Source organism: Streptomyces sp. NPDC048389 (assembly GCF_040706335.1).
In the GTDB taxonomy this organism is placed as follows: Bacteria; Actinomycetota; Actinomycetes; order Streptomycetales; family Streptomycetaceae; genus Streptomyces.
The window spans coordinates 1-53,843 of sequence record NZ_JBEZKP010000051.1; the positions used below are offsets into that span (position 1 = coordinate 1).

A 53,843-nucleotide genomic window follows, 5' to 3' on the forward strand; every position below is an offset into this window, starting at 1 on the left:
TTTCATGAGTGTTGGTCTTCCGATGGGGGGGGGGGGCGGCGGGCGGGCCCCCCGGCGGGGGGCGGGGCTTTCCCCCCGGTAGGCCCGCCGGGGGGGCCACCCCGGGGCGGCCGCTGCTGTGCGGGGGCGGATCAGAAGAGCGTGTGGAGCAGCTTGTTCGGGGAGCCGTTCCCGGCACTGCGGACGACCCCGCCGATGGAGGTGGCGTCAGTGACCCCGGGCTCACCCCAAGAGGTTCAACGGGGACGGTCCGGAAGATGCTTTCCGGTGAGCCCGGTGCCACTCATGAGGCAACGGCCCCGTCCGCACAACCATTCGCGGCCCCGCCCGTCGCACAAGAAGGCCGGAGAGATCACTCCGGTGGACGGAAAGGTATGCATCAGATGTCACCACGTACCCGACGGCGGCACCGCCAAGGACGTGGTGGTCGGCATCGATGTGTCCGGCATCTCCTCCTTCGCCGACGTCGGCGGCGTGGCGACGTCGTCGAGGCCGGTGCGCCCGGTCCGTGAACCACTTCGACGGCCGCCCGGCCTCGTCACTGCGTGCACCGACGCGCGGGGTCCGCAGGGCCCGCCGGGGTGCACGCGGTGACGAGGGCGCCGTTTAGGATGCACGCATGAGTCGGCATGAGCGTCACGGCACCGGGCCCCAGGCGTTGCGGGGCCGCGTGTTGCTCGTTTTCGCGGTGCTCGTCGGCGTTGTGGCCATGCACGGGCTCGGGCCTGTGGCCTCGGCGGTGCCGACCGGCACGGTGTCCGCCGGGGCGCATCGGGCGGCGGCTGCCGCCGAAGCCCCGGCGCATGCCGACGGCGCGGGGGAGTGCGACTGCCGGCACCACGGCGACCCCGGTCGCGGCAGCGGCGGGCATACCGAGCACGCCGACGAGACGTGCGCGGCGAGCGGTACGAGCGCCGCGCCCGTGCTGCCGGCTCTCGCCCCTTCGGTGGCACTCGGAACCCCTGCGGCGGACGCGCCGTCAGCCGTCCTCGCCGTGCCCCGGGACGGCCGGGCGCCGCCGTCGTTGAGTGAACTGCAGCTCCTGCGCATATAGGGGAAGCCCCGGTGAGCCCCGGCTGCACATGCCGGCGCCGCCGTGCGAGCGATGCCCCCATCCCTGCACCACACAGGAGCAGCACCACCATGACCGCACACCGTTCCACGATGCGCCCTGCCACCGTCCGCCGTGTCGCCGCCGTCGCGGCCGCCGCGACCGCCGCCGTCGTCCTCGCCGCCTGCGGCGGAGGAGATGACAACGCGACCGGCACCGAAGGCTCCGGCGGCCACAACGCGACGTCGTCCCCCGCCGCCTCCGCCCCCACTGAGCAGGGTGAGCACAATGCCGCCGACGTGGCCTTCGCGCAGGGGATGATCCCCCACCACCGCCAGGCGGTCGAAATGGCGGACCTGGCCGAGACACGCGCGCAGTCCACGGACGTCAAGGCGTTGGCCGCGCAGATCAAGAAGGCACAGGACCCGGAGATCAGGACCCTCTCCGGATGGCTGGCCTCCTGGGGCGAGGAGGTCCCGAAGGGGAGCGCGGGCGGCGGCCACGCCGGTCACTCGATGCCCGGGATGATGACGGACGAGGACGTGACCGAGCTCGAGAAGTCGTCCGGCAGGGCCTTCGACACGGCGTTCCTGGACATGATGGTCAGGCACCACGAAGGCGCCGTCGACATGGCCAGGACCGAGCAGGCCGACGGCTCCCACCGTCCCGCCCGGGCCATGGCCGGCGACATCGTCACCTCGCAGAGTGCCGAGATCACCCGCATGAAGGCGCTGCTCGGAAAGAACTGAGATCCCGGGCCCGCAGCGGGGCGGAGAGATCCGCCCCGCTGGACGGGCGGCGTCGTTCAGGTCATCGCCGCGGGACGACGCCCCGCGGCCATCAGGCTTCTTCGCACCGGACGTGCCGGATTCAGGCAGCCTCTGCGGTCCGTTGCGGTGATCCGGCGGACGGCTGCGACCGGCGCGGAGGCCGGGAACACGGCATGGTCCCGGCCTTGCCCGGACGTCCTCCCGCGTCCCGAGGGCCCGTCCGTCGTCCGCGGGTCGGGGCCGCCCCGGGGAACCTGCCGACCGGAGCTGCTCCGTGCGCCGCCCGAGCCGCAGGAGTGGCGGCTCCGCCCTGGACCGCTCTCGTCCTGCACGGCCTCTGCTGCGCCGGCGCCGTCCGCGTACCGCACCGGCTGCGCGACGCCCCTGGGCGGTCCACACGACCGGCGACCGCCTGACGAGGCCCCGAGATCGGTTCCGAGCAGCAGACGCGCGTATCGCCGGGCGACCGGCCGCCGCCCTTGGGGCCGGAGGCGACGGGCCGGCGACCGCGGGCTGCCGCGGCAGCCCGTGCCGTCCGAAGGCGCTGCCGCAGACCCGGACCGGGGCTGCGGCAGCGCCCCCCGCGTGTACCCGCCCCCCCGCACAACGCCTTGAAGCTGCGCAGGCGCAGGGAGTTGCCGACGACGAAGACGGAGGAGAAGGCCATGGCGGCTCCGGCGATCATCGGGTTGAGGAGTCCGGCGGCGGCGAGAGGGAGGGCGGCGATGTTGTAGGCGAAGGCCCAGAAGAGGTTGGTACGGATGGTGCCGAGGGTGCGGCGGGAGAGGCGGATGGCGTCGGCGGCGGCGTTGAGGTCGCCCCGGACGAGGGTGAGGTCGCCGGCCTCGATGGCGGCGTCTGTGCCGGTGCCCATGGCGAGGCCCAGGTCGGCCTGGGCCAGGGCGGCGGCGTCGTTCACACCGTCGCCGACCATGGCGACGCTGCGGCCCTCTGCCTGGAGCCTCTTGACGACGTCGACCTTGTCCTCGGGCATGACCTCGGCGATCACCTCGTCGATGCCGACCTCGGCGGCCACGCTCTTCGCGACGGCCTCGTTGTCGCCGGTGAGGAGGATGGGGGTGAGGCCGAGGGCGCGCAGGCGGCGGATCGCTTCCGGGCTGGTGTCCTTGACGGCGTCCGCGACCTCGAGGATCGCGCGGGCCTCGCCGTCCCAGGCGACGGCGACCGCGGTGCGGCCGGCGGCCTCCGCGTCGCGCTTGGCGCGGGCGAGGCCGGCGGGCAGCTTTATGGCCGTCCCCCATAGCCCTTCGGGCATGGGAGGTGCCCCCATGGTCAGAAGCTTCTCGCGGCCGACCAGGACGGCGTGCCCGTCGACGATGCCCCGGACGCCCAGGCCGGGAACGTTGGCGAAGTCCTCCGGGTCGGGCAGGGCGCCGGTCTTCTCGGCGGCTCCGGCGGCGACGGCCTGGGCGACGGGGTGCTCGGAGGCGTTCTCCAGCGCGCCCGCAAGCCGCAGGACCTCTGCCTCGGTGGTGGTGTCGGTGGTGTGGACGGCGAGCAGGGCCATGCGGCCGGTGGTGACGGTGCCGGTCTTGTCCAGGACGACGGTGTCGACCTTGCGGGTGGTCTCCAGCACCTCGGGGCCCTTGATGAGGATGCCGAGCTGCGCGCCGCGGCCGGTGCCGACCATCAGCGCGGTCGGCGTGGCCAGCCCCAGGGCGCAGGGGCAGGCGATGATGAGCACGGCGACGGCGGCGGTGAACGCGGCGGTCAGACCGGAGCCGTTGCCGAGCCAGAAACCGAGCGTGCCGAGGGCGAGGGCGATGACGACGGGCACGAACACGGCGGAGATCCTGTCGGCGAGCCGCTGAGCGGCGGCCTTGCCGTTCTGCGCGTCCTCCACCAGCTTCGCCATCCGGGCCAGTTGTGTGTCCGCGCCGACCCGGGTCGCCTCGACCACGAGCCGTCCCCCGGCGTTCAGGGTCGCTCCGGTCACCGAGTCGCCGACGGCGACCTCGACGGGCACGGACTCGCCGGTCAGCATCGACGCGTCCACGGCGGAGGAGCCCTCGACGACCGTGCCGTCGGTGGCGATCTTCTCGCCGGGGCGGACCAGGAACCGGTCGCCCACCCGCAGCTCAGCAGTCGGGATCGTCTCCCGGCGGCCGCCCCGCTCCACGGTGACCTCCTTCGCGCCCAGCTCCAGCAGCGCCTTGAGCGCCGCTCCGGCCTTCCGCTTGGAACGGGCCTCGAAGTACCGCCCGGCCAGGATGAACGCGGTCACACCCGCCGCGGCCTCGAGGTAGATGTTCCCGGCGCCGTCGCTGCGGGCGATCGTGAACTCGAAGGGGTGGGTCATCCCCGGCGTGCCTGCGGTGCCGAAGAACAGCGCCCACAGCGACCACAGGAACGCGGCGGAGGTGCCCACCGAGATCAAGGTGTCCATCGTGGCGGCGCCGTGCCGGGCGTTGGTCCACGCGGCGCGGTGGAACGGCCAGGCCGCGTACGTCACGACCGGCGCGGCCAGCGTCAGGCTGAGCCACTGCCAGTACTCGATCTGCAGGGCCGGGACCATGGCCATCGCGATCACCGGCACGGCGAGGACGACCGCGGTCACCAGTCGCTGCCGCAAGGGCCACAGCTCCTCGTCCGCCCCGTTCTCGTCATCGGAGCCGGTGGTGCCGCCCCGGCTCTCGGGGCGCGGCGGGTCCGGTTCCTCGGCGGTATAACCGGTGGCCTCCACCGTCGCGATGAGATCGGCTACCGTGACATCCCCGGCGAAGGTGACCTTCGCCTTCTCCGTCGCGTAGTTCACGCTCGCCTCGACGCCGTCCATGCGGTTGAGCTTCTTCTCAATACGCGCCGCGCAGGAGGCGCAGGTCATCCCGCCGATGGCGAGTTCGACCGCGGCTGTGCCGACTGTCGTCGTCGGGGTACCCATGACGTGCTCCTCGTGGCTCGGAACGCAGTGTTCAGCGGTGGCCGGGACTCGGTGGCCCCGGCCGGCCCTTGGTGTCGGGTGCGGTCGGCGTACGCGCGGCCGGCCTCTCCGGTCGTCTCGCGAGCAGCTCGTCCTCGGGGGCGCCGCCCGTCGTGATGGTGACAGGCCACGGTACGTCGGCCTGTCGCCCTCCGGTTAATACCCCTAGGGGGTATGAGTCGACGACTCCATGTATACCCCTGGCCCGTACTCGTACGCAAGCGTGGCCGCCTCTTCGACTTTATACCCCCCAGGGGTAAGCTGTTCGGGGTGGTCGCAGCGGTGCGGCCGTTGAGAGGAGGGACAGGCCATGAACACCGGTCTCAAGATCACGGCCTTCGCGGCGGCGCTCGCGGCGACGTTCGGCGCGGCTTACGCCGTCGGCAGCGCCGTGGAGCCGGTCGTCGCCGAGAGCGGGCGCACGGGGCACGAGGCGGAGGAGAAGGACGGCACCGACGCGCATCAGGGCCACGCCGGACAGGAGAGCGGGCGGTGAGGCGTCCCTGCCGGGCGGGGTGCGGATCGCCGAGGAGGGAGGCCCTCTCGGGCTGCGGACGCCGCGTGTCGCGGCGGGCAGGCCCACCGAGCCGCGCTGCGCGATCGTGGAGGAGCCGCAGGCCGGAAGGCGACCGGGTTCCGCCCCGAGCCCGGAGGCGATCCGATCGTGGTGTCGCGCGGTCTGACGACCTACCTCCACCTGGACCCGGTGCGCGCCGCGGACGGCACCTGGTCCACGCCTGTCGAGCTGTCGAAGGCCGGCGGGTACTCTTCGCCGGCTGCGCACCCGAAGCGAAGAACGCCCGGGCCCTGACCGGAGCGGCCGGAGCCCGACGGCCGACGCGAAGAGCCGACCTCAGCCGGACCGCCTCCTCGGCGGCCCTCACTCCGGGCGTTCTGCCACCGCTGCCTTCCGTGGTGCGGAGTCCCGCATGCGCCGCCTGCTCTCACGGCGGCCGAGGAGGGCTCGGCCGCCGCGACGCGGCGTACGGCGGCGGCGCCACCGTACGCCGCGACGCGGCGTACGGCGGCGGCGCCACCGGGACGACGTGGACCATCGGTGGGCGACGGTGCGCCGTGCCGCGCCCCCGGGTGCCCGGCGTCACTTCCGGTCACGTCCGCTCCGCCGCCGGCGGCGGTCCCGGCGGGGTGCCGTCCCCGAAGGGGCGGCCGCCGAGCCGCTCCCGGTGGTGCGGGGTGGTCAGCCCCGACAGGTCAGGGCCCGACGGGACGATGCGCGTGGGATTGATACCGGTGTGGACCGTGTAGTAGTGCCTCTTGGTGTGGTCGAAGTCCACCGTGTCGCCGAAACCGGGGGTCTGGTAGAGGTCGCGGAGATACGCCCACAGCACCTCGTTCTCCGTGATCTTGTAGCGGTTGCACTTGAAGTGGCCGTGGTACACCGCGTCGAACCGCACCAGCGTCGTGAACAGCCGGATGTCGGCCTCGGTAATGGCGTCGCCGACCAGGTACCTCCGGTCTCTCAGGTGCTCGGTCACGGAGTCCAGACGGCGGAAGACGTCCGTGTACGCCTCCTCGTACTCCTGCTGACCCGTGGCGAAACCGGCGCGGTAGACGCCGTTGTTGAGGTCGCGGTAGATGCCTTCCATCACCGCGTCGATCTCCTCGCGCAGCGCCTCCGGACAGAGATCCGGTGCGCCCGGGCGGTGCAGGTCACGCCATTCGGTCGCCAGGTCCAGCGTGATGCGCTGGTAGTCGTTGGTGACCAGCTTCCCGCTCGGGACGTCCACCACGGCCGGCACGCTGACACCGCCCGGATAGTCCCTCTCCCGGGCGTCGTACGCCTCGAAGAGGTACCGGATGCCCAGCACGGGGTCCTCACCGGCGGGGTCCAGGGTGAAGCGCCAACTGCGGTCGTCCTGGACCGGGTCGGCGACGGCGAGGGAGAGGACGTCCTCCAGACCCAGCAGGCGCCGGGAGACCAGCGCGCGGCTCGCCCAGGGGCACGCCCTGCTGACCACCAGCCGATACCGTCCCGGTTCCACCGGCCAGCCGTCCTTCCCGTCCTGTGTGATGCGGTCGGTGAAGTGACTGCGCGACCTTTTGAACCGCCGCTTGCCGTAGTCGCTGTTGCGGTTCCCCTCGGTGCCGGCTCCGCTGCTGCTCATGCACGGCTCCCAACTGGCTGCTGCTCATCCGCCTCTCCCGCTGCCCGCTGCTTCGCCGGACCGGGGCCTGAGGACCGGCCCTCAGGCCCCAGCCTTCAGGACCTGCCCTCAGGACCGGGCCGCACGTGTCCGCGAACGGTTCTCCTTGCGGATCGCCTCAAGCAGTTCCGCCCTGTTCATCTTCGATCGGCCGCCGATGTCCAGGCGGCGGGCCACTTCGTACAGGTGCTGCATGGTGGCGTTCTCGTCGACGCCCTCACCACTGCGGGCCGGCTTCTGCCGCGGCGTCCCGGCGCGCGGGTCGGACGGGCCCTTGCGGCCCTGTTCCTTGCGCTCCCAGTGGTCCGCGACCTTCTCGTACTTGTGCTTCAGCGCGCTGAAGGCGACCCGGTGGGCCCGCTCGCCCTCTCCGTACTGCTCGACGGCCGAGTCATGGGCCTTGATCCAGGTGCGCTGTGCGTCCTTGGGCGAGCGCTCCAGCGTCGAAGGAAGCTCTTCGCGTCCCGGCATGGTTCACCTCCGATGCGATGCACAGCGGGTGCCCTGGCAGCCGCGGCCGAAACAGCCGGCGCCGTCTCCCCTTGGCCCCGTCGCACCCTGCGCCCCGTCGCACTCCACGCCGTCGCAGCCCGCGCCCGGGCGGCCGCCGGTAGTCGCGGCGACCGGCAGGCGTGTTCCGGTACGCGTGTTCTGACGGGTTTGCGGGCCGCGAACGGGGATACCTTGGTCATGTGCCGCAGTGCCCGTCTCGTGAGGGAGGCCGGGGGACCGGCACCATCGTTCCGATGGGCGCCCGGGCCGCTGCGGCACACCACAGGCGTGCCGGGCGAGCCCGGAGGCCGGGTTGCGTCTTCACCACGGCAGACCCACGGACCCGGGTGACCGCCGCATCCGACACCGGCACGGTTTCCGCTACGTCGACCCCCACGGCCGACCGCTGCGCGAGCCGGCCGAGCCGTCCCGTACCAGGGGCTCGTCATCCCGCCGGCATCGGCACGGCCCGGGCGGAGTCAGGGAGTTGAAACGCGGGACGTTGGGTACCCGCACCGCGTCCGGGGCCGGCGGGCCGCCCTGAAGCAGGCCACGGCCACCGCCGCCGAAGCGTTGTCCCTGCACCGGCCGCCCGGAGGGTACGCCGTGTCGGCGCGGCGGGCGTCGATCGAACGGTGAGCAGGGTGGGCGAGAGGAGATGCCGCGTGGAGTGGTGGGTACGAGGCAGGGGCGGTGCCGGCCTGGTCGGCCTGCCGCTTCCACGACGGGGTGTCGGACACCTCGCCGGCGGCGACGGCGGACTACGCCGCGGACCTCGCCGTCCGGGGACGGCACTCCCGGGAAGCGGCCGTGCGCATGAGCCCCGTGCTCGGCAGATCCCTGGAGAGCCTGGCGGCGACCCTGGGAGCGCGTTTCCTACGGAGAGACGGCACCCCGGGCAGATCTTCGCCGCACACGCGGCCGACCACGGCCACGCCCCGACCGGGGCGTGAGCCGGGCACGGCAGCGGCACCGACGCGCCCGCACCCGCGGCGGCGCAGCCGCACCGCCAGCCGGGGGACTTGACCGGCCGTCCCGCGTGGTGGGTGCCCCGCCCGCGCGCCCGGGCTGGAAAATGCTGCGCGGGCCGGCCGACTGCTTCGCACGGCGAAGCGCGGCCCCGGACATCGCCAGCCGTCTCAGCCGTGCCGCCACCGATCAGGGGACCTGCCGAGCAGCGGAGGGGGAGGAAACGTGCTGGTCCTGCTGGCACTCCACGCCACGGTCGCCGTGGTGCTGCCCTGGTGGGCACGCCGGTTCGGGGACACCGCCTGGTACCTCGCCGCCGCCGTGCCGCTGGCAACGGTCGTCTGGGCGGGCTTCCACACACCGAAGGTGCTGGACGGTGCCACGGCAGAGGAGTCCTGGGCGTGGGCGCCCGCGCTGGGACTCGTCGTGGACCTGCGGCTCGACGGCCTCTCGCTGCTGATGCTGTGGGTCGTGGGAGGCGTGGGAGCCGCCGTCCTGCTCTACTCCCGCCACTACACGGAACACGACACGGGCCGGGAGTCCGCCCTGCTGCTGGCGTTCGCCGGAGTCATGACGGGGCTCGTCCTCGCCGACAACCTCTTCCTGCTGTACGTGTTCTGGGAACTCACGACCGTCGTGTCCTTCCTGCTCATCGCGGGACGCGGGGACCGGGCGGAGCGCCGCCGCGCCGCCGTGCAGGCGCTGCTCGTGACGGCCGGGGGCGGCCTGGCCATGCTGTTCGGGTTCGTTCTGCTGGGCGAGGCCGCCGGCACGTACCGGGTCTCGGCGATCGTCGCGGACCCGCCGCAGGGCGCCGCGGTCACCGCCGCGGTCGTCCTCGTGCTGACCGGGGCCTTCGCCAAGTCCGCCCAGATGCCGCTGCACGGCTGGCTGCCCGCGGCGATGGTGGCGCCGACTCCCGTGAGCGCGTATCTGCACGCGGCCACCATGGTCAAGGCCGGCGTGTACCTCGTCGCCCGGCTGGCTCCCGGACTGGCGCCGGTGGGGCCGTGGCGCCCGATGGTGTTCGCCGTGGGACTGGCGAGCCTGGTGCTCGGCGCGTGGTGCGCCCTGCGGGAGACCGATCTCAAGAAGCTCCTCGCTTACGGCACGATCAGTGAACTCGGCATGCTGATCGCCCTGTTCGGGGCGGGAACCCGGACCGCCGCCCTGGCGGGCGCCGTGATGCTGCTCGCACACGCGGCCTTCAAGGCGGCGCTCTTCCTCGTGACCGGCATCGTCGATCACCAGCTCGGCACTCGGGACATACGCGAACTGTCCGGGGTGGGACGGCGGTTGCCGGGGCTGTTGACCGTCGCCACCCTCGCGACCGCCTCCATGGCCGGTCTGCCCCCGCTCATCGGCTTCCTCGGCAAGGAAGCCGCCTTCGAGGCGTTCCTCCACGCCCCCGGCCTGGCCGCGCACGGGTGGCTGCTCGCGGCACTCGTCCTCGGCTCGGCGCTGACGGTGGCCTACGCCGCCCGCTTCCTCGCCGGGGCGTTCGGCGGCGCGCCCGCCCCCGGAGGGAAGGAGCCGCGTCGGCCCGCCGCGGGGTTCCTGGCGCCCGTGGCCGTACTGGCCGTCGCCGGTCTGGTGGGCGGTGTGTGGGCGACGGGCACGGAGAGCGCGGTGCGCCCGTACGCCGACGGCTATCCGGCCGGCCCCGGAGGCCCGTATGAGCCGGCTCTCTGGCACGGTTTCACACCCGTGCTCGGACTCTCGGCGCTCGCCGTGCTCGCGGGTGTGCTGCTGCACCTCGCCGGACAGGGCGGAGTGGCAGCGGTCTCGGGGCCCTCCCGTGCGGCGCCCCCGCGACTGCCCGGCGAGCAGCCCGGCTACCGGCGCACACTGGCGGCGCTGGACGAGGCCGCGGCCCGGCTGACCCGCCGCACACATGTCGGATCGCTGCCCGTGTATCTCGCCGTCATCCTGACGACGGTGGTCCTGCTTCCGGGTACGGCACTGGCCGCCCTGATCCCGCGCATCGAATCACCGCCTCTGTGGCGGGCCGCTCTCGAACTGCCGCTCGCCGCAGGGGTGCTGGCCGCCGCGGCGATGGTGCTGACCACCCGTTACAGGCTCACCGGAATCCTCCTGGTGGGCGCCGTCGGCTACGGGGTGGCGGGGCTCTTTTTGGTGCGCGGCGCGCCCGATCTGGCCCTGACCCAGTTCCTCGTCGAGACCATGACGCTCGTCGTGGTGGTGCTGGTGCTGCGCCGGATGCCGTCCAGGTTCACGCCCGGCAGGACGACGTGGCGCGTACGCACGGTGCGAGCCGCCGTCGCCGTGGCCGTGGGACTCTTCGTGGCCGTGTTCGCGCTGGTCGCGGCATCCGCTCGGCGAAACCCCCCGGTGGGCTCGGAGTACTTTCGCCGGGCGGAGGAGACGGGGGCGCACAACGTGGTCAACGCCATCATCGTCGACTTCCGTGCCCTGGACACGCTCGGCGAGATCTCGGTGCTGCTGGTGACTGCCGTCGGTGTGATCAGTCTGGTGCGGATCTGGAACGAGCAGCGGCCGTCCCGCACCGCCGCCGCCGCCGCCGACCGCACCGCCGCCGCCGGCGACGAGCCGAGGGCAGGCGCCGACGACCGGAAGACCGGCGCCGCAGGGGACGCGGAGAACGCGGAGAACGCGGAGAACGCGGAGAACGCGGGGGACGCGGACGGAGGGGGCGTGACCGAGCACCAGCCCGGCGACTTCCCCACCGCGCACTGGGACGAGCCGCAGGAGAAGTGGCTGCCCGGAGCGGACGAGCGCGCCGGGAGCGAGCGTTCCGTCCTGCTCGAGGTCGTCACCCGGCTGCTCTTCCCCGCGATCCTCGTGCTCTCCCTCTTCCTGCTGTTCTCCGGCCACTCGCACCCGGGCGGCGGGTTCGCCGGAGGGCTGGTGGCCGGGCAGGCGTTCGTCCTCAGGTATCTGGTGGGCGGCAGGGCCGACCCTGGCACGGCGGCGCCGGTCGGCGCGGGCGCCCTGGCCGGCGGCGGGCTCGTCGTCGCCGCCGCCGTCGGCGTGCTGCCGCTCCTGACCGGCGCCGCACCGCTGTCCGCCGCCGTCGTGACGGCGCGACTGCCGGTGCTCGGGAAGATCGAGTTCGCTACCAGCCTCTTCTTCGACATCGGCGTCTACCTGCTGGTCGTCGGAGTCACGCTCACCCTGCTGTCGGCCGTGGGTGTCACCCTCGGCCGCCCCCGGGGCACGGCGACGCCGCAGGAGACCGCACCGCACGGGCACGCGGCGGACAGCGCCGGGACACCCCGGTCCGACGGCCCGGAAAGGAGCGACGAGGCGTGAACCCACTGGACCTGACCATGGCCGTCGTGGTCGGCGGGCTGTACGCCCTCGGCTTCTACCTGATGCTGCAACGGTCCCTGATGCGCATCGTCCTCGGCTTCCTCGTCCTCGGGCACGGCACCAACCTGCTGCTTCTGGTGGCCGGCGGCTCTCCGGGGAAGCCCCCGATCATCGGGGACGAAGCCGTGGAACCGGAGCAGTTCGCCGATCCGCTTCTCCAGGCCATGGCCCTGACCTCGATCGTCATCACCTTCGGGCTGACGACGTTCCTGCTGGCCCTGGCCTTTCGCTCGTGGCGGCTCTCCGGACACGACGAAGTGCGCGACGACATCGAGGACCGCCGCATCGGAACCGTCCGGGAACGCGCCGACGACGACAGGGCCGGTGGGGGCCATGGCGGCGGGGCCGCAACCGGCGCCGCGGGGAGTGACCGGCGCCCGCGACAGCACGACCACACAACCGACGAACCGGGGGAGAGCCCGTGACCGACACCCTGCTCGCGCTCCCGGTCCTCCTGCCGGTCCTCGCCGCGGGCGTCCTCCTGCTCGGTCCCCCGCGATTCCTCGTCAGGGCGCTCAGCGTCGCCGTGCTGGTCTGCGTGCTCGGCGTGGCCGTCGCCCTGTTCACGGTTGCCGACGAGCGGGGCCCGGTGGCCGTGGCCTTCGGCGGGTGGCCGCCGCCCCTGGGGATCGCCCTCGTCGCCGACCGTCTGTCGGCGCTGCTGCTGACCGTCTCCGTGCTCGTGGCGCTGGCCGTGCTGCTCTTCGCCGTCGGCCAGGGCACCGCGGAGGACCGCCCCGGCACGGCGGCCGTGCTGCATCCCGCGTACCTGCTGCTGGTCGGCGGTGTGGCCCTGGCCTATCTGACGGGCGACCTCTTCAACTTGTTCGTCGCCTTCGAGGTGATGCTGGCGGCCTCGTACGTGCTGATCACACTCGACGCCGACGAGCCCCGGACGCGCGCCGGCATGACGTACACGATCGTTTCCCTCACCTCCTCGCTCCTGCTGATCACGGTCGTGGCACTGGTGTACGCCGCCACCGGCACGGTGACGCTGGCCCAGCTCCCGGAGCGCCTCGCCGCGCTGCCTGGCGGACTGCAGAGCGCGCTCAGCCTGCTGATGCTCGTGGTCTTCGGTATCAAGGCGGCGGTCGTGCCGCTCCACTTCTGGCTTCCCGACAGCTACCCCACCGCCCCGGCGCCGATCACCGCCGTCTTCGCGGCGCTGCTGACCAAGGTCGCGGTGTACGCGGTGCTGCGCACCCAGACCATGCTCTTCCCCCGCACCGGGGTGTGGCTGCTGCTCGCGGTGGTGTCGATCGCCGCGCTCCTGCTGGCCATCCTTGGCGCGGTGGCGCAGGACGACCTCAACCGGCTGCTGTCGTTCACACTGGTGAGCCACATCGGATTCATGCTGCTGGGGCTCGCCCTGTTCGACGTGGCCGGTCTGACCGGCACCATCCTGTACGTGGTCCATCACATCGTCGTCCAGGCGACGCTGTTCCTCGTCGCCGGGCTCGTCCTGCGCAGTACGGGCACGACGGCACTGCACCGCATGGAGGGCCGGGCGGCCACGGGCGCGGGGATCGCGGTGCTCTTCGCCCTTCCCGCGCTCAGCCTGGCGGGCATCCCGCCGCTGTCCGGATTCGTGGCCAAACTGGCCCTGCTCCAGGCGATGGCGCAGGCGGGCGCCGCCGGTTACGTACTGGCGGCCGCCGCGCTGGTGACGAGTCTGCTGACGCTCTACGCGATGGCACGGGTGTGGAACGCGGCCTTCTCGGGTACCCGGCCGACTCCTTCACCACCCCCGCAGGGCGGCGATGCGGTCGTCTCGCGGACCACGCGGCGCGGGACGGCGCTGATGCTGGCCGCGACCGCCGGTATGGCGCTCACCGGGGTGGTGATCGCGGCCTGCGCCGGACCGCTGTCCCGCGTCGGCGAGCGGGCCGCGCAGGATCTTCTGGACCCGCGGGAGTACCGGGCCGCCGTACTGGGCGAGGAGGGACGACCGTGACGGGACACGGGCGACGTGCCGGGGGCCGCGTTCTGGCGGTCTGCTGGCTCTGGCTGCTGTGGGCGGTGCTGTGGGGATCGCTCAGCCCCCTCGTGGTCACGGCCGGGCTCGTGGTGGCCCTGGTCGTCGTCGTGGCGTTCCCGCTCCCGCCGGTGCTCACGCCCGCGGGCCGGCGCCCGGTCCGGATCGCCGGGCTCGTGGGCCGGCTGGCCGTCGACCTCGTCGGCTCCGCGGCCACCGTGGCGTGGGAAGCCGTCCGCTACGGCGGTAAGACCTCCGCCGCGATCGTCGAGGTACCGCTGCGGGCCGACACGGACCTGCTCGTCACGACCGTCGCCAACTTCTCCACTCTCACACCGGGAACCCTCGTGCTGGAGATCGACCGCCGAGGACAGATCCTTTACGTGCACGCTCTCCCGGCCCGAGGAGCGGACGGCCCCGAACGCCGGCGGCGCGACGTCCGCGCCGTGGACCGGCGCGTGACGCGCGCACTCGGCGGGGGCGACGGCCCCGCCGCCCCCGCCGTCAAGGAGGAGCCATGAGCACCGTCTTCACCACCGCGCAGGCGATGATCGCCGCAGCAGCGCTCCTGACCCTGTTCCGTCTGCTGTGCGGACCGGCCGCACTCGACCGGATCGTGGCCCTGGACGTCGTGGTGACCCTCGTCATCGCCGGTACGGCCGTGCACATGGCCGCCCACGGGGACGCCACCCCGCTGCCCGTGCTGCTCGTCCTGGCCCTGCTCGCCTTCATCGGCTCGGTCGCCGCGGCGCATCTCGTCGAGGAACGGGAGCACATGCGATGAACGCGGTGCGCGACGTCGCCAGTGCCGTACTCGTCCTCGGCGGCGCCGGGCTGTGCCTGCTCGCCGCCCTGGGGCTGCTGCGGTTCCCGGACACCGCCACCCGGCTGCACGCCTCGGCGAAGGCGCAGACGGTGGGGCTGGTCCTGATCCTCACGGGGACGGCGGCGCAGGTGCCGGGCCGGTACGCTCCCGTCGTCCTGCTCGTGGCCCTGTTCCAGCTGCTCACCGTTCCCGTCACCGGGCAGATCGTGGGGCGCACCGCGTACCGCACCCGTGGCATCGCGCGGGCCGCACTGGTACGGGACGAGCTCGGCGACCGCCTGGAACGGGAGGGTACTGTCCCTCCTGACGACGAGGGCGGCGTGCAGACGGAGGCCGACCGGTGAGGCCGCCGGAACTCTCGCCACGGCGCAGAGCCCGGGCGGACCTGCGGCCTGCCCGGGCTCTGCGTGCTTCAGGGCCTCGGGGATCTCAGCGGGCGAACCACCCCTGCGGTACCGGAGCGGTGTTCTCGTAGATGTGCTTGGCCTGGCGGTACTCGGCGAGTCCTTCCTGGCCGAGTTCCCTGCCGATGCCGGAGCGTTTGAACCCGCCCCACTCCGCCTGCGGCAGATACGGGCCGAAGTCGTTGATCCACACCGTGCCGTGCCTCAGCCGCCGCGCCACCCGCTCGGCCCGGCCGGCGTCCTTGGTCCACACGGCTCCGGCGAGCCCGTAGTCGGTGTGGTTGCCCAGCTCGACCGCGCGGTCCTCGTCGGTGAAGCGCTCCACGGTGAGGATGGGGCCGAAGGTCTCCTCCTGCACGATGCGCATGTCCTGCGTGCAGTCGACGAACACCGTCGGCCGGAAGAAGAAGCCGTTGCTCAGCTCCGGTTCGTCCGGGCGCTTGCCCCCCGCGGCCAGTTTCGCACCCTCCTCGATGCCCAGCCGCACATACGACTCGACCTTGTCCCGGTGCTCGGCGGAGACGAGCGGGCCGCTCTCGGTGTGCTCGTGCAGTCCGTTGCCGAGCCGGATGCGTTCGGTGCGGCCGACCAGCTCGGCGACGAAGTCGTCGTGCAGGGAGTCTTCGACGATGAGCCGGGTGCCCGCAGAGCACACCTGCCCGGCGTGGAAGAACACGGCCATGAGGGCGTGGTCGACCGCGGTCTCGACATCGGCGTCGGCGAACACGATGTTGGGGTTCTTGCCGCCCAGCTCGAGGGCGACGTTCTTCACGGTGTCGGCCGCCGTCCGCATGATCATCTGACCGGTCGACAGGCCGCCGGTGAAGGACACCAGATCCACATCGGGGCTCTCCACCAACGGCGCGCCGACCGCCGCGCCGGCGCCGAGGACGAGGTTGACCACGCCGGCGGGCGCCCCGGCCTCCTCGATCAGCTCCACCATCCTGATGGTGGTCAGCGGGGTGATCTCGCTGGGCTTGACCACCATGGTGTTCCCGGCCGCGAGCGCGGGGGCCACCTTCCACGACGCCTGGAGCAGCGGGTAGTTCCACGGGGTGATCAACGCGCACACACCGACCGGCTCGTGGACGACGCGGCTGCGGATCCTCGGGTCGCCCGCGTCCACCACCCGCCCGGAATCCGCCTCGGCCTGGCCCGCGTAGTAGCGGAACACTGCCGTCACGTCATCGACGTCGATGCCGCTCTCGACGAGTGTCTTTCCGGTGTCCAGGGTTTCCAGACGAGCGATCTCCGCCCGGTCGCGCTGGAGGTAATCGGCCGTTCTGTGCAGCAGTTCGGAGCGCTGCCGGGGGGTCCAGGACGGCCAGTCGCCGTGGTCGAACGCGGCTCTCGCCGCGGCCACGGCTGCCAGCGCGTCCGTCCGGTCGCCCTCGTCCACGGTCTGGACCGCGGACTGGTCGTAGGGATTCAGAATCTCGCGTGTGGCGCCGCTCGACGCGGCGACCCACTTTCCGCCGATAAACAGACTGGACGTAGCAGTCCTTCCCCGGTTGAGCCGAATGCAGCTGCACCGTTGTGCGCCGGAATCCCCCGCCGCTTATGTTTAGCGCGTAACGCAGGGTGGCGCAATGAGCACGAGGAGCGACATGGGCCGGACGGAGTACGACTACATCATCGTCGGCGGGGGCTCAGCAGGCTGCGCGCTGGCCAATCGGCTCAGTGCGGACCGGGAGAACAAAGTCCTCGTGCTGGAGGCCGGCCGCCCCGACTGGATCTGGGACATCTTCACCCACATGCCTGCCGCGCTGACGATGGTCATCGGCAATCGCTTCTACGACTGGTGCTACGAATCGGAACCCGAGCCCTTTATGGACGGCCGGCGTGTCACCCAGGGCCGCGGGAAGCTGCTCGGCGGATCGAGTTCCATCAATGGGATGATTTTCCAGCGCGGAAATCCCATGGACCTGGAACGCTGGGCTGCCGATCCGGGCATGGAAACCTGGGACTACGCGCACTGCCTCCCGTATTTCAAGCGCATGGAGCACTGCGTGGCCGGCGCCGACCAGTGGCGCGGCCAGGGCGGCCCGTTGTGGTTGGAGCGCGGTCCGGCGAGGAATCCGCTGTTCGCCGCCTTCCTCGAGGCCGCGCAGCAGGCCGGGCACCCGCTGACCGCCGATGTCAACGGCTACCGCCAGGAGGGCTTCGCCCGCTTCGACCGCAACATCCGGCGGGGACGGCGCTGGTCGGCCGCGCGTGCCTACGTGCACCCGGTCAAGAAGCGGCCGAACCTGACGGTGCAGTGCTTCTCCCAGGTCGACCGGGTGCTGTTCAAGGGAAAGCGCGCGGTGGGTGTGGACTACCGCCGGTGGGGCCGGGAACGCCGGCGCGCCTTCGGCGGCGAGGTGATCCTCTGCGGAGGCGCCATCAACACACCGCAGCTGCTGCAACTGTCCGGTATCGGCAACCCCGACGAACTGCGGCCACTGGGCGTCGACATGGTGCACGAGCTGCGCGGTGTCGGGGAGAACCTCCAGGACCACCTCGAGGTCTATGTGCAGCACGCCTGCAAGTTGCCGATCTCGTACAATCCTTCGCTCAAATGGTCCCGGCGGCCCGCGATCGGTCTCCAATGGCTGCTTTTCCGCACCGGACCGGCGGCGACCAACCATTTCGAAGCCGGCGGGTTCGTACGCGGCAACGACGTCGTGCGCTATCCCAATCTGATGTTCCACTTCCTGCCCATCGCGGTGCGCTACGACGGCACGCCGGTGGACGCCGAACACGGCTACCAGGTGCACATCGGGCCCATGTACTCGGACGTGCGCGGCTCGGTGAAAATCAAGTCCCGGGATCCCCGGGTGCATCCGGCGCTGCGGTTCAATTATCTCTCCACCCCCAACGACCGGAAGGAATGGGTGGAGGCGGTCCGCGTCGCACGTGAAATCCTGTCCCAGCCCGCTTTCGCCCTGTACGACGGAGGCGAGTTGTCCCCCGGCTCGGAGGTCGAGACGGACGAGGAGATCCTGGACTGGGTCGCCCGCGACGCCGAGACCGCGTACCACCCGTCCTGCACCGCCCGCATGGGCGTCGACGAGATGTCCGTGCTGGACCCCGCCTCGATGCGGGTGCACGGAGTCGAGGGGCTGCGCGTGGTCGACGCCTCCGCGATGCCGTATCTCACGAACGGAAACATCTACGCGCCGGTGATGATGCTCGCCGAGAAGTCGGCCGACCTCATCCTCGGCAACACCCCGCTGCCCCCGGCCACAGCCGACTTCTACCGGCACAGCACCCAGGAGAGCTGACACCGTGTCGATCGACGGAGGAAGCGGCAACGTACCGGAGCCGCAGGACCCGGCAGCAGCGGTGACCGGCCCGGGAAGGGAGAGCAGGCTCAAGCCCGTCGTCTTCTTCGGGTCGTCCGTGCTCATCCTCGCCATCTCGATCTGGGCGATCATCACCCCGACGGGCGCCGAGAACACCATCGGCGTGGTGGTCGACTGGATCTCCTCGGTGTTCGGCTGGTACTACTTCCTCGCCGCCACCCTGTATCTGGTGTTCGTCGTGTTCGTGGCCGCGTCACGGTACGGCGCCATCAAGCTGGGGCCGCAGCACTCCACCCCCGACTACGGGCTCTTCGCCTGGGCCACCATGCTGTTCGCGGCGGGCATCGGCATCGACCTGATGTTCTTCTCCGTCGCCGGGCCGGTCAGCCACTACCTCGCCCCGCCGGAGGGCGACCCGCAGACCGTCGCGGCGGCGCGGCAGGCGGTGGTGTGGACACTGTTCCACTACGGCATCACCGGATGGGCGATGTACGCGCTGATGGGCATGACGCTCGGCTACTTCGCCTTTCGCTACCGTCTTCCGCTGGCCATCCGGTCCGCGCTGTACCCGATCATCGGCAGGCGCATCCACGGCCGGATCGGTGACGCGGTCGACCTCGCGGCCATCATCGGCACGGTCTTCGGCATCTCCGTGTCGCTCGGCATCGGCGTCGTGCAGCTCAACTACGGCCTGACGTTCCTCTTCGACATCCCCCAGGGGACCGCGGCGCAGATCGGCCTGATCGCCCTCGCCGTGGTCCTGGCCACGGTGTCCGCCGTCGCGGGTGTGGACCGGGGCATCAGGCGGCTGTCGGAACTCAACGTCGTCCTCGCGATCATCCTGATGTTCTACATGCTGTTCGTCGGCAGCCCGCTCAGGATCCTCAACAGCCTCATCCTCAACATCGGCGACTACATCAGCCGCTTCCCGTCGATGACGCTGAACACCTTCGCCTACGACCAGCCGACCGACTGGCTCAATGCCTGGACGCTGTTCTTCTGGGCCTGGTGGATCGCCTGGGCCCCGTTCGTCGGGCTGTTCCTGGCGCGGATCTCGCGCGGCCGCACCATCCGCCAGTTCGTCGCGGCGACTCTGGTCATCCCGTTCCTGTTCACGCTCACCTTCCTGTCCGTCTTCGGCAACAGTGCGCTGGGACTGGTGCGGGACGGCAACACCGAGTTCGGCGAGACCGCTGCGAACGCCCCCGAACAGGGCTTCTACGAACTGCTCGCGCAGTTCCCCGGCGCGACGTTCAGTGCCGGGCTGGCCACCTTCGTCGGTCTGCTGCTCTACGTCACCTCCGCCGACTCCGGCGCGCTGGTGATGAGCAACCTCAGCTCCCATCTGCGTACCCCGCTGACCGACGCCCCTTCGTGGGTCCGCATCTTCTGGGCCTCGGCGACCGGACTGCTGACCCTCGCCATGCTCCTGGTCGGTGGGGTGGCAGCGCTGACCGACGCGACCATCATCATGGGCCTGCCGTTCTCCTTCGTGATGTTCCTGATCATCTGGGGCCTGTACAAAGCCCTGCGCGTCGAACGGATGCGGGAGGACGCGCTGACCACCACCCTGCCGTCGTCGCTGTCCGGGCGGATGGTCGGGCCCGGCCGGGGCACGGAGTGGAACTGGCGGCGGCGCCTGGCCAGGGCGATGAGCTTCCCCAGCCACCGGACGGCGGTCAGATTCGTCGACGACGTCTGCCACCCCGCCTTCGAGGACGTCGCCGCGGAGTTGGGCCGGCAGGGCACGGAGGCGTCGATCGTCGAGGGAATCGACGACGAGAACGGGCTGCCGCACATGGAACTGCGGGTCCCGATGGGAGGCGACGAAGTCTTCATCTACCGCCTGTGGCCGGTCGAGGTGCCCACCCCGGCATTCGCCCACCGCGTGGTCACCGAACACGACACGTACGTGCGGTTCGAAGTGCACCTCGCCGACGGCAGCCAGGGGTACGACGTGATGGGCTACAGCAAGGAGCAGCTCATCGGCAACATCCTCGACCAGTACGAGCGGCACCTGGAGTTCCTGCGGCTGCACCGGGAGGCCACCGCACGATCGTCGCTGCCCGACCACCGTCCCGACACCGCGGATGTGCATCTGCCCGACAAGGACGTCTGACGGGCCGGCGCCGCGCACGTCGGAGCCGGAAGGACCGTCAGGAGGGCGGTGTGGGGCGGACGGCGAGGACGGCGATGTCGTCCTCGCCGTCGGCGCCCAGCCCGATGAGGAGTTCGTCGCAGAACACGTCGAGGGGTTCGCGGGCCAGGGCGGCGGCATGCCGACGGAGCCGCTCCATCGCATGGTCGAGGGGCTCGCCGCGGCGTTCGATGAGGCCGTCGGTGTAGAGCAGTACGGTCGAGCCGGCCGGGATCGCGTCGTGGGCCCTGGGACGGGGCATGTCGGGATCCATGCCGAGCAGCAGTCCTGATCCGTCCTCCAGGAAGCGCGTGCGGCCGTCCGCGTCGATCAGCAGCGGCGGCAGATGGCCGGCGGAGGAGTGCACCAGGTCCCAGGGGCCGTCCGCGGGGCCCTTGAGCAGGCCGTAGACGCAGGTGGCGGTGGCCTCCCGGTACAGACTGTGGTTCGCCATGTCCAGGCGGCGCAGGACCGTCTCCGGAGGCTCCTGCCGGTCCACGGCGATGCCGCGCAGCATGCTCCGCAGCTGGCTCATGGCGATGGCCGCGTCGAGGTTGTGCCCGGTGACGTCGCCGATGACCAGCGCCGTGTCCCCGCTGGGCAGGGCGAAGCAGTCGTACCAGTCGCCGCCGACCTGGGCGGTGGTGGAGGAGGCCGCGTAGCGGGCGGCCAGCTGGAGGTGCTCGACCTCAGGCAGCACGGGCAGCAGCGAGCGCTGGAGGCGCTCTGCGATGTTCCGTGTCTCCTGGTAGAGGCGGGCGTTGTCCGCCCCCAGGGCGAGGCCGCGGGCCAGGTCGTCGACCAGCGGCAGATGATCCTCGGTGAACGGCTGTTCCGGGCCGCTGCGGGCGACCGTGAGAGCGCCGATGATCTCCCGGCGGGCCCGGAGCGGGGCGACGACGGCACTGGTCGCGCCCATTCTGCGGAACAGGTCCAGATAATGCGCGTCCAGCGGGCTGGTGGCCCGCTCCGGCGGCGGGGGATCCGTGAGCAGCAGCGGGCCCGCGCCGCGCAGCGCGCGGGCCAGGGGCCCCCGGGCGGTGTCGGACACCGGCGGAAGCCGGCCCTCGTGCTCCTCCGGCCGCGGCCCCTGGGCGGCGCGGCGGATCACACAGACCCGCTCCACCTGGGCGTCCTCGGTGATCAGGTCCACCGCGCACCAGTCGGCGAGCTGTTCGGTGAGAATCCGGCCCACTTGTTGCAGGCCCTCGTCCAGGCCCGTGGCGTTGCTCAGCGCGGTGCCGATGTCCGCCAGCAGAGAGAGCGGCTCCAGCGCCGACATGCCCGCCTGGCCGCGTTCCGCTCTCCGGTCGCCCGCAGGGGCCGGCGGAGGCGCTCCGGCCGGGTTCTGCGGCGCCGCCGACCGGATCCGGCCGGTCGGGCGGAGCGACGGACCGGGCGCGGCGGCCCTCGGGGCGAGCTGGGCGACGAACACGGTACGGCCGTCGGCCGTCTCCTGGGTCTGGATGAACAGACGGACGGGGACCAGTCGGCCGTCGCGGTGCAACGCGGGGAGGGGGACCGAGCGGCCGAGGATCCGGGGCTGACCGCTGAGGAGCAGGGACGTGAACGCCACGAGGTGGCGCCTGCGGAGATGTTCCGGGATGAGCGTGGTCAGCGGCAGTCCGACAAGATCGTCCGCGGGCCAGCCGAGCAGTTCCGCCGCCGGGCCGTTCGCCGCGATGATCCGGTTCCGCTCGTCGGCGGCGATCGTCGCGTTCCTGCTGAGGTGCACCTGGCCCGGTTCCCACGGCACCAGCTCCGAGGGCCCGGCGCCCGGCTCCCTGGGCACGACCGTCCAGGCGGCGGGGGGTGCGCCGGCGAGCTGGTCGACGATCTGGCCGAACAACCACTGGTGGAAGACACGGCTGCGCGGAAGACCCGGCAGTGTCAGGAGGCGCTCGTCACGCGCCGCCTCCTCGGCCCGGTCCAGAACTCTCCGCAGGGTCTGCACCGCAGGACCGGCATCCGGCGGTACGGACAGAGGCAACGACCGGATCTCCGCCTCCCCTGCCTGCTCCCGCAGCGCGGTCGTCACACAGGCGCTGATCACGTTGTTCATGTCATGGGCGGCGACGAGGTCTTCCGGCGGAACACCGAGGTCGTCTCCGGCGGCGACGGAGAGGATGAGTTCGCGCAGCAGCGTGTGCCGGTGATGCCGGGAGGCGGCGTAGAGGGCTGCCGGCACGTCGACGAGGGTCACGGTCTCGCCCGCGCAGGAGGGCGGCGCGACGGCCTGCCATCCGTGCGACTGGGACTGCCACCCGTCGTGCCGCAGCTCGAACCACACCGTCTTGCTCTCTTCGCCCGTGTCGACGCCGTGCCGGGACGCCAGCTGCTCGACCAGTGCCAGCCCCTGCCCCGTACCGGCGTACGGAGGGCTCTCGTGCGGGACGAGCCCGCGGTCCGGCCGCTGATCCCTCACCCGGACCCGGACCGTGCCGTCGTCGACGCAGGCCGACACCTCGATCTCCGTGCGGGCATGGAGCACGGCGTTGGTCACCAGCTCGCTGACCAGGAGCCGCGCGGTGTCCACCACGTCCGGCGCGACACCGACGAGAGCGCCCCGCACGAACCGCCGAGCCTCCGCCACGCTCTGCGGCCCCTGGGAGAACCGTCGTGACGGTGCTTGCGGGGCACTCGGGTCGCCCATGCCCTCAGTCTCCCTCACGAGGTCCGTCCCGGGGGTCAGGGCTGGTCGCGTGCCTGGTCGGCGGCCTGGCCGGCGGCGGCGGTCTCGGTGGTGGCGCCGCGTGTGCTGAGCTTGCCGCCGCTGGACTCGAGGTGGGCGCGGACGAACCACTGGAACAGCTCCAGACCGCGGAGCTGCTCGATGAGCATGTCCTGCGTGACCGGGTCGGACGTCTCGGTGGCCTGCATGGCCTCGCGATGGTCCTTGATGACGGACGAGTAGACGAGGTCCAGCGCACCGAGGTGCTCGATGGCTTCGGCACGGCCGATCGAGTAGTCGTTCCAGGTCCGCTCGTCGACCAGCGCCCCCGGGGTCCCGTTGGGTTCGCCGCCGAGGGTGGAGATCCGCTCCGCGAGGTCGTCGGTCATGGCGCGGACCTGGTCGACCTGCGGGTCGATCATCTCGTGCACCGCGATGAAGTGCGGTCCGACGACGTTCCAGTGGATGTGCTTCAACGTGAGGGCGAGGTCGTTGAGGGAGTGCAGACGCATCTGCAGCAGCGAGATGATCTGCCTGCTGTCCTGTGTGCTCATCCCCGGCACTGTGTACGAGATCTCCGGACGTTGTGACGACACGATGGTGCTCCTTGGTGTCCTGGACTGAGGTGTTCAGGAAATCAGCCGCAGCGGGACGCCGCCGCTCGGCCGCGTGCGGCCGGAGCGATGTTCACCGGTGCGGACGCGGACCGGGCGGAGGTACGCACCGCCCGGCCGCCGCGTCGCCGGCGTACGGCGTGCCCGGGGATGGAGGGACGAATGGATGGCCCGACAGCTCCGTCTGCTTCCCCCACCGAGGTGACTCTCAGGGGCCTACCGAAGCCGGGGCCGACACGCACTGTGATCGCTCGTGTCGATGGGCACACGGAGTACCGACCACGACTTCCCGCTGCTGCACGACGATGTGATCGACGGTGCCCCGCCGCACCGGCACCGGCCGGGGCCGCTCCGCGTCCTGTACCTCGAGTCCGGTCGCCGGCCTCCAGCATGGCGAGCACGGGCTCGCGCCGGACGCCAGGAGCCTCATGGCCGGGTACTCGCCCGGCTCCGGGCTTACGGCCCGTGGCCTGATTGCCGATCTGCGAAGCGACGCCGGGTCAGGCCCCGGCCGGCGGCCTGCGCGCCGCGTACACTCCCGCGCCGGACGCCGGCAGCAGCACGAAGCCGGTGAAGACCAGCCCGGCGGGGCGCAGCCCGAGCCATGTCGCCAGGGCGCCGACACCGACCACCGGGAGCGAGATCCCCGCGTAGGCGACGACGAAGAACGCCGAGATGGTGCCGCCGCGGTGCTGCGGCGGAGCCGCGCCGCTGATGAGGGTGAGTGCCGCACGGAACGCCAGCCCCTGCCCGCCGCCGCCGCACAGGGCGCCCACGACCAGCAGCGGCAGCGACTCGGCGACCAGTGACGACGCCACCAGCAGCAGCCCCGCCACGAGGACCCCGCACCCGACGGGCAGCGCTCGTCGCGCGCCGATCCGCCCCGCCCAGTACTGCCCCAGGGTCGACGCGAGGAACACGGAGAAGACCACCGCGCCCGACACCGCGAGGTTGTGCACCCCCAGCGTCCGCGAGGTGAAACTCGGCGCGACCGCCGTGAACAGCCCGAGCAGCGCGAAGCCGGCGAACGCCGCGACCGAGGCCGGCGCGAACACGCCCTTGACCTCGGGCGGCACCGTCACCCCCTGCGGCGCCGGCGGCGGCCATCGGCGCGTCACCGCCACCGTCTCCGGCAGGAACAGGACGACTACCGCGGCCATGGCGACCAGCCCCAGATGGATCCAGAACGGCAGCGTCGTCGCCCAGGGCGTGTACTGCGCGACGAGGCCCGAGAGCAGCGGTCCGCAGCCCAGACCACCCATGTTCGCCGCGGTGGCGGCGAAGGCCGCCCGCTCCTTGCGCCGAGGGCCGGCCAGTTCGATGACGGCCGCGGTCGCCGCGCCGCTCAGCAGTCCGGCCGCGCCGCCCGACAGCAGCCGCCCCGCGAACAGCAGCGGCAGACCGCTCTGCAGCAGGAAGCATCCCGCACTCCCGGCCGACAGGGCCATGGCGCACAGCAGGACAGGTCTGCGGCCGGCCGTGTCCGAGTAGTTCCCCGCCAGCAGCAGCACCAGGATGACGGCGACGGCGTACACGGCGAAGACGACGGTGACCATCAGCTCGGAGAAGCCGATCTGCTCCTGGTACCGCCCGTACAGCGGCGTGGGCAGCGTGGTCCCGGCCATCCCGATGGCGAACACCGCGGCGGCCGCGGGGTAACCCGGCCACCGCCCACCGCTCACGCCGTCACACTCCGTCGGGCTCGGGGTCGGCCTCCCGGCGCCGTGACGGCTGCGGCTTGGTGTGGATGTACAGATCCTGCCGCTGCGGTGTCGTGGCGCGACGTGTGGGCAGCGGCAGTTCGTACCGGACGGGCCGGCGGTGGTCGGCCATCTGGCGATCGGGGTTGTAGACGCGGCTGAACTTCCACAGCATGCGGGCGAAGTTCGTCTGGCCGCGCAGGAGATTGCGCCCCAGGACGCCCATGGCTCCGAAGGCGGTGCGCAGTCCGAGGTGCTTGCGGTTCAGTACGCCCTGGGTGCGCACGAGTTCCCGGTAGAAGACCTCGAGGGGGAGCTTCGTGGGGACGACCGCGTGCTGGATGTCGAAGAGCCGGTAGTCACGGGTGGTCAGCTGCCGGGCCTCCGTGTGCCAGATCTCCGTTCCCGGATACGGCGTCATCACCGTGAGGTGCACGATCTCCGGCACGGAAAGAGCGAACTCCCTCACCAGGCGGAACTGTTCCTCGTCCCATGCCGGATCCACGATCAGGTTGATGGCCACCATGATTCCCATGCGGCGGGCGGCTTCCAGGGCCCGGAAGTTCTCGTCCGGGCTGACGCGCTTGCGGTAGAGGTCCAGCCCCTCCGCGTCGATGGCCTCCATGCCGAGGAACATGTACCGCAGACCGAGCCGGGTCCAGCGCTCGAAGACCTCCTCGTTGCGCAGGAGCACGTCGCTCCGGGTCTCCAGGTAGTACTGCTTTCGGATTCTCCGGCGCTCCAGTTCGGCGGCGATGCCGTGACCGTGCTCGGGCCGGATGAAGGCGACGTCGTCGACGATGAAGACGTTCGGTTCCCGGATGGTCGTCATCTCCTCCGCGGCGGCCTGCGGTGACGCCTTGCGGTAACTGCGCCCGTAGAACGTCCACGCGGAGCAGAAGGAGCAGTCCCACGGGCAGCCCCGGGTGAACTCGATGGAGGCGCAGGGATCGAGTTCTCCGATGAAGTAGCGGTTGCGCCTGCGCATGAGATCACGCGCGGGGGGCAGCTCGTCGAGACTGTCCAGCAACCGGGGCGCCGGTCCGCGGCCGTCCGCGCACACCACCCCCGGCACGGCAGCCAGGCCGCCGTCGCGGGCCGCTTCGAGCAGCGGCGCGACGGCGGGCTCACCCTCGCCGCGCACGATCGCGTCGACCGCTCCGTCGGCCTGTTGCAGCACGTGCTCCGCGATGAAGGAGACGCTGTGCCCGCCGAAGAAGACGAAACATTCGGGGGAGGCGGATTTCACCTGGCGGGCGATGTCGATCGCCTCGGGAATGTTCGCCAGGTAGTTGAGCGAGATTCCCAGGGCCTCGGGTGCGAAGGAGCGCATCTCCCGTTCGAGCAGCGAGTGCGACAGCACCTGGAGGTCCACCACCCGGACCTCGTGCCCGGCGGCCCGCGCCGCCGCCGCCACCCGTTCCAGCCCCAGTGGTTCGAGTCGCAGGAAGATCTCCGAGTACATCAGGGCGCTCGGGTGGACGAGCATGACGCGCATTGGGAACTCCCACAGGGTGAATGAGCACAGCCGCCGGGATCGGCGCGTACGAAGACATGCGCCCCGTCACTGGGGCGGCGAGGCGGCGGCTGCATCGGTGCCGGACCGCGGTACGTGTGATCGATGCACCTCCCATGCGGTATTCAGCCAGGAATACCGCATGGCCGCCCGGTCCCGGAGACAGCGCGCGCCCGGCACGCCTTCGTGGCCGCCATACGGGTGGGCTGCGGTTTCCGCCCTCGCGCCGGACGTATGGTCCGCCGGGCGCGGATGGCCCTTTTCGGGCGACCGTCCTGTGTCCTGCGCGGTTCCTGCGACCCGGCCCGAGAGACTGAGCCCATGGAGCCGGTCACCCTTGGGGTGGAAGAGGAATTTCTGCTGCTCGACCCGGAGACCGGAGTCCCGGTGCCACTGGCTGAGCGGGTGCGCGCGGCCGCCGGTCTGGCGCCGGGCGTCGACGAGGACGAGCTGCACTCGGAGCTGCTGCAGGTACAGGTGGAGGTGGTCACGCCCGTCTGCGCGGACCTCGAGGAGGTCGGCGGGAATCTGCTGCGCATGCGGCACGCGGTCGGAGCGGCCGCCGAGGCGAACGGGTGCCGGCTCGCGGCCTGTGCGACGCCCCCGCTGCGGGGCGCCGTGTCGGCGCTGGTGACCGAGCAGCCGCGGTATCGCGCGATGCGGGCGCAAGCTCCGCAACTGGTCGCCGAACAACTGGTCAACGGCATGCACGTGCATGCGGGGGTGCCGTCCCGGGCAACCGGGGTGGCCGTCCTGAACCGCCTCCGCGGCTGGCTGCCCGTGCTGGTCGCCATGTCCGCGAACTCGCCGCTGTGGGACGGCAGGGACACCGGGTTCGCCAGCTGGCGCACCGTGATCTTCGGCCGCTGGCCCGTCAGCGGGCCACCACCCGTCTTCCGCGACCTGGCGGACCACAAGCAGCGTGTCGAGACCCTGCGGTCCAGCGGCATCATCTCCGACACCGGGCAGCTGTACTGGCAGGCCCGGCTGTCCGACCGCTTCCCGACCGTCGAAGTACGCTGCCTCGACGTGCAGCTGCGCGCCGACGACGCGGTCATGTTCGCGGGCATCGTGCGCGCGCTCGTCACCGTCGCGATCCACGAGACCGAAGCCGGCGTGCCGCTGGTCACCGGGCCGCCCGAGGTGGCGCAAGCGGCGAACTGGCAGGCCGCCCGGCACGGGCTGAACGGCCACCTGATCACCGCGACGGGAGAGCGCAGAAGCGCCGGAGACGTCGTCGCACTGCTCATGGATCACATCGCACCCGCGCTGGACGCCGCCGGCGACAGTCGGGAGGTGGTCTCGCTGGTGCACCGGCTGCTGCAGCAGGGCACACCGGCCGACCGGCAGCGGCGGGCACTGGCCGCAGGCGGCCTGAAAGCGGTGACCGACCTGGTCGTCGCGGAGACCACGGCCCCCTGATCAGGCCCCTGACACGCCGTGGCGGCATTTCCCCGCGTTCCGGTCGTGAACCGGCGCCGTCGCCGGCAGCGGGCGCAGTCTGCGTCCGACGACATCGGCCAGTGAGATGACCAGGGCGGCCACGACGAAGGCGACCGACACGACGAGACCGGCGTCGAAGGCGGACGACCAGTCGCCCGGACGGAGGCGGGCGAAGAAGACCGACCCGACGGCGGCGATCCCCACGGCGGAGCCGACGCGCTGCGCGGTCTGCAGTGTGCCGGCGGCACTGCCCGCGGAACCCACCGGCACCTGGCCCAGGGTCAGGGTCTGATTCGGTGCGATCACCAAGCCGCCGCCCAGACCCGCGAACAGCAGCGGACCCGCCATGGCCCAGCCCGCCCCGCGGCCGGGGACCAGGCCGACGGCGAGCGCCGTACCGGCGAGCCCCAGGGCGACCATCGTCAGGCCAACGGTGATCAGGGGCCGGCCGAAACGGCTCACCAGCCGGCCCCCCACCATCGCGGAGAGCCCCGAGCCGAGGGCGAACGGCGTGATGGCGGCCCCGGCCAGCAGCGCGCTGTAGCCCAGACCGCTCTGGAGGTAGAGCGTGGAGACGAAGAAGATCGAGGTGAATCCGGCGAAGTAGAAGAGGATGAGCAGGCAACCGAGCCGGTAGCTGCGGACCCGGAACAGCGACAGGTCCAGCAGCGGTTCCTCGCCGCGGCGCTGCCATCGGCGCTCCCAGAGAGCGAAGCACCCGAGCAGCATTGCGGAGGGGACCGCCAGCAGCCATGTCCAGGACCCCTCCCACTGGTGCGCCTGTACGAAGGGCAGCAGCAGGGTCAGCAGTCCGGCTCCGAGCAGCAGGACACCGACGGGATCGAGCCGGCGTACGGTGATCCGGCCCGCCGAAGGGGTGTCCGGCAGCAGCCTCCTGGCTAGGACCAGGCAGACCGCGCCGAGCGGGAGATTCACGTAGAACACCCAGCGCCAGCCCTCCTGGGAACCGGCGAGATGGATCAGCAGTCCGCCGAGCAGGGGGCCGATCGCCGTGGAGATGGCGACGACGGTGCCGAAGGCGCCGAAGGCGCGACCGCGTTCCGGACCGGAGAACATCTGCTGGATCAGCGCCGAGATCTGCGGTGTGATCAGACCTCCCGCGAAACCTTGCGCCACCCGGGCGACGACCAGCCACGTGCCCGACTGGGCGGCCCCGCAGGCGGCTGAGGCGAGGGTGAACAGGACCAGCCCCAGCATGAACACCGCACGCCGCCCCCGCGCGTCGCCGAGACGCCCGGCCGGGACCAGCACCAGGCCGAAGGCCAGGGCGTACCCCGACAGCACCCACTGCAGGACGGACTCGGGCGCGTCGAGTCCTTCACGGATGGACGGCAGCGCCACATTGACGATCGACACGTCCAGCAGCGTCATGAACCCGGCCATGAGGCATACGGCCAGCGCCTGCCATCGCTGCGCGGGGGAGAGGGCGTCCCCTCCGGGCGGTCGGACACCGCGCGGCGGGGCGCCGCCGGACGAACCCGATGTCACAGGAACCACCCTCTTCTGCACCGTGTCCGCGCCCGGTTCCATGGAGCGGCACGGACTCCTCCACCGCCACTCTGGCAGCTCCACGGCCGACCGGCTCGGGAACGGTCCGCTGCCCGGGGCGGAGGACGGTGCCCACCCGGGGCCCCGGCGCGCACCGTCCGGGCGGGCCGTGCCGCCTGCCCCGAACGGAAGTGCCGGTGCATCACGGCGGCCGGGCCCGCCCGGCTGTCCTCGCCGGTGCCACGCTGAACAGGTGTCGACATGCCGACCTGCGCGCCCGCCGCCCCCGGTTCACCCCGACGGCCAGGCCGCTACCGGGCGGTGGACGGCTACGAGGCGCGGACGGCTGCGGTGGGGCCGGTCGGAGCGGGGACACGCCTCGAGGGCCCCGGTCGCCGGCGGCCCTGCGTGGCGATCAACCGGCGGCGCACGTGACGATGGAGAGTGCGGCGGCCCGTCAGGCTCCCGGCCGCGGAGCCGCCGGACCCGGGGCGGAACGGCCCCGGGGCGAGAGGAGCGGTGGTCCGACATGTGCCGATGGCTGGCCTACACGGGCACCCCCGTGCTTCTCGACTCCGTGCTCTACCGTCCCGCCCATTCCCTCATCGACCAGAGCCTGCACGCCAGGATGGGGGTCGAGACGACCAACGGCGACGGGTTCGGCATCGGCTGGTACAGCCCCGGCATGGACACCCCGGCAGTCGTGCGGGACACGGGGCCCGCGTGGAACAACCGCAACCTCCGGGAGATCTCGGCACACGTCCGGTCCCACCTGTTCTTCGCCCACATCCGGGCCTCGACCGGCTCGGCCGTCCAACAGACGAACTGCCACCCGTTCCGCCACGGGCGGTGGCTGTGGATGCACAACGGCGCGATAGCCGATTTCCACCGCCTGCGCCGGGACCTCTGCCTGGTCATCGACCCGTCCCTGTTCGCCGACATCGAGGGCTCCACCGACTCCGAGGTCATGTTCTTCCTGGCGCTGACCTTCGGCCTGGACCAGGACCCGCTGACGGCCGTCGCCCGCATGGCGGGCCATGTGGAGCACCTGGGCCGCCGGCACGGCGTCGACTCCCCGCTCCAGATGACCGTCGCGGTGACCGACGGGGAGCGGCTGTGGGCCTTCCGGTACTCGAGTGAGCGGCGCTCACGGTCGCTCTACTACAGCGCGGAGGTCGACACCCTGCGCGCGATCCACCCGGATCTGAAGTTCCTGACGGGGCTGTCCCCCGAGACGCGCCTCGTGGTGTCCGAACCGCTCAGCGGCCTCCCGGGCGCGTGGACGGAGTTTCCCGAGAGCAGCTGCGGTCTCGTCGGGGCGGGCGTGGACTTCGTACAGGACTTCGTCCCGGTGCCGGCGGACGGCGAACTGCCGTACCACCGGACGGGCTGAGTTTCGAGTGCACCCGGTCAGGACGCCGGGTGACCGGGGTCCAGGTCGATGACGTCGCGGAGCGTGAGCACGGATCCGCGCGGCACGGAGCGGGCCCCTCCGTCGACGGGCGCCAGGGCGAAACCGACGTGGTCCCCCCAGTCGGCCCGTTCCTCGACCCTCCCGACGAACCAGGCGCAGGCGTCGCCGAGAAGAGGTACGTCCTCGCCCCAGGGCTCCCAGCGCGCCCGGGTGAACTTGTCCACGCGGTCACCGGTCTCGCCACCGAACAGCCGCGCGAGGCCGTGCTGTTCGCGGTCCAGCAGATGCACGCCGAGGAAGGGAGCCCGGCACGCCACGCGGTACGTGTGGTTGGCCTTCGAGAGCCACACCGCGAACCGGACCGGGGTCAGTGAGCACTGCGAGGCGAAGCCGACCAGGCAGCCGGCCCGCTCCCCGCCGGCCGCCGCCGTCACGACGTACACGGGAGGATCCAGCAGGTCGGAGAACCCGTCCACCGCCACCATGGTGCAGCCCCTTCCTACGTCCGACGTGCCGGCCGGGGCCCGCCCCGGGTCAGGCCGAGTCCCGGCGCACCAGCTCTGTCGGCAGTATGACGGCCGCGGGATCGTCCCCACTGATACGCGCCAGCAGCATCCGCACCATCTCCTTGCTGATCCGGTCCCACGGCTGGCGGATCGTGGTCAGCCGGGGCCGCGTCGACAGCGCGGCGGGCGAGTCGTCGAAGCCGCCGACGGCCACGTCCCCGGGCACCGAGCGCCCGGCGCGGCTCAGCACGTCGAGGACGCCCTGGGCCATCAGGTCCGACGCCACGAACACCGCGTCGAGGTCCGGGGCGCGCTCCAGGAGCAGTTCGGCGGCCTGTTCGCCGCTCGCCCTGCTGTAGTCGCCCGTCGCGATCAGCGATTCGTCGGCGGGCAGTCCGCTTTCGGCAAGCGTCTCCCGGTAGCCGGCGAGACGATCGACCCCGCCGGGCGTGTCGAGGGGGCCGGTGACCGTGGCGATCCGCCGGCGGCCGGAGGCGTGCAGGTGGCGGACCATGTCCCGGGCCCCTTCCCGGTCGTCGGCCGCCACATAACCGATCTTGGCCTGCCGGCCGATGGGCTTGCCGCAGGCGACCACGGGCACGCCCGCGGCCTGGAGTTCACCGGCCACGGGGTCGCCGGAGTGGCTGGAGACCAGCAGCACCCCGTCCACGTGGCCCGCCTCGATGTACCGCAGATTGCGGCGCCGTTCGCCCTCGCTGCCGGCGATCATCAGCAGCAGCGGGATGTCCTGTGCGGCGAGCGCCTGGGTGCAGGAGCGCAGCAGCACGTTGAAGTTGGGGTCCTCGAAGAAGCGCTCCTGCGGCTCGGTCAGCAGGAAGGCCACCGAGTCGGACTTTCCGGTGATCAGTGAACGGGCGTGCCGGTTGACGACGTAACCCGTCCTGCGGATCGCGTTGTTGACGGCCGTCTGTGCGGCCGGGCTGACGTAGTGCCCGCCGTTGAGCACCCGGGAGACGGTGCCGCGCGACACCCCGGCCTCACGTGCCACGTCGTGGATGGTGACCGGCCGGCGCCTGCCGTCTGGGCCGCGGTTCATGCTGCGTCTCCTCGTTCCCCTGTGGTCATGACTTTACGGCTCCGGACAGCAGGTCCAGGCTCCAGAACCGTTGGACGACCAGGAACAGCGCGATGAGCGGGACGATGGCGAGCAGCGCGCCCGTGATCACCAGGGTATAGAGGGCGGGTGTGCTGCTGCCCTGGGCGAGCAGGGTGAACAGGCCCACGGTCATCGGGAACTTCTCGTCGTCGCTGAGCATGATGTACGGCAGCAGGAAGTTGTTCCAGATCGCCACGAACTGGAAGAGGAAGATCGTCACCAGGCCCGGCGACATCATCGGGACGCCCACCCTGAGGAAGATCCGCCACTCTCCGGCCCCGTCCATCCGGCCCGCCTCGACGAGTTCCATGGGGATGGCCGCCCGGGCGTAGATCCGCCCGAGGTAGACACCGTAGGGGGAGAGGATCAGCGGCAGCAGCACGGACGGGTAGGAGTCCGTCATGCCGGCCTTCGCCATCAGCAGGTACTGGGGGACGGCGAGGATGACCGGCGGCATGAGCACGCCGGCGAGCAGCACGTTGAACAGGGCCTCCCGGCCACGGAAACGGTAGACCGCGAGCGCGTACCCGGAGACCGCGGAGACCATCGTGGAGAGCACGGCGCCCAGACCCGCGTAGAGGGCGGAGTTGGCCATCCAGCGCCAGTAGATGCCGTCGCGGTAGGCGTCGAGCTCGGTGAGGTTGTCACCGAAGCCGCTGCCGGGCAGGAAGGTGAAGGTGGAGAAGAGTTCGGCGCCGGACTTGGTGGAGGCGACCAGGACCCAGGCGACCGGCAGCAGGCAGTAGAGCGCCCCGAGCAGCAGCGCCGCGGTGGGCAGCAGGGCGACGCGGCGGCCGGGCGGCGGTCCCTGGGAGGTGCCGGGGGTGGTGCCGGCGGCCGGGACGCCACGGCGGCGCCGTACGGGGACGGTGGGCGTGCTCATCGGGTTCCTTGGCGCTTGGCACGGGAGTCGGAGGCCCGCAGCAGGGAGAAGGAGAGGACGAACGTCGCGGCGGCGAGGACCACGGCGGTGGCCGAGGCGGCGTAGACGTTCCCCGCCACGAAGGCGTCGTGGTACACCTTCATCAGCGGACTCCACGTGGTGGAGATGCCGTTGGTCAGCGGCTTGAGCGTGGTCGGCTCGCTGAAGACCTGCAAGGTGGCGATGACCGAGAAGAAGAAGGTCAGCACCAGCGACGGCACCACCATCGGGATCTTGATCCGCAAAGCGATCTGCAGCGGAGTCGCGCCGTCGAGCTTCGCCGCCTCGTACACCTCCACCGGGATGGACCGCAGCGAGGTGTAGATCACGATCATGTTGAAGCCGGTGCCGCCCCAGACCGCGATGTTGGCCAGGGCCACGAAGAGCGGCCCGCCGTCGAGGAGGTCGGGCTGCGGCAGACCCAGCCGCTCGAGGAGGTGGTGGAAGGGGCTGACGTCCGGCAGGTAGAGAAAGCCCCACAGCAGCGCGGCGACCACGCCGGGGATGGCATACGGAAGGAAGATCGTCAGCCGGGAGAAGGACCGCGCCCGGACCCGCTCGCTGTCCAGCAGCAGCGCGAACAGCAGGGCGAGGCCCAGCATCACGGGGACGACGATCGCCCCGTAGCCGAGGACCCGCAGGGCGCCGTGCCCGAGTTCGGAGTCGGTGAGGGCGGCGGTGTAGTTCTCCAGGCCCGCCCAGACCTCGGTCCGGGCGTTCTTGCCCAGGCCGAGGCCCTGGACGTCGACCTTGTGCAGGCTGAGCCAGAGCGCGTATCCGACGGGCAGCGCGAAGAACAGGGCGAAGAGCACGACGGCCGGCAGGAGGAAGCCGTACGGGGCGGTCCTCACCCCGTTCGGCGTCCTTCTTCCCGGTGTCCTTCGGCCCGCGGGGGACATGCTCACTCGGCGACCTCGAAGCCCTGCTTCTCCAGGTCCGCGACGGTGGCGTCCTGCATCCGGCCGAGGGCGGCGCCGAAGTCGGCTCTGGCCTTGGCGGCCTTGCCGAACTCGTCCTTGAAGGTGGCGTACGCGACGTTCACGTTGGGTCCCCAGTGGGCGGGGGCGGCGGTCTTCGCGATCTCGGCGGCGCGGCTGTAGAAGTCGGGCTGGTCGGCGAAGAACTCGGGGGCCTCCACGAGGATGCCGCTGGTCTGGGCGGAGGTGGCGGCGGGGTAGATGCCGCTCTCCTTCACCAGGGCGGCCAGCGCCTCCTGGTCCGTGTTGAGCCAGGTGGCGAACTTCGCGGCGGCCGCCTTGTGCTTCGAGTCCGTGGTGACGGCGGTGGTGGAGCCGCCCCAGCTGCCGGTGACGTTCTTCGTGTCGTACCACTGGGGGAGCGGTGCCATCTTCCACTTGCCCTTGGTGTCGGGGGCCGCGGTGGTCAGCGTGCCGGGCGCCCAGACGGCGCTGACCCAGGCGATCTGCTCGCCCGTGTTGAGCGCCTTGTTCCAGGCGGGGGTGTACATGGGCTGGTTGTCGATGGCGCCCTCGGCGACGAGGCCGCCCCAGAAGTCCGCGACCTTCTTCGTGGCCGGGTCGTCGATGCCGACCTTCCACTTCTGCCCGTCGATGGTCCACCACCGGGCGCCGGCCTGCTGCGCGAGCCCGGCGAAGAGCCCCGAGTCGTTGGAGGAGAAGGTCGTCAAAGCCTTGTCCGGGGCCTTCTTCCTCAGTTCGCGCGCGGTCTTCGCGAACTCCTCCCAGGTGGCCGGGACGTCCAGCCCGTACTTCCGGAACAGGTCGTCGCGGTAGTAGAACATCATCGGCCCGGAGTCCTGGGGCACCGCGTACACGGCGTCGGAGCCCAGTGTGGTCTGCTGCCACACGCCGGGGGCGAACTCGTCCTTCGCGTCGCCGACCTCGTCGGATATGTCGGCGAGGGCGTCGTTGCTCACCAGCGTCGGCAGCGCCTGGTATTCGGCCTGGACGAGGTCGGGGGCCTGCTTCGCCTTGTGCGCAGTGATGATCTTGGTGACGAGGTCGTCGCCGGACGCCTGCTTCTGGACCGTGACCCGGATGTCCCGGTTCTTCTTGTTCCACAGGTCCGCGACCTTGTCCATGCCGGGCGCCCAGGCCCAGTAGGTGAGCTTCACAGGGCCGGACGCGGCCTGTTCGCCACCGTCGGACGAGCCGCAGGCGGTGAGCGCCGTCGTACCGAGGGCGACGGCGGTGGCGGTGGCCGCGAGGCGGCGGTGCAGCGAGTGGGACATGGGCGTTTCTCCCTGGCCGAAGGGCCGGACCGCGTCGGGGCGGTGGCCGGCTCCTGCATCTGTGAGCGTTCACAGTAGAGAAACGTCCCGGACACTTGTCAATGGTTGTTCGTGTGCGGTTATGTTGCGTCATTGCATCGATATGCGTGTGTGCACGTTCCCAGAATGTTTGATTCAACGCCTCAGGAGAGATTCATGCCGGAGACCACTCACCAGGGCCGCGGCCGGCTCGCCTTCGGCGGGGACTACAACCCCGAGCAATGGCCGGAAAGCGTCTGGCACGAGGACGTCCGGCTGATGCGCGAGGCCGGAGTGACCATGGTGAGCGTCGGCATCTTCTCCTGGGCCCTGCTCGAACCACGGCCCGGCGTACATGATTTCGGCTGGCTGGACCGGCTGCTCGACCTGCTCCACGACAACGGCATCGACGCCGACCTCGGCACCCCCACGGTCTCCCCGCCCGCCTGGTTCTACCGCGCCCATCCCGACGCCCTGCCCGTCAGCCGCGAGGGCGTACGCCACGCCTTCGGCTCACGCGCGGCCATCTGCCACAGCAGCCCCGCCTACCGCGAGGCCGCCGCCGCGATCACCACCCGGCTCGCCGAGCGGTACTCCGCTCACCCGGCTCTTGCCATGTGGCACGTCCACAACGAGTACGGCGTGCCCGTCAGCGCCTGCTACTGCGACAACTGCGCCGCCCACTTCCGGCGCTGGCTCCAGGGACGCCACGGCTCGGCCGAAGCCGTCAACGACGCCTGGGGAACGACTTTCTGGGGTCTGCGCTACGGCACGCTCGACGAGATCGACCCGCCGCGGCTCACCCCCACCGCGGGCAACCCCGCCCACCAGCTCGACTACCGCCGTTTCGCGGACGACACCATGCGCGAGAACTTCCGCAGGGAGCGCGACATCCTGCACCGCCACGCTCCCGGCACCCCCGTCACCACCAACTTCATGACCGCGCTCAGCCAGTGCGACACCGTCGACTACTGGGCCTGGGGCCGCGAGGTCGACCTCGTCACCAACGACCACTATCTGATGACCGACGGCCGCCGCACCCACGTCAACCTGGCGATGGCCGCCGACCTCACCCGCTCCGTCGCCGGCGGCGCCCCCTGGCTGCTGCTCGAACACTCCACCAGCGGGGTCAGCTGGCAGCCCCGCAACCCGGCCAAGCGCCCCGGCGAGATGGCCCGCAACTCCCTCGCGCACGTGGCCCGCGGCTCGCAGGGCGCCATGTTCTTCCAGTGGCGCCAGTCCCGCAAGGGCGCGGAGAAGTTCCACTCCGCGATGCTGCCGCACGCCGGCACCGACTCCAGGGTCTGGCGCGAGGTCGTCCGCCTCGGTGCCGACATCGGCTCGCTCGCCGCGCTGAAGGACACCCGCACCGTCGCGGACGTGGCCATGGTGTGGGACTGGCAGTCCTGGTGGGCGCAGAGCCTCGAATGGCGCCCCAGCGAGGACCACGACGCCCGCGAGCGTGCCGACAGCTTCTACGAGGCGCTCTACGACCGGCACCTGACCGTCGACTTCGCCCATCCCGAGGCCGACCTGTCGGCCCACCCGATGGTCGTCGTGCCCGCCCTGTACCTCGCGAGCGAGGAAGCCGGCCGCAATCTGCGCGGCTATGTGGAGAGCGGCGGCACGCTCGTCGTCTCGTACTTCTCCGGCATCGTCGACGAGCACGACGCCGTGCACCCCGGCGCCTACCCGGGGGTGCTGCGCGACGTCCTCGGTCTCACCGTCGAGGAGTGGTCGCCGCTCGGGAAGGGCGAGAGCGTAGGCGTCACCGGGCCCGGCCGGGCGCAGGTCACCGCCGACGTCTGGACCGAGTTCGTCGTCCCGCGCGGCGCAGAGACCGTGTGGACGTACGACGACGGACCGGCCGCGGGGGGCCCGGCCGTCACCCGGCACCGGCTCGGCCGGGGCACCGCCTGGTACGTCTCCACCCGGCTGGACCCGGCCGCTCTGGACACGATCCTCGCCGGCGCCGGTGAGGACGCGGGCATCGCACCGCGCACCGGACTTCCCCGTGATGTCGAGGTGGTGCGCCGCGCCGGTCGGAGCGGCGACTACCTCTTCGCGATCAACCACACGGAACACGACGCCAAGGTGCCGCTGGAGGCACCCGGCACCGAACTGCTCGGCGGCGAGCGAGCCGCAGGGCAGCTCACCGTCCCGGCCGGCGCCGTCAGGGTCGTACTGCTCGACGCCTGACCGGCCGGCCGGGCCGGAACTTCCGGGGGCGGTGTTCCCCGGGCCGGAACTTCCGGGGGCGGTGTTCCCCGGGCCGGAACTTCCGGGGGCGGCGGTTCCCCGGGCCAGACCTCCCGGGCACGGCCGCCCGAGCCGCAGCCGCCCCCGGCAGGTGCACCACCCGTCCTCGCCCACCACCGTCGAAGGGACTCGACGATGCACGTTCAGGCACGACGCACCTCCCGCACCCGGCTGAGAGCAGCGGTCCTGCCCGCGCTCGGCGCCCTGCTGTTCACCGCGCTGCCCGCCCAGCAGGCGGGCGCGGCCTCCACGCTCACCAACACCGGCTTCGAGTCCGGCACCTCCGGCTGGTCCACCTACTCGGCCACCGGCCAGGACGCGGCCTCGTACGCCGAGGCGGGCGGGCACAGCGGCAGCAGCCGCCTCACCCACTGGTCGCCCTCGGCCTATAAGGTGGAGACGTACCAGTACCTGACCGGCTTGAGCAGCGGCAGCTACCGGCTCAGCGCCTGGGTGCGCTCGAGCGGCGGCCAGAACTCCGCGTACCTCGCCCTGCGCAACTGCGGTTCGGCCGAGCAGCGGACCGATCTGCCGCCCACGCCCGACGGGAAGTGGATACGGCTCGTCACCTCCGTCCGGGTGACCGGCGGGCAGTGCACCGTCAGCATCAACTCCGATGCCAGGGCCGGGAACTGGATCAACGTCGACGACCTCACGCTCACCCCCGGCTCCTCCGGGCTCGCGGTCAAGGGAGTCGACGTCTCCATGCTCAAGAAGAGCGAGGACTTCGGCGGCACCTACCGCACCAGCGGCGGCACGGCCGGGGACGCGCTCGGCATCCTCGGGTCCGCGGGCGCGAACTACGGTCGGCTGAAGGTCTGGGTCGATCCGGCCGACGGCTACAACAACAAGGCGCGCGTGCTGGAGATGGCCCGGCGCATCAAGGCCCGGGGCATGAAGCTGCTGGTCGACTTCCACTACTCGGACATCTGGGCGGACCCGGGCGCCCAGACCAAGCCGGTGGCGTGGTCCTCGCACTCGTACGACCAGTTGAAGAAGGACGTGTACGGCCACACGTACGACGTGCTGAACGCCCTGGCGGCGCAGGGCACCACCGCCGACATGGTGCAGATCGGCAACGAGATCAACACCGGCGTGCTCTGGCCCGAGGGCTCCACGGACAACTGGAGCCGCACGGCCGGACTGCTCAAGTCCGGGACCGACGCGGCGAAGGCGGTCTCTTCCTCCACACGAATCGCCCTGCACCTGGCCCACGGCGGTGACAACGGCCTCTACCGCTGGTGGTTCGACAACGCCACCGCGCAGGGTGTGCACTTCGACGTCATCGCCCTGTCCTTCTACGGCTACTGGCACGGAGCGCTGTCCGACCTCCAGGCCAACCTGGACGACATCTCCGCCCGTTACGGCAAGCCGGTCATGGTCGCGGAGACCGCCTATCCCTTCCGCCTGGACAGCGAGGACGGCCACGAGAACATCATCGACCTCCCGGCCGAGCTGGTCGCCGGATACCCGGCGACACCCGCGGGACAGGCGGCCTGGGTGCGCGACGTGATGAACGTGGTGGAGGCGGTGCCCGGCGGGCGGGGGCTGGGCGTCATCTACTGGGACCCCACCTGGACGGCTGTCCCCGGCAACGGCTGGGACCCCACCGACCCGTCGTCCGGCAACGCCTGGGAGAACCAGGCCCTGTTCGGCTACGACGACAGGCTGCTGCCGGCTGCGGCTTGGCTCGGCCACCGCTGATCGCTGCGGCCTGGCTTGCCCACCGGCGATCGCCGCGGCGGCCCGGTGGGCTCGGTGGGCCCGGTGGGCCCGGTGGGCCCGGTGGAGGGGTCCGGGCCAGCCGCCCTGGCCGGAGTCCGAGGGGGCGAAACCACTCCATGAATCGATTCACCCCCCGGTCGCCCACTGTGAGCGAGGGCCGACACCGGGAGGGCCTGGTCGCACCGGACCGCGGCCACGTTTCGTCCGCCACCTTCACGTTTCCGGTGGCGGGGTGCCGGGGTGCCGGTGGAGCCGCGGCCTGCTGCTCGTTCCGGCTCGGCGGGCGTCCGGTGCCCCGGCGGCGCCACGTGTCGCGTCGGCGGGGCACCCGTCTCCCGCCGCTCGGTCGTTGGTTGTGGCTTTCGGTGTGCGTCTGCCTGCGGGGTCGGTAGCCCCGTTGGCCGGTCCGCGCCATGCAGGACAGGGCCGTTCTGTGCGTCACCGTGGCTCCTCGCCTCGTAGGGGCCCCCGTGCCGGGCGGCGCGTCCGGGCGGCGCGTCCGGGCGGCGCTGGACGTGCCGCCCGGCGGGACGGTTCCACATCGGCGCCGACGAATCACCACGCCCCGGTCCACCGGCGCCGGCCTCGCCCGCCGGGACGCGCACAAGGGCACTGGCGCGTGCTCTGGGGGTCCGTTACGGTCGTACAGCATCTCGCATGATGTTCGATATGCCGGACGCTGTGAGCGGAAAATTCGACGTCGCCCAAACCGTTGACGCGCTCTCGCCGCGCCCCTACATTGCCTGGCAAGCGCTTTCCTGAAACGATTCATTCATTGAACGGTCATCAAGTCATCATGGCGAGAGGTGCATCATGCGTATGTCCAGGCATGTGGAGAGGCGGACCTTCCTCAAGGCGGCCGGCGCGTCTCTTGCCGGTGCCGGCCTCACCGCCGCCGGCTGCGGCGCGGGCAGCGGCTCTTCCGGCGGCCCCGTGACCATCCGCTACGCATGGTGGGGTGCGGACGACCGGGCCGAGAAGATCAACAAGACCATCGCCCTCTTCGAGAAGAGGCACCCGAAGATCAAGGTCAAGACGGACTTCCAGCAGTACGCGGACTTCTGGAAGAAGTTCAACACCCAGGCCGCGGGTGGCAACCCGCCCGACGTCTTCCAGAACGCCGTCGGCTTCCTGCGCAAGTACGACGCCAAGCGCGTGCTGCTCGACCTCGGCCCGCAGGCCGAGAAGGGCAACCTGGACCTGGCGAACTTCCGGGCCGGCCTGGAGAAGTTCGGCGAGATCGAGGGCAAGCTCCTCGGCGTCCCCGTCGGCTCCAACTCGATGGGCTGCATCATCGACGAGAAGGTCTACGAGAAGGCCGGCGTCACCCCGAAGACGGGCTGGACCTGGGAGGACTGGGACGACGCCCTCATCAGGATCCACGACAGGGCCGGGAGGGCCGGCGACTCCGGGCCCTACGGCATCATGTACCTCTACGACCTGGTACTCCGCCAGGACGGCAAGGCGTTCTTCACCGAGAACGGGCTCGGATTCACCGAGAGCGATCTCGTCCCGTACTGGACGGAGGCGATGAAGCGCGTCAAGTCCGGGCTGTACGCCGACCCGAAGAAGGTCGAGCAGATCAAGCCCAAGTCCGCTCTCGCCCAAGGACTGGCAGGCGGCGAGTTCACCTGGGACAACTTCACCGCCCGCTACACCGCGGAGGGCGACAGCTCGTACGCCATCGCGCCCATCCCCACCAAGGACGGCAAGCGGACCGGTCAGTACCTCGGTTCGCTGATGCTCAGCGGCAGCGCCCGCACCAAGCACCCGGCGCAGGTCGCGGCCTTCATCAGCTTCATGGTCCACGACCCCGAGGTCGGGCAGATCATGGGATACGACCGAGGGGTGCTCTCCACCACCGAGCAGTTCGAGGCGTTCCGTCCCACCGACCCGGTCAGCAAGAAGATCGCCGCGTACGAGCAGCAGATCGCCGACGCCGGTGTGCTGGAGCCCATCACCCCGCATCCCGCCGGTGCCGATGTCGTGGAGGCGGCCTTCCTGCGGGTCGCCGGTGACATGGCGCTCGGCAAGGCCCCCGTCGAGAACTCCGTGAAGCAGTTCTTCACCGAGGCGAAGACGGCTCTGGGCTCCTGATGGGCAGCCCCACCGCGACGAAGCCCGGGCCGGCCGAACGGCAGGCGGGCCGCCCGCTCCCCGCCCGCGGCACCGCCCCGCCCGCCACCCGGGGCCGCCGGCGGCGGGACGGACTGGTCGGCTATCTGTTCATGACGCCGTGGATGGCAGGCTTCCTGCTGCTCACGGCGGGCCCGATGGTCGCCTCGCTCTATTTCGCCTTCACCGACTACGACCTCTTCGCCTCCCCGGAGTGGATCGGCCTCGGCAACTTCACCGAGATGTTCGCCGACCCGCGCTGGCGGACCTCCGTCGAGGTCACCGTCGAGTACGTCCTCATCGGCACCCCGCTGAAGCTGCTCCTCGCCCTCGGCGTGGCGCTGCTGCTGGCGCAGAGCCGGCGCGGCCAGTCCTTCTACCGGGCCGCGTTCTACGCCCCGTCGCTGGTCGGCGCCAGCGTCTCCGTCGCCATCGTGTGGCGTGCGCTCTTCTCCGACGACGCCGTGGTGGACCGGGCCCAGTCGTTCCTCGGCACGGACGTCGGGGGCTGGATCGGCGACCCGGCGTGGATCCTCTACAGCCTGGTCGCGCTCACCGTCTGGCAGTTCGGAGCGCCGATGGTCATCTTCCTGGCGGGACTCAAACAGGTGCCGCGGGAACTGTACGAGGCGGCCCAGGTCGACGGCGCCGGCCCCTGGCGGCGGTTCTGGAGCATCACGCTGCCGATGATCTCGCCGGTGATGTTCTTCAACGTCCTGCTGGAGACCATCCACTCCTTCCAGATCTTCGGGTCGGCGTACATCGTCAGCAACGGCACCTGCGGGCCGGCCGACGCCACGCTCGTCTACACCTGCTACCTGTACCAGCAAGGCTTCGAGAACAGCCGGATGGGCCTGGCCTCCGCCATGGCCTGGATGCTGCTCCTCGCGGTCGGCCTGGTCACCGCGGTGCTGTTCTGGTCCCAGCGGCGCTGGGTGCACTACGAGGAGGCGGCCCGATGAGCGGCACAACCACCACCGTCCGGCGGCGTCGCACCGGCTCGCTGAGCTGGCACCTCGGCGCGCTGGCACTGCTCGGCGTCGTGCTCTATCCCGTCGTCTGGGTGATCGGCGGTTCGCTCAAGCCGAGCGGTGACATCGTCGGCAGTCTCGACCTGTTCCCCACCGAGCCGATCGTCGACAACTACCGGCGGCTGACCGAGGGCATCGCCGACATTCCGATCTCCACCTTCTTCCTGAACTCCACACTGCTCGCGCTGGGTTCGGTGGCCGGCGTTCTCCTGTCCTGCTCGCTCGCCGCATACGCCTTCGCGAAGATCAGGTTCCCCGGGCGGAACCTGATGTTCGCGTTGATGATCGGCACCCTGCTGCTGCCGTACCACGTGATCCTGATCCCGCAGTACGTGCTGTTCCAGAAGATGGAACTGATCAACACCTATGTGCCGCTGCTGCTCGGCAAGTACCTCGCCACCGACGCCTTCTTCGTCTTCCTCATGCTCCAGTTCATGCGGAACCTGCCGAAGGAACTGGACGAGGCCGCCAGGCTCGACGGCTGCGGGCATCTGCGCATCTACTGGTCGATCGTGCTGCCGCTGTGCCGGCCGGCCCTCATCACCAGCGCCATCTTCACCTTCATCAACGCCTGGAACGACTTCATGGGCCCGCTGATCTATCTGAACGAGCCCGAGAAGTACACCGTCTCGCTCGGCCTGAAGATGTTCATCGACCAGGACGCCGTCGCCGACTACGGCGGCATGATCGCCATGTCGCTCGTCGCGCTGCTGCCCGTGCTGGCGTTCTTCCTCGCCTTCCAGCGCTACCTGATCGACGGCATGGCGACCTCCGGCCTGAAGGGCTGACCGCCCGTGGCAGCGCGATCCGCGACCCCTCACGCCTCCCGGCTGTCGACCGGCTTCGGTGTCTTCGCCGAGTGCCTGCTCACCGGCGTGTGGATGACCCTCGCCGCACTGCCGCTGCTGACGGCCCCGGCCGCCTTCGCCGCCGGGACCCGCCATCTGCGGCGCCATCTGTGCCACGACGCGTCCGGGTGGCGCCTGTTCGCGGCCGACTTCACGGCCGCGGCGCGCGGCGGCTGGCTCGTCGGAGTGTCCGGCCTCGCAGCGCTGTGGCTGACCTGGCTGAACCTCACCGCCGTACGGGCCGGGCTGCCCGGCGGGCCGCTCACCGGCACCGTCGGCGTCCTCGCCTTCATCGGCGCCGTCGTCGCGGTGCTGCGCGCGGCCGCCGCCTGGCACCCCGGTTCCCGCTGGCGCGACCTGCTGCGCGCGGCGGCTCGGCGCACCGTGCGCGACCCGGCCGGGTCACTGCTGCTGGTCGGAGGATTCGCCGTGGTGGCGGCCTCCGCCTGGTTCATGCCGCCGCTCGCCGTCCCGGTGACCGGCGCCGTCGCGGCGGCCGCGGTGGCCGTCGAGACACGGTATGCCGCCCGCTGATCGCCCTGCCCGTTCCGCCGGCCCCTCTGCCCGTACCGCTGTCCGTCCCGCTGATCCCCTTGTTCGTACCGCTGTCCGTCCCGCTTCTTCTTCCCGCCCGCACGGTCGTATGGAAGGAATTGTCATGTCCCCCATCTCCCGCAGATCCCTGCTCTCGGCGGCCGCGGCCGCAGGCGCGGCCGCCCAGTTCAGCTGGGCCCTCGGCAGCAACACCGCCCAGGCGGCGCCGGGGGCCGAGGCCACCGGCCCGCAGCCGGTGACCGTGAAGTGGCTGGAGGCCGACGGGCTCGGGGCCGCCCCTGGCACCACGCTCGGTGTGCCCTGGCCCAAGGGCGCCCACCCGAAGGACCAGACCTTCTCGCTGGCCACCCCCGACGGCAGGGAGGTCCCGGTCCAGTCGTGGCCGCTCGCCCAGTGGCCCGACGGGTCCCTGAAGTGGTCCGCCCACGCCATCGGGCCCGAGAGGACCGCGGACACGTTCACCCTCACCGCGGGCAGCCCCGCCGCACCCGCCCGGCGGGTCACCGTCACCACCACGGGCGGCACGATCACCGTTGCCACGGGCGTCATCACGGCGAAGCTCGGCAGGAGCGGATCCAGTCTGGTCAAGTCCGTCACCCGCGGCACCACCGAGATCGCCAGGGACGGACGGCTCGTCCTGCTCCGCCAGAGTGAGATCGAGGACGGCGACCAGGGCAGGGAGACGTACGAACGCTTCGAGAGCGTCATCCGGGAGACGCGGGTCGAACAGGACGGCCCCGTACGCGCCGTCGTCCGCATCGACGGCAAGCACCGCCGGGGCAACCGCAGCTGGCTGCCCTTCTCCGTCCGCCTCTACTTCTACGCGGGCGCCGAGTCGTTCCGCATGGTGCACACCATCACCTACGACGGCACCCAGGAGCCGGGCAAGGCGAGCGGCGACTTCATCCGCGGGCTCGGCGTCCGCTTCACCGTGCCGATGCGGGACCCCGCGTACGACCGGCACATCCGGCTCGGCGGCGACGGCACCGGCATGCTGCGCGAAGCCGTGAAGGGCGTCACCGGGCTGCGCCGCGACCCCGGAGCGGCCGTCCAGGCAGCCCAGTTCGAGGGCCGGAAGCTGCCCGACCCGGCCACCTGGGACCAGCGCGTCACCAGCCGGCTCCACCTGGTTCCCGACTGGGGCGACTACACCCTCAGCCAGCTCTCCGCCGACGGCTTCACCGTGCGCAAACGCACCAAGAAGGGCCACGGCTGGATCGCGGCCGGCGGCGGCCGGCGGGCCTCCGGCTTCGGCTACGTCGGCGGCGCGAGCGGTGGCCTGTCCTTCGGCCTGCGCGACTTCTGGCAGAAGCACCCCGCCGGACTCGACATCCGCGGTGCCCACACCGACAGCGCCGAAGTCACCCTCTGGCTCTGGTCGCCCGAGGCCCAGCCGATGGACCTGCGCTTCTACCACGACGGCCTCGGCCAGGACACGTACGAGGAGCAGCTCGAAGGGCTGAACATCACCTACGAGGACTACGAGCCCGGCTTCGGCACCCCCTACGGCATCGCCCGCACCGGCGAACTCCTCTTCTGGGCCCACGACTCCACCCCCGGCGCCGGAACCCTGGCGAAGGAGACGGCCGCCGTCCGCACCCCGCCCCAGCTCGCCGCCCCGCCGGCCCAGCTCGTGTCCGCCAAGGTCTTCGGCGGACTGTTCGCCGAACCCGACCGCTCCACCCCGGCCAAGGCGCGGATCGAGGACCACCTCGACTTCCTGTTCACGTACTACCGCGACCAGGTGGACATGCGGCGCTGGTACGGCTTCTGGGACTACGGCGACATCATGCACAGCTACGACCCGGCCAGGCACCAGTGGCGCTACGACGTCGGCGGCTACGCCTGGGACAACTCCGAACTCTCGCCCGACCTGTGGCTCTGGTACGCCTACCTGCGCTCGGGCCGCGCCGACATCTTCCGGTTCGCCGAGGCCATGACCCGCCACACCGGCGAGGTGGACGTCTACCACCTCGGTGAATGGGCCGGCCTCGGCACCCGGCACGGCATCCAGCACTACGCCGACAGCGCCAAGCAGCAGCGCATCGCCAACACCACGTACCGCCGCTTCTACTACTTCCTGACCGCCGACGAACGCACCGGCGACCTGATGCACGCCAACGTCGACTCCGACGAGACCTTCCTCGCCCTCGACCCGCTCCGCAAGATCCGCACCGAGCCGTACACCCCCGACCGCAACGCGCTGTCCATCGGCTTCGGCACCGACTGGAGCGGACTGGTGTCCGCCTGGCTCACCGAGTGGGAACGCGGCGGCCCCAAGGCGGCCAAGGCGAAGGCCAGGGTGCTGTCCACGATGGAGACGATCGCCGCCCAGCCCAACGGCTTCGTCCAGGGCAGCGGCCTCTACGACCTGGACACCGGCCGGTTCGCGGTCGCCGAGGAGCCCAAGGTCGGCGTCTCGCACCTCTCCGCGGTCTTCGGACTGAACGAGCTGTGCGCCGAACTGATCGACCTCGTGGACATGCCGGAGTTCAAGGAGGCGTACCTCGACTACTGCCGGTACTTCAACGCCACCAAGGCGGAGCAGGCCGCGCGCTACGGCTCGCACTTCGGGTCGCTGATCCTCTTCCAGGGCCACTCGCGGCTCGACGCGTACGCCGCCGTGCAGACCGGTGACGAGAAGCTGGCCCGCCGTGCCTGGGAGAAGTTCTACAACAGCGACGGCTACAAGGAGTCGGCCCCCTGGGTGACGGAAGAGGTCGGCGGGCCGGTCACGCTGGTGCCGGGCAGTGAGGCCAACTGGGTCCACACCAACGACACCGCGCTCTACGGCCTCGCCGCGATCGAGAACCTGGCGCTGCTCGGCGACCGCATGCCGTAAGCCCTTCCGTGAACGGCGACGTCACCAGGACCGCAGGTGGGACTCGATCCCCCTGCGGTCCAGTGCGCCGTCGGCCACCACGATCCGGTAGCGGTAGGAGAAGGCGGCGCCCGGCGGGAGCGCGAACTCCTCGTGGAACGCCCAGGAGAAGGCGACCGTCGGGGTCGGCTCGGAGCGGACGAACCAGTGCGACGACGGGTGCATCGCGCCCTCGTTCTCCGGGGCGTGGGCGAAGACCAGGGTGCTCTGCGCGTCGACGCCGTCGTGCGTGCCGGTGAACGCCAGCCATGGCGTACGACGGCCCATCAGCGCGGCGGCCCCCGCCTCCCCGTCCCTCTGCTGACCGTCCTGACCGTCCTGACCGTCCGGGCCGAACACCTGCCCGCCGGTGAAGTCGCGCGGCCCACGCCAGTGCAGCCCGGTGTAGCCGGCCGCCTCCCGCCCGGCGGTCGTCGGCGAGCCGAAGCGCAGCGGCTCGTCATGGACATTGGTGAGGTGGATGGACCAGTCGAGTGCCCACGACCCCTGCTCCGGTTCCACGGAGTGCACGGTGAGCGTGCGTCGCTCCCGTGCCCATTCGGCCCCGCCGTTCTCGATCCAGGTGAGCCGCTCGGCCAGCGTCAGCCGGTCCTCCTCGGCCGTCAGGGCCTCGAAACGGTCGTGCCGCATCCAGCCGATCCGGTCCGGCAGCGCGAGGTAACCCTCGCCGTGCACATAGGAGTTGCCGCCCCAGAAGTTCTGCCCGGACAGATGGCTCGCCGTCATCTGCAGGCCCTTGTGCCAGCGGTGGTCGCTGGGCCGGTAGCCCGTGACCGGATGGCCGGACAGGGTGCGAAGGGGGTGGACGTACGGCTTGCGTGACTCGAACACCTCGGGATCGGGCCGGTAGACGTACGTCATCAGCTCCACGCCCTCGCAGGAGACGACGACCTTCTCGCCCATCGCGTGCGTGACCTGGACCGGCGCGCTCATCGGACGCCGCCAGGGGTGCGGGCCGGTGCCCAGTCGGGGTGATTGCCGTGCATGGCTGAGTAGTACGGGTCGGCGGGGGTGATCTCACCGGCCCGTACGGGCAGTCCGGTGAAGGCCGCCTTGTACAGGGCGGCGACGAACTCCAGGGTGCGGCGGGCGTCGGGCCCGCCGCCGGGCGGTCGTGTCCCGGCGCGCATCGCCGCGAGTACGCCGGCCAGCTGGGCCGAGTGCGAGCTCGGCACCTCGGCGGCGGGTGTCCGCCAGCTCTCGACGCGCGCGCCGTCGGCGGCGGCGTGCGGGGCGGGGGTGTAGCGCCAGTCGTCGTTGGAGTGACCGTAGAGGTGGGTGAGTTCGACGGTGGCGTCGGCGCAGTCGATGCGGATCCGGCTGACCTCCTGCGGGGAGACGACGCTGTTCACGACGGTGGCCATGGCGCCGTTCGCGAAGCGCACGAGCGCCGTGGAGACGTCCTCGCTCTCCACGGCGTGCACCAGCCGGCCCGCCATGGCGCGTATCTCGGTCCACTCGCCGAGCAGATGCAGCAGCAGGTCGATCTGATGGATGCCGTGCCCCATGGAGGGGCCGCCGCCTTCGGTGGCCCAGCGGCCGCGCCAGGGGACGGCGTAGTAGTCCGTGTCGCGGTACCAGGTGGTCTGACAGTGGGCGACGAGCGGCGTGCCGAGCTTCCCGGCGGTCAGCAGTTCGCGGGCGTGGGCGGCGCCGGAGCCGTAGCGGTGCTGGAAGACGGCGGACAGGTAGGGCCCGCCCGATCCGTCCGGCCCCTCGGCCGCCGCCATCGCGTCGAACTCGGCGAGCGACAGGCACAGCGGCTTCTCGCACAGCACCCAGGCGCCCGCCCGCAGCGCCTCGACGGCCTGCTCGCGATGGAACGCGGGCGGCGACGCGAGCAGCACCAGATCGGGCCGGGCGGCGGCCAGCATCTCGTCGACGCGGGCATGGCCTTCGACGCCCGCGCCGGCGGCGGCGCAAAAGTCGTCGAGCTGCGCCGTGTTCACATCGACGGCGGCGACCAGTTCCACGGCGTCGGCGTGGTCGGCCAGGGCGGGCAGATGGCTGCCGCGGGCGATGGCTCCGGTGCCGACGACGGCGGCACGCAGCCGGCCTGGGGAACGGGACATGGGATGCTCCTCATGGAGAGCGTAGAAAGCGCTTGCCGTCAGGCACTTTACGGGTGGGGTCCGTGGCGGGACAAGGGGCAGGCGGGCGGCGCGCGGGCCACGCCCAGGGCACCCATGAAGACACCTCAGCCTCAGACGCTGCCGAAGCCCAGGGGCCCCGCGCTGGATCATGACCGCCCCGAGCGGCTGCGGCCCGGGGAAGCCGTGGGCCTGAAGGAGGTTCGGGCCCGCCTGCCCCGAACTCAACGTGCCGTGACGGGGCTACCGAGTGACATCCCACGCCATGCGTCTCATGAGGTCGGAGTTGGTCCCGGCTTCGAAGCCACCTGCCACGAGTCGAAGCCGCGAAAGCCGAGCGGGTGACGGCACGACCGCTGACTTCAGTCCGCTGACGCCCCGAGCCCCCAGCTCACGCCGGGATTGAGAACACGCGGAGAACAGGCCGCGGCTGGTGATCGCACGGAGCGCGCACGCAACAGGGCCTGCCCCATACCCTGACAGTGTCGAGCTGTAGGAGAGGGGCAAGGCCATGTCATCCGATGCTACCCCCGACCCGTACGCCAACCCGTTGGCGTTCGGGCAGCGCATGCAGATTCTTCGCGAGCGCCGGGGTGTCAGCCGGCTTGTTCTCGCGGGCCTGTTGGGCGTGTCACCGTCGTGGGTGAAGAAGGCCGAAAGCGGCGAGCAGCACATGTCGAAGCTCCCAACCGTCCTGCGTGTCGCCGAGGTTCTGCGCGTCCGCGATCTTGCGGACCTCACCGGCGATCAGTCCATGCCCGTCGACCTGTTCATCGGCCCCGGACACCCGCGCCTTGCCGCGGTCAAGGCCGCCGTCGACCGCTTTCCGTTCAACGCCGATCGCCCGGCACCGCCGGCCGAGCACCTGAAAGCGCGGCTCGCCCTCGCCTGGGCGGCCCGGCACAAGGCGCCCAACCACCGCGAGGTCATCGGCGGCCTCTTGCCCGACCTGATCCGTGACGCTCAACTCACCGTGCACCAGGCCGACACCGCGGCCGAGCGGCGCACTGCACGAAGCGGAGTGCACGACATACGGCGAGAGGTCCGGTGCAACACAAGGTCGTCGGCTCCCTGCGGAGACCTGGGCCGTCAAGCACACGGGGGAGCGACCCGTGCACCGCAGCTTCCGGGCCACCGCGACGTCGTTCTGGCGCGTGAGCCCCGCCGCGGGCAACCCGTACGGCGAGGTGACGTCATGACAGCGATGGGCGGCACGCGTATCTGCGTCCGGTGCGACCGACCGATTACGGGGGAGGCTGAGACGGGGCCGCAGCTGTGGGCGACCAGCGGCGCCCGCCCGGACGATCAACGGCACCGCGACGACGACCCCGAGTGCTGCACCCGCACAGTTCGAGACCCCTGACGCCGCGCCCCGGGCCACGCCCTCGTAGGTGGCGACGGCCTCCTCGCCCGGCGTGGGCGTGCCGCGCCCCGCCGTTCAAGGGGCGGGGCGCGGCACGCGGGGCCCTGCGGTCAGGCTCGGGGCGCAGTGGCCTTGATCCGCAGGAACGTCACGGAGTTCGGTGGGAAGGTGTGGCTGAAGGTGTTGTCCACGCCGCGCAGCACCGAGCGCTCGGGGCGGATCGGGGTGGCCGTGGCGGTGTTGACGGCGTCCGGGTCGCCGGCGAGCGTCGTCAGCCGGGCGACCGGTGAGACGTCGGTCCGCCGGCCGAGGTCGATACGGGTCCGGGCCGCCGCGTCCTGTGCGTTGACGACCTTGACGACGAGTTCGCCGCGGGTCCGGTCGTACGTCACGACCTGGCGGAAGGGCTCGGCCGGCTCGTCCGTGAAGCTGCCCCATTCCTTGCCGTCCAGGAACAGCGTCACCTGCCGGCCGCGGATCTGTATCCGCAGGTCGTACTCCTGGCCCGTGGTGATCGTCGTGCCGTCCTCGACCACGGCGTTCTTGGCGCCGTGCTCGGCCTGCTCCACGGCGGAACGGGTGTTGCCCCAGCCGCCGAGGTTCCACCAGTAGTGGTTGCCGGTGTCCTTGACGCCGAAGGCGACCAGGAAGCCTTCCCGGCCGGTCTTCTTGGTGGCCTTCACCCGCAGGTCGTAGTTCTGCCACTGCGGGTCGCCGGCAGTCACCATGGTGTCCTCGGCGGTGGCGTCGGACTGGACGAACGCCCCGTCCTCGATCTGCCAGGAGCCGCGGCCCGCCGCCCTGGTCCACTGGGAGTCGGTGCCGGAGAAGTCGTCGTGGAGGAGGGTGCGGCCGTCGGCGGAGGTGACGGAGACGTCGTCGTACGAGGCGCTGGTCGCCCAGGTCGACAGCCCGATCGCACCGGTGATGCCGGCCTCGGCCGCCGGGGTGCCCGACGCCTCGCTCGGCACGACGTGGTCACCGACGTTGTTCATGAAGAGCTTCTGCGTCTCGTAGTTGGCCGAGCCCCACGACCGGTGGTTGTCGAACCAGATCATGTTCGGCTGCCACTGCACGTAGTCCTCGTTGGCGAGCAGTGGTGCGTAGGACGCCATCTTCACGATGTCCGCGTTGCGTTCGAGGCCGGTCATGAACGCGGCCTCGGCCAGGGCGTTGCGGAAGCGGTTGTCCCGGGAGGCGTACTCGCCGAGGAACACCTGGGGGCCCTCGCGGTCGTAGGAGTCGTAGCGGTCGTTGTTCTCCAGGAACCACGACGGGTTGTTGTAGTAGTGCTCGTCGACCATGGCGACACCGGCCGCCCGGTTGAGTTCCCAGGCGCGGTCGAACACGGCGCCCGTGTCGTCCGGGCCCGAGTTGCTGATGACGGTGATGTCCGGGTACCGCGCCTCGATGGCGTCCCGGAACTGTGTGAAGCGGGCCATGAACTCGTCGGGGAGGTTCTCCTCGTTGCCGACCGCGAGATGCGTCAGGCCGAACGGCAGCGGATGGCCCATCGCGGCACGCTCGGCGCCCCAGGGCGAGGTCCTGGGCCCGTTGGCGAACTCGATGAGGTCCAGAGTGTCCTGGATGTGCCGTCGGAGCAGCTCGGGGTCGTCGGTGGCGCGGTTCTGGCCGCAGCCGGTGACCAGCGCGGGGACGACGGGCACGGGCATGGCGCCGATGTCCTCGGCGAACTGGAAGTACTCGTAGTACCCGAGGCCGTAGGACTGGTTGTAGCCCCAGAAGTCGGCGTTGGTCGCGCGCTGCTCGACGGGCCCGATGGTGTCCTTCCACTGGTAGGAGCGTCTGCGCTCCCAGTCGGGCGCCTCGTACGCCTCGTGGCTTCCGGTGTTGACCAGGCAGCCGCCGGGGAAGCGCAGGAAGCCTGGCTTCAGGGCGGCGATCTTCTGCGCGAGGTCGGCGCGCATGCCGTTCGGCCGGTTCTTGTACGTGTTCCTCGGGAAGAGCGAGACCATGTCGAGCCGGAGTGTGCCGGAGCCGCCGGCGCTCACGGCGAGCCGGCCCTCCGTGCTGGTGCGGCTCGCGGTGAGGGTGCCCGTGTAGCGGGTCCAGCGGTCGTTGCCGGCCTTGAGGGTCAGCGGCTTCGCGAGGGGTCCCGAGGTGTCGCCGAGGGAGACGGTCAGCGGCGTGCCGCCGGCCCGGTCGGTGCGTGCCCACACCGAGAAGTCGTACCGCTGTCCGGCGCGCACCGCGATACCGGAGTTGTAGCCGCTGTTGGCGAGTCGGACACCGGCGCCGGGCCCGTCGAGTGTCACCCGCAGATAGCGCCTGTTGCGTTCGTTCAGGCGGCCGTCGTCGTCGACGACCTCGGCGGTGGCGGCCCCGTCCGTGGTCGCGGTCCACGAGGTCAGCGGGGTGTACGAGGCGTTGTCCGCGCGGTCGTACTCGAAGGAGCGGTTCTGTACGAGCTCGGCGTACAGGCCGCCGTCCGCGGCGCGGTTGATGTCCTCGTAGAAGATGCCGTACATCGAGTCGCCGATCGATGCGCCGCGGCCGGACGGATCGACGGTGAGGGTGTAGTCGGTGACGGCCGCGTCGGAGGCGGTGACCGGGCCGGCGCCGAGGGTGCAGACCAGCAGGATGCCCGTGCAGAGACGGGGCCACGGCTTCGTCCATGGGCGTCGGGAGGGCGCGCGCGTGCTTGTCGGGCGGGTTGCCATGGGGCTCCTAGAGACAATACGTTCGAGATCGCGAACGTTGTGCGAAATTGCGCATGGCGAGCATGGGGGAGCCGGTCCCGACGCGTCAATACGGCGGTTTGCGCGGGCTGTTGACATGTCGCGGGTCCGGTCGTTGACTTACGCGCACCTTCTCGAACGTTGACCGATATTTCGAACAGAGTCGCTGTCGAGCGGCCGCCAAAGGAGTGATGAGGAACCATGACCACCAGCAGGCGCGCCGTCCTGGCCGCGGCGGCGGCCGCGGGCGCGGCCGCCGCCGCG

General features: G+C 71.2%; 37 protein-coding genes and 1 pseudogene. 21 read left to right on the top strand and 17 right to left on the bottom strand.

The features are described from left to right. The first annotated feature begins 619 nt into the window (after positions 1 to 619). Both AB0903_RS27100 and AB0903_RS27105 read left to right on the top strand, forming a co-directional pair. Positions 620 to 1,054, top strand: a complete 435-nt coding sequence (locus AB0903_RS27100) for a DUF6153 family protein (protein WP_366707128.1) — start codon at positions 620 to 622, stop codon at positions 1,052 to 1,054. 89 nt (positions 1,055 to 1,143) lie between these two features. Beyond that, positions 1,144 to 1,800, top strand: coding sequence for a DUF305 domain-containing protein (locus tag AB0903_RS27105; protein WP_366707130.1), 657 nt, complete (start codon positions 1,144 to 1,146; stop codon positions 1,798 to 1,800). 631 nt (positions 1,801 to 2,431) lie between these two features. Here AB0903_RS27105 and AB0903_RS27110 read toward each other — a convergent pair. Continuing rightward, a pseudogene (locus AB0903_RS27110) lies at positions 2,432 to 4,723 on the bottom strand (heavy metal translocating P-type ATPase); the annotation flags it as partial. 349 nt (positions 4,724 to 5,072) lie between these two features. Between AB0903_RS27110 and AB0903_RS27115 the strand changes: the two are divergent. After that, a complete protein-coding gene (locus tag AB0903_RS27115; protein WP_366707132.1) occupies positions 5,073 to 5,258 on the top strand; it encodes a hypothetical protein in 186 nt (61 codons plus the stop codon). A gap of 613 nt (positions 5,259 to 5,871) precedes the next feature. On the opposite strand, the gene AB0903_RS27120 is transcribed toward AB0903_RS27115, so the two are convergent. Continuing rightward, positions 5,872 to 6,888, bottom strand: coding sequence for a glutathione S-transferase C-terminal domain-containing protein (locus AB0903_RS27120; RefSeq protein ID WP_366707134.1), 1,017 nt, complete (start codon positions 6,886 to 6,888; stop codon positions 5,872 to 5,874). 108 nt (positions 6,889 to 6,996) lie between these two features. Next, a complete protein-coding gene (locus tag AB0903_RS27125) occupies positions 6,997 to 7,398 on the bottom strand; it encodes a ChaB family protein (protein WP_366707136.1) in 402 nt (133 codons plus the stop codon). A gap of 1,215 nt (positions 7,399 to 8,613) precedes the next feature. On the opposite strand from AB0903_RS27125, the gene AB0903_RS27130 reads away from it, so the two are divergent. From AB0903_RS27130 to mnhG, 6 genes are read left to right on the top strand one after another with little or no spacing between them, the layout of a single operon-like run. After that, complete coding sequence (locus tag AB0903_RS27130) at positions 8,614 to 11,682, top strand: Na+/H+ antiporter subunit A (protein ID WP_366707138.1); 3,069 nt, start codon at positions 8,614 to 8,616, stop codon at positions 11,680 to 11,682. Then, a complete protein-coding gene (locus tag AB0903_RS27135) occupies positions 11,679 to 12,167 on the top strand; it encodes a Na(+)/H(+) antiporter subunit C (protein WP_366707139.1) in 489 nt (162 codons plus the stop codon). The genes AB0903_RS27130 and AB0903_RS27135 overlap by 4 nt, the downstream gene beginning before the upstream one ends. Beyond that, entirely contained in the window at positions 12,164 to 13,696 is a 1,533-nt protein-coding gene (locus AB0903_RS27140) for a Na+/H+ antiporter subunit D (RefSeq protein WP_366707141.1), read from the top strand. The genes AB0903_RS27135 and AB0903_RS27140 overlap by 4 nt, the downstream gene beginning before the upstream one ends. Beyond that, the gene (locus AB0903_RS27145; protein WP_366707143.1) at positions 13,693 to 14,238 is read left to right on the top strand and encodes a Na+/H+ antiporter subunit E; all 546 of its coding nucleotides are present in this window, start codon (positions 13,693 to 13,695) and stop codon (positions 14,236 to 14,238) included. The genes AB0903_RS27140 and AB0903_RS27145 overlap by 4 nt, the downstream gene beginning before the upstream one ends. Next, positions 14,235 to 14,501, top strand: coding sequence for a monovalent cation/H+ antiporter complex subunit F (locus AB0903_RS27150; protein ID WP_366707145.1), 267 nt, complete (start codon positions 14,235 to 14,237; stop codon positions 14,499 to 14,501). Before AB0903_RS27145 ends, AB0903_RS27150 begins: the two co-directional genes overlap by 4 nt. Continuing rightward, positions 14,498 to 14,887, top strand: coding sequence for a monovalent cation/H(+) antiporter subunit G (gene mnhG / locus AB0903_RS27155; protein WP_366707146.1), 390 nt, complete (start codon positions 14,498 to 14,500; stop codon positions 14,885 to 14,887). The genes AB0903_RS27150 and mnhG overlap by 4 nt, the downstream gene beginning before the upstream one ends. Before the next feature lie 85 nt (positions 14,888 to 14,972). Here mnhG and AB0903_RS27160 read toward each other — a convergent pair whose 3' ends face one another. Beyond that, positions 14,973 to 16,433, bottom strand: coding sequence for an aldehyde dehydrogenase family protein (locus AB0903_RS27160; protein WP_366707190.1), 1,461 nt, complete (start codon positions 16,431 to 16,433; stop codon positions 14,973 to 14,975). Between the two features lie 121 nt (positions 16,434 to 16,554). Between AB0903_RS27160 and betA the strand changes: the two genes are divergently transcribed. Then, positions 16,555 to 18,213, top strand: coding sequence for a choline dehydrogenase (gene betA, locus AB0903_RS27165; protein ID WP_366707192.1), 1,659 nt, complete (start codon positions 16,555 to 16,557; stop codon positions 18,211 to 18,213). Positions 18,214 to 18,274: 61 nt separating this feature from the next. Then, positions 18,275 to 20,353 (top strand): choline BCCT transporter BetT, encoded by a 2,079-nt coding sequence (gene betT / locus AB0903_RS27170; RefSeq protein ID WP_366707194.1) that lies wholly within the window; start codon positions 18,275 to 18,277, stop codon positions 20,351 to 20,353. Between the two features lie 37 nt (positions 20,354 to 20,390). On the opposite strand, the gene AB0903_RS27175 is transcribed toward betT, so the two are convergent. From AB0903_RS27175 to hpnR, 4 genes are all read right to left on the bottom strand, one after another. Next, the gene (locus tag AB0903_RS27175) at positions 20,391 to 23,024 is read right to left on the bottom strand and encodes a SpoIIE family protein phosphatase (RefSeq protein ID WP_366707148.1); all 2,634 of its coding nucleotides are present in this window, start codon (positions 23,022 to 23,024) and stop codon (positions 20,391 to 20,393) included. A gap of 35 nt (positions 23,025 to 23,059) precedes the next feature. Next, complete coding sequence (locus tag AB0903_RS27180) at positions 23,060 to 23,638, bottom strand: DNA starvation/stationary phase protection protein (protein ID WP_366707150.1); 579 nt, start codon at positions 23,636 to 23,638, stop codon at positions 23,060 to 23,062. A gap of 518 nt (positions 23,639 to 24,156) precedes the next feature. Continuing rightward, positions 24,157 to 25,338 (bottom strand): MFS transporter, encoded by a 1,182-nt coding sequence (locus AB0903_RS27185; protein ID WP_366707152.1) that lies wholly within the window; start codon positions 25,336 to 25,338, stop codon positions 24,157 to 24,159. Between the two features lie 4 nt (positions 25,339 to 25,342). Beyond that, the gene (gene hpnR, locus AB0903_RS27190; protein WP_366707154.1) at positions 25,343 to 26,854 is read right to left on the bottom strand and encodes a hopanoid C-3 methylase HpnR; all 1,512 of its coding nucleotides are present in this window, start codon (positions 26,852 to 26,854) and stop codon (positions 25,343 to 25,345) included. Positions 26,855 to 27,193: 339 nt separating this feature from the next. Here hpnR and AB0903_RS27195 point away from each other — a divergent pair, with 339 nt between their 5' ends. Further along, positions 27,194 to 28,294, top strand: coding sequence for a glutamate--cysteine ligase (locus AB0903_RS27195; RefSeq protein WP_366707158.1), 1,101 nt, complete (start codon positions 27,194 to 27,196; stop codon positions 28,292 to 28,294). Here the strand turns inward: AB0903_RS27195 and AB0903_RS27200 are convergent, their stop codons facing one another. After that, entirely contained in the window at positions 28,295 to 29,734 is a 1,440-nt protein-coding gene (locus AB0903_RS27200) for an MFS transporter (protein WP_366707196.1), read from the bottom strand. Between the two features lie 619 nt (positions 29,735 to 30,353). Here AB0903_RS27200 and AB0903_RS27205 point away from each other — a divergent pair. Beyond that, positions 30,354 to 31,217, top strand: coding sequence for a class II glutamine amidotransferase (locus AB0903_RS27205; RefSeq protein WP_366707160.1), 864 nt, complete (start codon positions 30,354 to 30,356; stop codon positions 31,215 to 31,217). A 17-nt stretch (positions 31,218 to 31,234) separates the two neighbouring features. On the opposite strand, the gene AB0903_RS27210 is transcribed toward AB0903_RS27205, so the two are convergent. Genes AB0903_RS27210 through AB0903_RS27230 form a run of 5 tightly spaced genes read right to left on the bottom strand, consistent with a single transcriptional unit; the run spans position 31,235 to position 35,995 of the window. Next, on the bottom strand, positions 31,235 to 31,723 hold the full coding sequence (locus AB0903_RS27210; protein WP_366707162.1) for a flavin reductase family protein: 489 nt from the start codon (positions 31,721 to 31,723) through the stop codon (positions 31,235 to 31,237). Between the two features lie 49 nt (positions 31,724 to 31,772). Continuing rightward, positions 31,773 to 32,801 (bottom strand): LacI family DNA-binding transcriptional regulator, encoded by a 1,029-nt coding sequence (locus AB0903_RS27215; RefSeq protein WP_366707164.1) that lies wholly within the window; start codon positions 32,799 to 32,801, stop codon positions 31,773 to 31,775. A 25-nt stretch (positions 32,802 to 32,826) separates the two neighbouring features. Further along, positions 32,827 to 33,744 carry a carbohydrate ABC transporter permease gene (locus tag AB0903_RS27220; RefSeq protein WP_366707166.1) on the bottom strand — a complete coding sequence of 306 codons (918 nt, stop codon included), beginning with the start codon at positions 33,742 to 33,744 and terminating at the stop codon, positions 32,827 to 32,829. Beyond that, a complete protein-coding gene (locus AB0903_RS27225) occupies positions 33,741 to 34,682 on the bottom strand; it encodes a sugar ABC transporter permease (protein WP_366707198.1) in 942 nt (313 codons plus the stop codon). The genes AB0903_RS27220 and AB0903_RS27225 overlap by 4 nt, the downstream gene beginning before the upstream one ends. Positions 34,683 to 34,684: 2 nt before the next feature. Next, entirely contained in the window at positions 34,685 to 35,995 is a 1,311-nt protein-coding gene (locus tag AB0903_RS27230; RefSeq protein WP_366707168.1) for an extracellular solute-binding protein, read from the bottom strand. 195 nt (positions 35,996 to 36,190) lie between these two features. Here AB0903_RS27230 and AB0903_RS27235 point away from each other — a divergent pair, with 195 nt between their 5' ends. From AB0903_RS27235 to AB0903_RS27265, 7 genes are all read left to right on the top strand, one after another. Continuing rightward, positions 36,191 to 38,212, top strand: a complete 2,022-nt coding sequence (locus AB0903_RS27235; RefSeq protein ID WP_366707170.1) for a beta-galactosidase — start codon at positions 36,191 to 36,193, stop codon at positions 38,210 to 38,212. 195 nt (positions 38,213 to 38,407) lie between these two features. Further along, positions 38,408 to 39,976, top strand: coding sequence for a glycosyl hydrolase 53 family protein (locus AB0903_RS27240; RefSeq protein WP_366707172.1), 1,569 nt, complete (start codon positions 38,408 to 38,410; stop codon positions 39,974 to 39,976). An 834-nt stretch (positions 39,977 to 40,810) separates the two neighbouring features. Further along, positions 40,811 to 42,094: an extracellular solute-binding protein gene (locus AB0903_RS27245; protein WP_366707174.1), complete on the top strand. Its 1,284-nt coding sequence runs from the start codon at positions 40,811 to 40,813 to the stop codon at positions 42,092 to 42,094. Continuing rightward, the gene (locus AB0903_RS27250; RefSeq protein ID WP_366707176.1) at positions 42,094 to 43,074 is read left to right on the top strand and encodes a sugar ABC transporter permease; all 981 of its coding nucleotides are present in this window, start codon (positions 42,094 to 42,096) and stop codon (positions 43,072 to 43,074) included. The genes AB0903_RS27245 and AB0903_RS27250 overlap by 1 nt, the downstream gene beginning before the upstream one ends. Beyond that, positions 43,071 to 43,931, top strand: coding sequence for a carbohydrate ABC transporter permease (locus AB0903_RS27255; protein WP_366707178.1), 861 nt, complete (start codon positions 43,071 to 43,073; stop codon positions 43,929 to 43,931). The genes AB0903_RS27250 and AB0903_RS27255 overlap by 4 nt, the downstream gene beginning before the upstream one ends. A gap of 6 nt (positions 43,932 to 43,937) precedes the next feature. Continuing rightward, the gene (locus AB0903_RS27260; RefSeq protein WP_366707180.1) at positions 43,938 to 44,525 is read left to right on the top strand and encodes a hypothetical protein; all 588 of its coding nucleotides are present in this window, start codon (positions 43,938 to 43,940) and stop codon (positions 44,523 to 44,525) included. Between the two features lie 124 nt (positions 44,526 to 44,649). After that, a complete protein-coding gene (locus AB0903_RS27265) occupies positions 44,650 to 47,388 on the top strand; it encodes a Tat pathway signal sequence domain protein (protein WP_366707182.1) in 2,739 nt (912 codons plus the stop codon). A gap of 21 nt (positions 47,389 to 47,409) precedes the next feature. On the opposite strand, the gene AB0903_RS27270 is transcribed toward AB0903_RS27265, so the two are convergent. Both AB0903_RS27270 and AB0903_RS27275 read right to left on the bottom strand, forming a co-directional pair. Continuing rightward, positions 47,410 to 48,360, bottom strand: a complete 951-nt coding sequence (locus AB0903_RS27270) for a PmoA family protein (RefSeq protein WP_366707184.1) — start codon at positions 48,358 to 48,360, stop codon at positions 47,410 to 47,412. Then, positions 48,357 to 49,499 carry a Gfo/Idh/MocA family oxidoreductase gene (locus AB0903_RS27275; RefSeq protein ID WP_366707186.1) on the bottom strand — a complete coding sequence of 381 codons (1,143 nt, stop codon included), beginning with the start codon at positions 49,497 to 49,499 and terminating at the stop codon, positions 48,357 to 48,359. Before AB0903_RS27275 ends, AB0903_RS27270 begins: the two co-directional genes overlap by 4 nt. Before the next feature lie 586 nt (positions 49,500 to 50,085). Between AB0903_RS27275 and AB0903_RS27280 the strand changes: the two genes are divergently transcribed. Beyond that, positions 50,086 to 50,880, top strand: a complete 795-nt coding sequence (locus AB0903_RS27280) for a helix-turn-helix transcriptional regulator (protein WP_366707199.1) — start codon at positions 50,086 to 50,088, stop codon at positions 50,878 to 50,880. 110 nt (positions 50,881 to 50,990) lie between these two features. Here AB0903_RS27280 and AB0903_RS27285 read toward each other — a convergent pair whose 3' ends face one another. Next, on the bottom strand, positions 50,991 to 53,561 hold the full coding sequence (locus AB0903_RS27285; RefSeq protein ID WP_366707188.1) for an alpha-L-arabinofuranosidase C-terminal domain-containing protein: 2,571 nt from the start codon (positions 53,559 to 53,561) through the stop codon (positions 50,991 to 50,993). Positions 53,562 to 53,843: the final 282 nt, after the last annotated feature.

Coding starts and splice junctions, on each gene's coding strand:
- AB0903_RS27100 (WP_366707128.1), top strand. CDS start 620: ATGAGTCGGCATGAGCGTCACGGCACCGGGCCCCAGGCGTTGCGGGGC.
- AB0903_RS27105 (WP_366707130.1), top strand. CDS start 1,144: ATGACCGCACACCGTTCCACGATGCGCCCTGCCACCGTCCGCCGTGTC.
- AB0903_RS27115 (WP_366707132.1), top strand. CDS start 5,073: ATGAACACCGGTCTCAAGATCACGGCCTTCGCGGCGGCGCTCGCGGCG.
- AB0903_RS27120 (WP_366707134.1), bottom strand. CDS start 6,888: ATGAGCAGCAGCGGAGCCGGCACCGAGGGGAACCGCAACAGCGACTAC.
- AB0903_RS27125 (WP_366707136.1), bottom strand. CDS start 7,398: ATGCCGGGACGCGAAGAGCTTCCTTCGACGCTGGAGCGCTCGCCCAAG.
- AB0903_RS27150 (WP_366707145.1), top strand. CDS start 14,235: ATGAGCACCGTCTTCACCACCGCGCAGGCGATGATCGCCGCAGCAGCG.
- mnhG (WP_366707146.1), top strand. CDS start 14,498: ATGAACGCGGTGCGCGACGTCGCCAGTGCCGTACTCGTCCTCGGCGGC.
- betA (WP_366707192.1), top strand. CDS start 16,555: ATGGGCCGGACGGAGTACGACTACATCATCGTCGGCGGGGGCTCAGCA.
- AB0903_RS27175 (WP_366707148.1), bottom strand. CDS start 23,024: ATGGGCGACCCGAGTGCCCCGCAAGCACCGTCACGACGGTTCTCCCAG.
- hpnR (WP_366707154.1), bottom strand. CDS start 26,854: ATGCGCGTCATGCTCGTCCACCCGAGCGCCCTGATGTACTCGGAGATC.
- AB0903_RS27195 (WP_366707158.1), top strand. CDS start 27,194: ATGGAGCCGGTCACCCTTGGGGTGGAAGAGGAATTTCTGCTGCTCGAC.
- AB0903_RS27205 (WP_366707160.1), top strand. CDS start 30,354: ATGTGCCGATGGCTGGCCTACACGGGCACCCCCGTGCTTCTCGACTCC.
- AB0903_RS27210 (WP_366707162.1), bottom strand. CDS start 31,723: ATGGTGGCGGTGGACGGGTTCTCCGACCTGCTGGATCCTCCCGTGTAC.
- AB0903_RS27215 (WP_366707164.1), bottom strand. CDS start 32,801: ATGAACCGCGGCCCAGACGGCAGGCGCCGGCCGGTCACCATCCACGAC.
- AB0903_RS27220 (WP_366707166.1), bottom strand. CDS start 33,744: ATGAGCACGCCCACCGTCCCCGTACGGCGCCGCCGTGGCGTCCCGGCC.
- AB0903_RS27225 (WP_366707198.1), bottom strand. CDS start 34,682: ATGTCCCCCGCGGGCCGAAGGACACCGGGAAGAAGGACGCCGAACGGG.
- AB0903_RS27230 (WP_366707168.1), bottom strand. CDS start 35,995: ATGTCCCACTCGCTGCACCGCCGCCTCGCGGCCACCGCCACCGCCGTC.
- AB0903_RS27235 (WP_366707170.1), top strand. CDS start 36,191: ATGCCGGAGACCACTCACCAGGGCCGCGGCCGGCTCGCCTTCGGCGGG.
- AB0903_RS27240 (WP_366707172.1), top strand. CDS start 38,408: ATGCACGTTCAGGCACGACGCACCTCCCGCACCCGGCTGAGAGCAGCG.
- AB0903_RS27245 (WP_366707174.1), top strand. CDS start 40,811: ATGCGTATGTCCAGGCATGTGGAGAGGCGGACCTTCCTCAAGGCGGCC.
- AB0903_RS27250 (WP_366707176.1), top strand. CDS start 42,094: ATGGGCAGCCCCACCGCGACGAAGCCCGGGCCGGCCGAACGGCAGGCG.
- AB0903_RS27255 (WP_366707178.1), top strand. CDS start 43,071: ATGAGCGGCACAACCACCACCGTCCGGCGGCGTCGCACCGGCTCGCTG.
- AB0903_RS27265 (WP_366707182.1), top strand. CDS start 44,650: ATGTCCCCCATCTCCCGCAGATCCCTGCTCTCGGCGGCCGCGGCCGCA.
- AB0903_RS27270 (WP_366707184.1), bottom strand. CDS start 48,360: ATGAGCGCGCCGGTCCAGGTCACGCACGCGATGGGCGAGAAGGTCGTC.
- AB0903_RS27275 (WP_366707186.1), bottom strand. CDS start 49,499: ATGTCCCGTTCCCCAGGCCGGCTGCGTGCCGCCGTCGTCGGCACCGGA.
- AB0903_RS27280 (WP_366707199.1), top strand. CDS start 50,086: ATGCAGATTCTTCGCGAGCGCCGGGGTGTCAGCCGGCTTGTTCTCGCG.
- AB0903_RS27285 (WP_366707188.1), bottom strand. CDS start 53,561: ATGGCAACCCGCCCGACAAGCACGCGCGCGCCCTCCCGACGCCCATGG.